General features: G+C 67.0%; 50 protein-coding genes (1 of these 50 cut by a window edge). 23 read left to right on the top strand and 27 right to left on the bottom strand.

The features are described from left to right. Positions 1-159: 159 nt before the first annotated feature. On the top strand, positions 160-1,872 hold the full coding sequence (locus tag L2U69_RS08890) for an FAD-binding protein (RefSeq protein WP_236106453.1): 1,713 nt from the start codon (positions 160-162) through the stop codon (positions 1,870-1,872). Positions 1,873-1,931: 59 nt separating this feature from the next. Here L2U69_RS08890 and L2U69_RS08895 read toward each other — a convergent pair whose 3' ends face one another. The 3 genes from L2U69_RS08895 to L2U69_RS08905 are packed head-to-tail and all read right to left on the bottom strand — an operon-like array spanning position 1,932 to position 6,421. Then, the gene (locus tag L2U69_RS08895) at positions 1,932-2,828 is read right to left on the bottom strand and encodes a hydroxymethylglutaryl-CoA lyase (protein WP_236106454.1); all 897 of its coding nucleotides are present in this window, start codon (positions 2,826-2,828) and stop codon (positions 1,932-1,934) included. A 2-nt stretch (positions 2,829-2,830) separates the two neighbouring features. After that, a complete protein-coding gene (locus L2U69_RS08900; RefSeq protein WP_236106455.1) occupies positions 2,831-4,804 on the bottom strand; it encodes an acetyl-CoA carboxylase biotin carboxylase subunit in 1,974 nt (657 codons plus the stop codon). A 9-nt stretch (positions 4,805-4,813) separates the two neighbouring features. Beyond that, complete coding sequence (locus L2U69_RS08905; protein ID WP_236106456.1) at positions 4,814-6,421, bottom strand: carboxyl transferase domain-containing protein; 1,608 nt, start codon at positions 6,419-6,421, stop codon at positions 4,814-4,816. Positions 6,422-6,552: 131 nt separating this feature from the next. On the opposite strand from L2U69_RS08905, the gene L2U69_RS08910 reads away from it, so the two are divergent. After that, positions 6,553-7,614: an AraC family transcriptional regulator gene (locus tag L2U69_RS08910; RefSeq protein WP_236106457.1), complete on the top strand. Its 1,062-nt coding sequence runs from the start codon at positions 6,553-6,555 to the stop codon at positions 7,612-7,614. Here the strand turns inward: L2U69_RS08910 and pdxY are convergent. After that, complete coding sequence (pdxY, locus tag L2U69_RS08915) at positions 7,599-8,438, bottom strand: pyridoxal kinase (RefSeq protein WP_236106458.1); 840 nt, start codon at positions 8,436-8,438, stop codon at positions 7,599-7,601. The two genes, L2U69_RS08910 and pdxY, sit on opposite strands and share 16 nt — an antisense overlap. Before the next feature lie 153 nt (positions 8,439-8,591). Here pdxY and L2U69_RS08920 point away from each other — a divergent pair, with 153 nt between their 5' ends. The 6 genes from L2U69_RS08920 to L2U69_RS08945 all read left to right on the top strand — a co-directional run bounded on the left by L2U69_RS08920 (position 8,592) and on the right by L2U69_RS08945 (position 14,153). Then, positions 8,592-9,461, top strand: coding sequence for an HpcH/HpaI aldolase/citrate lyase family protein (locus L2U69_RS08920; RefSeq protein ID WP_236106459.1), 870 nt, complete (start codon positions 8,592-8,594; stop codon positions 9,459-9,461). 4 nt (positions 9,462-9,465) lie between these two features. Then, positions 9,466-10,503: a MaoC family dehydratase gene (locus L2U69_RS08925; RefSeq protein ID WP_236106460.1), complete on the top strand. Its 1,038-nt coding sequence runs from the start codon at positions 9,466-9,468 to the stop codon at positions 10,501-10,503. 257 nt (positions 10,504-10,760) lie between these two features. After that, positions 10,761-11,144: a succinate dehydrogenase, cytochrome b556 subunit gene (gene sdhC, locus L2U69_RS08930; protein WP_236106461.1), complete on the top strand. Its 384-nt coding sequence runs from the start codon at positions 10,761-10,763 to the stop codon at positions 11,142-11,144. Positions 11,145-11,155: 11 nt separating this feature from the next. Further along, on the top strand, positions 11,156-11,545 hold the full coding sequence (sdhD, locus tag L2U69_RS08935; protein ID WP_236106462.1) for a succinate dehydrogenase, hydrophobic membrane anchor protein: 390 nt from the start codon (positions 11,156-11,158) through the stop codon (positions 11,543-11,545). 8 nt (positions 11,546-11,553) lie between these two features. Continuing rightward, positions 11,554-13,341: a succinate dehydrogenase flavoprotein subunit gene (sdhA, locus tag L2U69_RS08940; RefSeq protein WP_236106463.1), complete on the top strand. Its 1,788-nt coding sequence runs from the start codon at positions 11,554-11,556 to the stop codon at positions 13,339-13,341. 32 nt (positions 13,342-13,373) lie between these two features. Then, on the top strand, positions 13,374-14,153 hold the full coding sequence (locus L2U69_RS08945) for a succinate dehydrogenase iron-sulfur subunit (protein ID WP_236106464.1): 780 nt from the start codon (positions 13,374-13,376) through the stop codon (positions 14,151-14,153). A gap of 246 nt (positions 14,154-14,399) precedes the next feature. Here L2U69_RS08945 and L2U69_RS08950 read toward each other — a convergent pair whose 3' ends face one another. Next, on the bottom strand, positions 14,400-15,335 hold the full coding sequence (locus L2U69_RS08950; RefSeq protein WP_236106465.1) for a glutaminase: 936 nt from the start codon (positions 15,333-15,335) through the stop codon (positions 14,400-14,402). Between the two features lie 142 nt (positions 15,336-15,477). Here L2U69_RS08950 and L2U69_RS19165 point away from each other — a divergent pair, with 142 nt between their 5' ends. Then, a complete protein-coding gene (locus L2U69_RS19165) occupies positions 15,478-17,244 on the top strand; it encodes a methyl-accepting chemotaxis protein (protein ID WP_268967331.1) in 1,767 nt (588 codons plus the stop codon). A 154-nt stretch (positions 17,245-17,398) separates the two neighbouring features. Here the strand turns inward: L2U69_RS19165 and L2U69_RS08960 are convergent, their stop codons facing one another. The 4 genes from L2U69_RS08960 to L2U69_RS08975 form a co-directional block, all read right to left on the bottom strand. Then, complete coding sequence (locus tag L2U69_RS08960) at positions 17,399-18,202, bottom strand: undecaprenyl-diphosphate phosphatase (protein WP_236106466.1); 804 nt, start codon at positions 18,200-18,202, stop codon at positions 17,399-17,401. A 4-nt stretch (positions 18,203-18,206) separates the two neighbouring features. Next, complete coding sequence (locus L2U69_RS08965) at positions 18,207-19,181, bottom strand: magnesium transporter CorA family protein (protein WP_236106467.1); 975 nt, start codon at positions 19,179-19,181, stop codon at positions 18,207-18,209. A 42-nt stretch (positions 19,182-19,223) separates the two neighbouring features. Then, positions 19,224-21,032: a potassium/proton antiporter gene (locus L2U69_RS08970; protein ID WP_236106468.1), complete on the bottom strand. Its 1,809-nt coding sequence runs from the start codon at positions 21,030-21,032 to the stop codon at positions 19,224-19,226. 127 nt (positions 21,033-21,159) lie between these two features. Next, on the bottom strand, positions 21,160-22,059 hold the full coding sequence (locus L2U69_RS08975) for a LysR family transcriptional regulator (RefSeq protein ID WP_236106469.1): 900 nt from the start codon (positions 22,057-22,059) through the stop codon (positions 21,160-21,162). Positions 22,060-22,242: 183 nt separating this feature from the next. Between L2U69_RS08975 and L2U69_RS08980 the strand changes: the two genes are divergently transcribed. Beyond that, positions 22,243-23,739, top strand: a complete 1,497-nt coding sequence (locus L2U69_RS08980) for a CoA-acylating methylmalonate-semialdehyde dehydrogenase (protein ID WP_236106470.1) — start codon at positions 22,243-22,245, stop codon at positions 23,737-23,739. A gap of 57 nt (positions 23,740-23,796) precedes the next feature. On the opposite strand, the gene L2U69_RS08985 is transcribed toward L2U69_RS08980, so the two are convergent. Further along, positions 23,797-24,879, bottom strand: coding sequence for a fatty acid desaturase family protein (locus L2U69_RS08985; RefSeq protein ID WP_236106471.1), 1,083 nt, complete (start codon positions 24,877-24,879; stop codon positions 23,797-23,799). Further along, positions 24,876-25,466: a TetR/AcrR family transcriptional regulator gene (locus tag L2U69_RS08990; RefSeq protein ID WP_268967332.1), complete on the bottom strand. Its 591-nt coding sequence runs from the start codon at positions 25,464-25,466 to the stop codon at positions 24,876-24,878. Before L2U69_RS08990 ends, L2U69_RS08985 begins: the two co-directional genes overlap by 4 nt. Positions 25,467-25,910: 444 nt before the next feature. Between L2U69_RS08990 and L2U69_RS08995 the strand changes: the two genes are divergently transcribed. Continuing rightward, positions 25,911-28,127, top strand: coding sequence for an NACHT domain-containing protein (locus tag L2U69_RS08995; protein ID WP_236106473.1), 2,217 nt, complete (start codon positions 25,911-25,913; stop codon positions 28,125-28,127). Between the two features lie 233 nt (positions 28,128-28,360). Here the strand turns inward: L2U69_RS08995 and L2U69_RS09000 are convergent, their stop codons facing one another. The 8 genes from L2U69_RS09000 to gstA all read right to left on the bottom strand — a co-directional run bounded on the left by L2U69_RS09000 (position 28,361) and on the right by gstA (position 37,032). Next, positions 28,361-28,726 (bottom strand): hypothetical protein, encoded by a 366-nt coding sequence (locus tag L2U69_RS09000; RefSeq protein ID WP_236106474.1) that lies wholly within the window; start codon positions 28,724-28,726, stop codon positions 28,361-28,363. Positions 28,727-28,888: 162 nt separating this feature from the next. Then, entirely contained in the window at positions 28,889-30,805 is a 1,917-nt protein-coding gene (gene htpG / locus L2U69_RS09005) for a molecular chaperone HtpG (protein WP_236106475.1), read from the bottom strand. Positions 30,806-31,022: 217 nt separating this feature from the next. Continuing rightward, positions 31,023-32,135 (bottom strand): DUF4340 domain-containing protein, encoded by a 1,113-nt coding sequence (locus tag L2U69_RS09010; protein WP_236106476.1) that lies wholly within the window; start codon positions 32,133-32,135, stop codon positions 31,023-31,025. Positions 32,136-32,146: 11 nt separating this feature from the next. Continuing rightward, on the bottom strand, positions 32,147-34,078 hold the full coding sequence (locus L2U69_RS09015) for a GldG family protein (RefSeq protein ID WP_236106477.1): 1,932 nt from the start codon (positions 34,076-34,078) through the stop codon (positions 32,147-32,149). A gap of 1 nt (position 34,079) precedes the next feature. Beyond that, a complete protein-coding gene (locus L2U69_RS09020) occupies positions 34,080-34,814 on the bottom strand; it encodes an ABC transporter permease subunit (RefSeq protein WP_236106478.1) in 735 nt (244 codons plus the stop codon). Then, positions 34,811-35,845: an ABC transporter ATP-binding protein gene (locus L2U69_RS09025; RefSeq protein ID WP_236106479.1), complete on the bottom strand. Its 1,035-nt coding sequence runs from the start codon at positions 35,843-35,845 to the stop codon at positions 34,811-34,813. The genes L2U69_RS09020 and L2U69_RS09025 overlap by 4 nt, the downstream gene beginning before the upstream one ends. Positions 35,846-36,216: 371 nt before the next feature. After that, complete coding sequence (locus L2U69_RS09030; RefSeq protein ID WP_236106480.1) at positions 36,217-36,381, bottom strand: hypothetical protein; 165 nt, start codon at positions 36,379-36,381, stop codon at positions 36,217-36,219. A gap of 36 nt (positions 36,382-36,417) precedes the next feature. Then, entirely contained in the window at positions 36,418-37,032 is a 615-nt protein-coding gene (gene gstA / locus L2U69_RS09035) for a glutathione transferase GstA (RefSeq protein ID WP_236106481.1), read from the bottom strand. A gap of 87 nt (positions 37,033-37,119) precedes the next feature. Between gstA and L2U69_RS09040 the strand changes: the two genes are divergently transcribed. Continuing rightward, positions 37,120-37,710, top strand: a complete 591-nt coding sequence (locus L2U69_RS09040) for a TetR/AcrR family transcriptional regulator (RefSeq protein WP_236106482.1) — start codon at positions 37,120-37,122, stop codon at positions 37,708-37,710. A gap of 218 nt (positions 37,711-37,928) precedes the next feature. Here the strand turns inward: L2U69_RS09040 and L2U69_RS09045 are convergent, their stop codons facing one another. The 3 genes from L2U69_RS09045 to cyaY all read right to left on the bottom strand — a co-directional run bounded on the left by L2U69_RS09045 (position 37,929) and on the right by cyaY (position 41,329). Beyond that, on the bottom strand, positions 37,929-39,014 hold the full coding sequence (locus tag L2U69_RS09045) for a strictosidine synthase family protein (RefSeq protein ID WP_236106483.1): 1,086 nt from the start codon (positions 39,012-39,014) through the stop codon (positions 37,929-37,931). Between the two features lie 48 nt (positions 39,015-39,062). Further along, positions 39,063-40,883 carry an ABC transporter transmembrane domain-containing protein gene (locus L2U69_RS09050; RefSeq protein WP_236106484.1) on the bottom strand — a complete coding sequence of 607 codons (1,821 nt, stop codon included), beginning with the start codon at positions 40,881-40,883 and terminating at the stop codon, positions 39,063-39,065. Between the two features lie 122 nt (positions 40,884-41,005). Further along, positions 41,006-41,329, bottom strand: a complete 324-nt coding sequence (gene cyaY, locus L2U69_RS09055; protein WP_236106485.1) for an iron donor protein CyaY — start codon at positions 41,327-41,329, stop codon at positions 41,006-41,008. Positions 41,330-41,584: 255 nt separating this feature from the next. Here cyaY and L2U69_RS09060 point away from each other — a divergent pair, with 255 nt between their 5' ends. Next, the gene (locus L2U69_RS09060) at positions 41,585-42,520 is read left to right on the top strand and encodes a histone deacetylase family protein (RefSeq protein ID WP_236106486.1); all 936 of its coding nucleotides are present in this window, start codon (positions 41,585-41,587) and stop codon (positions 42,518-42,520) included. 34 nt (positions 42,521-42,554) lie between these two features. Here the strand turns inward: L2U69_RS09060 and L2U69_RS09065 are convergent, their stop codons facing one another. Beyond that, the gene (locus L2U69_RS09065; RefSeq protein WP_236106487.1) at positions 42,555-43,043 is read right to left on the bottom strand and encodes a copper chaperone PCu(A)C; all 489 of its coding nucleotides are present in this window, start codon (positions 43,041-43,043) and stop codon (positions 42,555-42,557) included. Positions 43,044-43,105: 62 nt separating this feature from the next. Next, positions 43,106-43,519: a hypothetical protein gene (locus L2U69_RS09070; RefSeq protein WP_236106488.1), complete on the bottom strand. Its 414-nt coding sequence runs from the start codon at positions 43,517-43,519 to the stop codon at positions 43,106-43,108. A gap of 168 nt (positions 43,520-43,687) precedes the next feature. Here L2U69_RS09070 and L2U69_RS09075 point away from each other — a divergent pair, with 168 nt between their 5' ends. Genes L2U69_RS09075 through L2U69_RS09090 form a run of 4 tightly spaced genes read left to right on the top strand, consistent with a single transcriptional unit; the run spans position 43,688 to position 47,376 of the window. Further along, positions 43,688-43,945: an exodeoxyribonuclease VII small subunit gene (locus L2U69_RS09075; RefSeq protein WP_236106489.1), complete on the top strand. Its 258-nt coding sequence runs from the start codon at positions 43,688-43,690 to the stop codon at positions 43,943-43,945. A 6-nt stretch (positions 43,946-43,951) separates the two neighbouring features. Then, the gene (locus tag L2U69_RS09080; protein ID WP_236106490.1) at positions 43,952-44,851 is read left to right on the top strand and encodes a polyprenyl synthetase family protein; all 900 of its coding nucleotides are present in this window, start codon (positions 43,952-43,954) and stop codon (positions 44,849-44,851) included. Positions 44,852-44,870: 19 nt separating this feature from the next. Further along, on the top strand, positions 44,871-46,802 hold the full coding sequence (dxs, locus tag L2U69_RS09085) for a 1-deoxy-D-xylulose-5-phosphate synthase (RefSeq protein WP_236106491.1): 1,932 nt from the start codon (positions 44,871-44,873) through the stop codon (positions 46,800-46,802). Between the two features lie 7 nt (positions 46,803-46,809). Then, positions 46,810-47,376 carry an O-acetyl-ADP-ribose deacetylase gene (locus tag L2U69_RS09090; RefSeq protein ID WP_236106492.1) on the top strand — a complete coding sequence of 189 codons (567 nt, stop codon included), beginning with the start codon at positions 46,810-46,812 and terminating at the stop codon, positions 47,374-47,376. Here L2U69_RS09090 and L2U69_RS09095 read toward each other — a convergent pair. The 3 genes from L2U69_RS09095 to L2U69_RS09105 form a co-directional block, all read right to left on the bottom strand. Beyond that, complete coding sequence (locus tag L2U69_RS09095; RefSeq protein WP_236106493.1) at positions 47,346-48,164, bottom strand: transglutaminase-like domain-containing protein; 819 nt, start codon at positions 48,162-48,164, stop codon at positions 47,346-47,348. The genes L2U69_RS09090 and L2U69_RS09095 overlap by 31 nt on opposite strands. 158 nt (positions 48,165-48,322) lie before the next feature. Further along, entirely contained in the window at positions 48,323-48,940 is a 618-nt protein-coding gene (locus tag L2U69_RS09100) for a cysteine hydrolase family protein (protein WP_236106494.1), read from the bottom strand. Positions 48,941-48,948: 8 nt separating this feature from the next. Continuing rightward, entirely contained in the window at positions 48,949-50,256 is a 1,308-nt protein-coding gene (locus L2U69_RS09105) for a type I glutamate--ammonia ligase (RefSeq protein WP_236106495.1), read from the bottom strand. 136 nt (positions 50,257-50,392) lie between these two features. On the opposite strand from L2U69_RS09105, the gene L2U69_RS09110 reads away from it, so the two are divergent. The 6 genes in view from L2U69_RS09110 to ribB are tightly spaced (at most 55 nt apart) and all read left to right on the top strand, a layout consistent with a single transcriptional unit that may run on beyond the window. Next, entirely contained in the window at positions 50,393-51,826 is a 1,434-nt protein-coding gene (locus L2U69_RS09110) for an MATE family efflux transporter (RefSeq protein ID WP_236106496.1), read from the top strand. Beyond that, positions 51,823-52,563 carry a TlyA family RNA methyltransferase gene (locus tag L2U69_RS09115; protein WP_236106497.1) on the top strand — a complete coding sequence of 247 codons (741 nt, stop codon included), beginning with the start codon at positions 51,823-51,825 and terminating at the stop codon, positions 52,561-52,563. Before L2U69_RS09110 ends, L2U69_RS09115 begins: the two co-directional genes overlap by 4 nt. Beyond that, positions 52,556-53,794, top strand: a complete 1,239-nt coding sequence (locus L2U69_RS09120; RefSeq protein ID WP_236106498.1) for a class I SAM-dependent RNA methyltransferase — start codon at positions 52,556-52,558, stop codon at positions 53,792-53,794. The genes L2U69_RS09115 and L2U69_RS09120 overlap by 8 nt, the downstream gene beginning before the upstream one ends. Before the next feature lie 55 nt (positions 53,795-53,849). Further along, positions 53,850-54,893: a class I SAM-dependent methyltransferase gene (locus tag L2U69_RS09125; protein WP_236106499.1), complete on the top strand. Its 1,044-nt coding sequence runs from the start codon at positions 53,850-53,852 to the stop codon at positions 54,891-54,893. A gap of 4 nt (positions 54,894-54,897) precedes the next feature. Then, positions 54,898-55,578 carry a rhomboid family intramembrane serine protease gene (locus tag L2U69_RS09130; RefSeq protein WP_236106500.1) on the top strand — a complete coding sequence of 227 codons (681 nt, stop codon included), beginning with the start codon at positions 54,898-54,900 and terminating at the stop codon, positions 55,576-55,578. A gap of 54 nt (positions 55,579-55,632) precedes the next feature. After that, on the top strand, positions 55,633-56,767 hold the 5' portion of the coding sequence (ribB, locus tag L2U69_RS09135) for a 3,4-dihydroxy-2-butanone-4-phosphate synthase (RefSeq protein ID WP_236106501.1). It continues 167 nt past the right edge of the window; the window shows 1,135 of its 1,302 coding nt (coding positions 1-1,135); its start codon is at positions 55,633-55,635; its stop codon lies off the right edge, out of view.

The raw sequence follows: 56,767 nt of genomic DNA on the forward strand, positions 1-56,767 counted from the left end.
GCGCCGCCGTGTTCGACCGCCTGCCCTTCGGACGCATCTATGCCGACCTCATGACCGGCAAGGCCCATGCCGCCAATCAGGCCGACACCATCGGCCGAAACTGGGGCGGCACCATGCTCGGGCTCCCCAGCACAGATCACTTCTGCTGAGGCTGCGGTCATGGCGCTGACGGGCCCAACGCTGACGGGATTGGCGGCGGACCGTTCGCCGGGCTGCGCGACGCTGGACGAGGCGACGGCCGCCCCGGCCGCCTTCGACGTAACCTGCGACGTGCTGGTGGTCGGCTTCGGCGCCGCCGGTTCGGCGACGGCGCTGGAGGCGGCGGAACGCGGCCTCGATGTCCTGCTGGTCGACCGTTTCGCGGGCGGCGGCGCCTCCTGGCTGTCGGGCGGCATCGTCTATGCCGGCGGCGGCACCAAGCATCAGAAGGCCGCCGGGCGCGAGGATACGGCGGCGGCCATGGCCGAATACCTCTCGCGCGAAGTTGGCGATGCCGTCAGCCCCGAGACCCTGCGCCGTTACTGTGATCAGAGCGCGGACATGATCGACTGGCTGGAGGATCACGGTGCCCTGTTCGACGGGACGGAAGCGCCGCATGAAACCTCCTATCCCTCGCGCGATCACTATCTCTATTTCTCGGGCAACGAGATGGTGCCGGCCAATCGCGAGGCGGTGCCGCCGGCGCCGCGCGGCCATCGGGCCAAGGGCGCCTGGCTGTCGGGCCGCGCCATGATGGAAGGCGTGATGGCCCGTGTGCGTGCCACCAAGGGCATCAGCATAAGGACCGAGGCATCGGTGCGCCGCCTGTTCGTGGACGAGGCCGGCGCGGTCGTCGGCGCCGAACTCATGTGCCTGCCGCAACAGGGCCTGATGACGGCGCTGCACCGGCGGCTCGAACGCTGGGCGCGCGTAATCGCCTTGCAGGTCGCGGGTGTCTCGCGCCTGTTGCTGGCGCTGGTCGCCATGATCGAGGCGCGGCAGGCGAAGCCGCTTCGTATCGGCGCGCGCCTGGGCGTGGTGCTGGCGACCGGCGGCTTCATCAAGAACCGCGCCATGGTGGAACGCCATGCGCCGCAATTCGTGAAGGGCTTTCCCCTCGGCTCCTCCGGCTGCGATGGCTCGGGTATCCGGCTCGGTCTCGCCATGGGCGGGCGGCTGGACAAGTCCGGCCAGATCTCGGCCTGGCGCTTCATCAACCCGCCGCACGGTTTCGCCAAAGGCATCGTGGTCGGGCCCGACGGCAGCCGTCTGACCAACGAGGAACAATATGGCGCGCGCATGGGCGACGCCATGATGCGGAAGGCCGGCGGCAAGGCCTGGGTGATCCTGGATGCCGACGGTATCGCCGAGGCCAAGCGCGAAATCGCCACCGGCGCCATGTGGGGCTTCCAGTCCTTTCCGGCCCGCACCCTGATGATGACGGCGAAACGCGCCCCGACCATCGAGGCCCTGGCGGCGAAACTGAAGATGCCGGCCGCGACGCTGCGGGCCGCCGTCGATGCCAACAACGCCGCCTGCAAGGGCACGGCGCCCGATCCCATGGGCAAGTCCGAGGACATGCGGGGCCTGATTGAACGAGGCCCGTTCCATGCCCTGAACATCTCCGTCGACAATCCCGCCTTCCCCCTGCCGGTCCTGACTCTCGGCGGGCTGGCGGTGGACGAGGCGACGGGGGCGGTGCTGCGCGAAGCGGGCGGCACCATCGCCGGGCTCTATGCCGTCGGCCGGGCGGCGCGCGGCCTGCCGTCCAATTTCTACGTCAGCGGCCTTTCCCTGGGCGACTGCATCTGGTCAGGCCGTCGCACCGCCGCCGCCATCGCGGAGGCGAACGCCCCCCAAGAGGTCATCCCGGCGCAGGCCGGGATCTCGTAACCAGAAGGCGCCCTTTCCGGGGGAAGGTCCCGGCCTTCTGCCTGGACGACGAACACTTCTTAAGCGCGCGCGGCCAGGATCGCCTGGGCGACCTTCGAGCCGTTGCGGCGCCCGAGCTTTGCCGAGATGAAGGCGCCGGCGTCGACCAGCAGGTCGAGATCGATACCGGTCTCGATCCCCATGCCCTGCATCAGATAGACCACATCCTCGGTCGCGACATTGCCCGAGGCGCCCTTGGCATAAGGACAGCCGCCGAGGCCGGAGACGGAGGCATCGAAGGTGGTGATGCCGGCGTCCAGCGAGGCGGCGATATTGGCCACGGCCATGCCCCAGGTGTCGTGATAATGACCCGCCAGAAGTTCCACGGGCACGACGGCGGCGACGGCGTCGATCATGCGCCGGATGGTGGCGGGCACGCCCTTGCCGATCGTATCGCCCAGCGAGACTTCATAGGCGCCCATGTCGAGCAGCGCCTTGGAAACCTCGGCCACCGCCTTCGGTTCGATCGCGCCCTCATAGGGGCAGGCGACGACGCAGGAGACATAGCCGCGAAGCGCGACACCCGCTGATTTCGCCGCCTCGGCGACGGGGCGGAAACGCTCCAGGCTCTCGGCAATGGAACAATTGATGTTGCGCTTCGAGAAACTCTCGGAGGCGGCGGCGAAGATCGCGACTTCGGTGGCGCCGGCTTCCAGCGCCGCCTCGAACCCCTTCAGATTGGGCGTCAGCACCGGGTAGGTCACGCCCGGCCTGCGGTGCAACCCGCGCAGCACCGCCGCGTTGTCGGCCATCTGCGGCACCCATTTGGGCGAGACGAAGGCCGTCGCCTCGATCACCGTAAGGCCGGCGGCGCCCAGGCGGTCGATCAATTCGATCTTGGTCGCGGTGTCGATCGCCTGGGCCTCGTTCTGCAAGCCGTCGCGCGGGCCGACCTCGACGATCTTTACCCGGGTCATGGTCACGCCTCCGTCTCGACGGCGGCCAGCGCATCGCCTTCCGCCACCTGATCGCCGACGGCGAAATGATAGGCGGAGAGCACGCCGGCGCCGGGGGCCTTGATGGTGTGTTCCATCTTCATCGCTTCCAGGATCAGCAGCGGCTGACCCGCCTCGATCGCGCTGCCGGCTTCGGCCAGCAGGGCCACCACCTTGCCCGGCATGGGCGCGGTCAGGCGCCCGCCGCCGGATGCGGCGCCGAAATCGGCCGCCAGCGGATCGTCGCGCTCGAGGGCATGAACCCCGCCGCCCAGGAAGACCTGACGATGGGTGCCCAGCGCCACCACGGTCGCGCTGAAGCGCCGCCCGTCGACCGTCAGCGCCATGGCGCCGCGCGAAATCGCGCTCGCGGCGACTTCGGCCGTCTCACCGGCAAGGGTCAGGGACCAGCCGTTGCCCGAGGCCACGACCGCGATCTCGAAGGTCTCGTCGCCCGCGCGGTATTGGAGGCTGCGGCGAGCCGCCATGTTCAGGCGCCAGTCGTCGCGAAGGCCCCAGGGATCGTTGTCGGATGTCGCCCGTTCCGCCAGCAGTTCGGCGGCGGCGGCGGCCAGAAGGGCGTCGCGCGGCAGGACCGTGGCGGGCGGAAACAGGGCATCGCGCTCGCGCTCGATCAGGCCGGTGTCCAGGTCGGCTTCGGCGAAAGCGGGGCAGGCGATCAGGCGCGACAGGAAGGGGATGTTGGTGGTGACACCGGCGACGCGGTAATCGGCGAGTGCGCGGCGCATGCGGGCCAGGGCCGCGTCGCGGTCCTCGTCCCAGACGATCAGCTTGGCCACCATGGGGTCGTAATGGGGCGTGATCTCGTCCCCTTCCTCGACCCCGGTATCGATCCGGACGTGCGGACCTTCGGCGGGCGCCGCGACATGGGCGAGGCGGCCGATCGAAGGCAGGAAGCCGCGATCCGCGTCCTCGGCATAGATCCTCGCCTCCAAGGCATGGCCCTGAATGCCGAGTTCGGCCTGGGAGAGCGGCAGCGCCTCGCCGGCGGCAACGCGCAACTGCCATTCGACCAGATCCTGGCCCGTGATCATCTCGGTCACGGGATGTTCGACCTGGAGACGGGTGTTCATCTCCATGAAATAGAACGTGCCGTCCTGATTGGCGATGAATTCGACCGTGCCGGCGCCGGCATAGCCGACGGCCCGGGCCGCCGCCACCGCCGCCTCGCCCATGGCGTGGCGCCTTTCGGGCGTCATGCCGGGGGCCGGCGCTTCCTCCACCACCTTCTGGTGACGGCGCTGGACCGAACAGTCGCGCTCGAACAGATGGACGTAGTTGCCATGACTGTCGCCGAAGACCTGGATTTCGATATGGCGCGGGCGGGTGACATATTTTTCCACCAGCACATGATCGTCGCCGAAGGAAGCCCTGGCCTCGCGCCGGCACGATGCCAGCGCCTCGATGAAATCGCCGCCGCGCTCCACAAGGCGCATGCCCTTGCCGCCGCCGCCGGCCGCCGCCTTGATCAGCACCGGGTAACCGATGGCATCCGCCTGGGCCTTCAGGAAGTCGGGGTCCTGCTCGTCGCCGTGATAGCCGGGGGTGAGCGGCACGCCGGCCGTCTCCATCAGGGCCTTGGCGGCGGATTTGCTGCCCATGGCGCGGATGGCGGATGGCGGCGGGCCGACGAAGATGATGCCTTCGCGGGCGCAGGTCTCGGCGAAATCGGCGTTTTCCGAAAGGAAGCCGTATCCGGGGTGAATGGCTTTCGCGCCGGTCCGCCTGGCCGCTTCGATGATCCGCTCCGCGACCAGATAACTTTCGCGGGCGGCTGCGGGGCCGATCAGGACCGCTTCATCCGCGAGGCGGACATGGCGGGCGCCGGCATCCGCCTCGGAATGGACGGCGATGGCGCGCAGGCCCATGCGCCGGGCGGTGCGGATGACGCGGCAGGCGATCTCGCCCCGATTGGCGATCAGGATGCTGTCGAACATGGTCTCGCCTCACATGCGGAAGACGCCGAAGCGCGTCTCGGGGATGGGCGCGTTCAGGGTCGCGGAGAGGGAGAGGGCGAGCAGACGCCGGGTCTGCGCCGGGTCCAGGATGCCGTCGTCCCACAGCCGTGCCGAGGCGTAATAGGGATGGCCCTGTTCCTCGTATTGGGCGCGGATCGGGGCCTTGAAGGCTTCTTCCTCCTCCGCCGACCAGGCGCCGCCCTTGGCCTCGATACCGTCGCGGCGGACGGTCGCCAGCACGCTGGCCGCCTGTTCGCCGCCCATGACCGAGATCCGCGCGTTCGGCCACATCCACAGGAAGCGTGGCGAATAGGCCCTGCCGCACATGCCGTAATTGCCGGCGCCGTAGGAACCGCCGACCACCAGGGTGATCTTCGGCACCTTGGCGGTGGCGACCGCGGTCACCAGCTTGGCGCCGTGCTTGGCGATACCCTCGTTCTCGTATTTCCGCCCGACCATGAAGCCGGAGATATTCTGCAGGAAGAGAAGGGGCACGCCGCGCTGGGCGCAAAGTTCGATGAAATGCGCGCCCTTCACCGCCGACTCGCCGAACAATATGCCGTTGTTGGCCAGGATGCCGACGGGCATGCCGTGGAGATGGGCGAAACCCGTCACCAGGGTTTCGCCGAACTGAGGCTTGAATTCGTCGAGGCGGGAGCCGTCGACCACGCGGGCGATCAGCTCGCGGATGTCATAGGGCTTCCGCGTGTCCTTCGGCACGATGCCGTAGATTTCCGAGGGATCGTAGAGCGGGGCTTCGACGGGCTGAAGCGCCAGCGGGCTGGGCTTCACGCGGTTGAAGCCGCCGACGATCTGGCGCGCCAGCGCAAGCGCATGGGTATCGTTCTCGGCCAGTTGATCGGCGACGCCGGAGATCCGGGCGTGAACCTCGCCGCCGCCCAGGTCCTCGGCGCTGACCACTTCGCCGGTCGCGGCTTTCACCAGGGGCGGGCCGCCCAGGAAGATGGTGCCCTGGTTGCGCACGATCACGGTTTCATCGCTCATGGCCGGCACATAGGCGCCGCCCGCCGTGCAGGCGCCCATCACCACCGCGACCTGGGGAATGCCCTTGGCCGACATGTTTGCCTGATTGAAGAAGATGCGGCCGAAGTGCTCCCTGTCGGGGAAGACTTCGTCCTGGCGCGGCAGGAAGGCGCCGCCGGAATCGACCAGATAGACGCAGGGCAGGTGGTTCTGCTCCGCGATTTCCTGGGCGCGCAGGTGCTTCTTCACCGAGACGGGATAATAGGTGCCGCCTTTCACCGTGGCGTCATTGGCGACGATCATGCACTCGACGCCCCGCACCCGGCCGATGCCGGTGATGACGCCGGCGGACGGTGCATCGCCGCCATACATGCCGAAGGCGGCCATCTGCCCGATTTCGAGGAAGGGTGCGCCGGCATCCAGCAGGGTTTCGATCCGGTCGCGCGGCAGAAGCTTGCCCCGGGCCAGATGCTTCTGGCGCGCGGCTTCCCCGCCGCCCCTGGCGATGCCGTCCACCTTGTCGCGCAGATCGGCGACCAGGCCGCGCATATGCTCGGCATTGGCGCGGAAATCGTCGCTCCGCGTCGACAGGGCGGATTTGATGACGGGCATGCGGAACCCTTCCTCGGCGTTTGCTCCCCTGAGGGCGTTTCAGCCCCCGTCCGGCACTTTTCCCATGCGCCGGTTGTGGCCGCACTCTATACCGGACGGGCGCTCATGTATTGCCAGCCAGGGATCAAATCGTGCCACTCCCGCCGGCGCCCGGACCCGTTCGGGCGACCCCCGCCGCCTTCATACGGGCCATCGTCCAGGCCCATGGTCGCTATGGCCGCGATCCGGCGCCCCTGTTGGCGCGGGCGCAGATCGACCCCGAAGCCCTGGGCGACGACGACACCCGCTTCACCGCCGGGCAGTTGGAGATCGTGGCGGGCGGCGCCATGCGCGCGCTGGACGACGAGGCGCTGGGCTGGTTTTCGCGGCCGCTGCCCTGGGGCAGTTATGGCCTCCTGGCCCGCGCCTCCCTCTCGGCGCCCGACCTCGGCATCGCCATGCGGCGCTGGTTCCGCCATCACTTCCTGCTGACCGACGACATCCGCCTGGATCTGGCGGTGGAGGGCGAGGGGGCGGAAATGCGCCTGTCGGAATGCCGGCCGGTCGGCATCCACGGGCCGGACATGCGGGAATTCTGCATGGTCTCGGTGCTGCGCAACGCCCACGGCTTCGCCTGCTGGCTGGCGGATTCGCGGATTCCCCTGTCGCGTGCCGGGCTGCCGTTTCCGGAGCCCGCCCATGGCGCGATCTATCCCCTGCTGCTCGGCTGTCCGGTCGACTTCGACGCGCCGGTCGCGGGCTTTGCCTTCGATGCCCGCTATCTCGCCCTCAAGATCCGCCGGGACGAGGCGGACATGCAGCGCATGCTGGCGGATGCCGTGCCCCTGATCGTCCATCGCTATCGCCACGACCGTCTGCTGGTGCAGCGGGTGCGGGGACTGGTGATGGCGCAGCCGGCCGCGTTCGGCGACGCGGCGGCACTGGCGGAGGCGCTGGGCCTCTCCGTGCGCAGCCTGCACCGGCAACTGGCGCGCGAGGGGGCCTCCCTGCAAGCCCTGAAGGACGAGGCGCGACTGGCCGTCGCCCTTCGCCTGCTGGAGCGGAGCCATCGGCCGGTGAAGCAGGTCGCGGCCGTCCTCGGCTTTTCCAGCGAGAAGAGCTTCGCCCGCGCCTTCCGGGGCTGGACCGGGCATACCCCGGCGGAACACAGGCGCGACAGCCAGGGCAGAGGATCGAGTCAGGGCAGAGGATAGAGCGGCCGGGGCGGGGCGTGTGCGATCAGGCTCGCGGCCTCGATCAGGGGCAATTCGTCCCGGCCGAGGGCGATGGCCGCGCCGATCATCGCCTCAACCATGCCGACGGCTCGGGCCAGCGCCGCCTCGGGCGTCAGGCCGGCGACCAGATGGGCCATCAGGGCGGCGCCCAGGGAATCGCCGAGGCCATGGGGCGGGTCCGCCACGGCGCGCGCGGCCTGGAGCCGGGACTTGCCCTCGATCAGTGCCAATGTACCGATCATGCCGTCCGCCAGTTCCAGGGACGTCACCACGGACAGCGGCACGCCGAGGGCGGCCAAGGCATCGAGGGCCGCCGCCACCGTGGCGATGGGCCGGCCGGCCAGAACCTCCAGTTCGAAATGATTGGGCTTCACGACATCCGCCAGCGGGATCAGGCGGTCGCGGAAGATTTCGGCGATCCCGTCCGCCACATAGCGCCCGCCGTCCCGGTCGCCGATCACGGGATCGATCAGGATGCGGGCGGCGGGATTGGCGTGCTTCACCCGCTCGATCGCGTCGGCCGCGACCGAACCGGTCTCCGTCGTGCCCAGATAGCCGACGATGACGCCGTCGATGGACGACAGCACGCCGATCCGGTCCAGTCCGTCCAGCATGTCGGCCAGCAGCGCGGGCGGAATCGCGCCGCCGCCCGGCCGGCCGTGGCCCGGATGGGCCGACAGCAGCACCGTCGGCAATTCGATCACCTCGCAGCCGAGAACCTGCAGCACGAAGGCGGCGGCGGCATTGCCGACATGGCCATGGGCGACGCGGGATTGGATCGAAAGAATGGTGGGGGCCGACATGGCGGCAAGAGTGCGCGGGCCCCGCCCGGCAGGCAAATGCGATTTTCGCCCCCGCGTCGCGGCAAAAATGCTGCGCTGCGACCTTGCCTGTACGCTTCGGCGGACTATAGTCGGGCCGGTTTGATATCAGTTTTCCGATCGAACGGAGCAACCATGAGCATCGTCCGGCCCCGCCGCTCTGTCCTCTATATGCCGGGGGCGAATGCCCGGGCGCTCGACAAGGCGCGGAGCCTGCCGGCCGACGGTCTCATCCTCGATCTCGAGGACGCGGTCAGCCCTGATTCCAAGGAACTGGCCCGCAACCAGATCGCGGATGCCCTGAAGACCGGCGGCTACGGCTTCCGCGAGGTGATCGTGCGCACCAACGGGCTGGAGACGGCCTGGGGTCTCGACGACATCAAGGCGCTGGCCCCCCTCGGCCCCGACGCCATCCTGCTGCCCAAGGTGGAGGATCCGGCGACCATCCTGAAGGCGGAGGCCCTGCTGAACGAAGCGGGCGCGCCGGAAACCACCACCATCTGGGCCATGATGGAAACGCCGCTGGGCATCCTGCGCGCGGCAGTGATCGCGGCGGCGTCGAAGCGCCTGACCTGCTTCGTCATGGGCACCTCCGACCTGACCAAGGACCTGCATTCGCGCCATACGCCGATGCGCCTGCCCATGCTCACCTCGCTCGGCATCACCATGCTGGCGGCGCGCGCCTATGGCCTGTCGATCCTGGATGGCGTCTATCTCGACCTGAAGGACGAGGAAGGCTATCGCGCCTCCTGCCTCCAGGGTGTCGAGCTCGGCTTCGACGGCAAGACCCTGATCCATCCCAACCAGATCGAGGGCGCGAATGACGTCTTCGCCCCGTCCGAGGCGGAAATCGCCTGGTCGCGCCGCATCATCGAAGCCTTCGCAGCGGCGGAAGCCGAGGGCAAGGGCGTGGTGCTGGTCGACGGCAAGCTGATCGAGAATCTCCACGTCGACAATGCCAAGCGCATCGTCGGCATGGCGGATGCCATCGCGGCGCGGGGTTGATGAGATGAGCAGCAAGACCGCCAAGGGCAATTTCTTCGAGGATTTCACCGTCGGCCAGGAACTGGTCCACGCCACGCCGCGCACGGTGACGGACGGTGACGTCGCGCTCTATACCGCGCTGACCGGCAGCCGCTTCGTCGTCCAGTCGTCCGCCGCCTTCGCCCGCGCCGTGGGCCTGAAGGGCGCGCCGGTCGACGATCTGCTGACCTTCCACGTCGTCTTCGGCAAGACCGTGCCGGATGTCTCCCTGAACGCCGTCGCCAATCTCGGCTATGCCCAGGGCCGCTTCCTGAAGCTGGTGGCGCCGGGCACCACGCTCTCGACCACCTCGACCGTGATCGGCCTCAAGGAGAATTCCAACGGCCAGACCGGCACCGTCTACGTCCGCTCCGTCGGGCGCGACGACGAAGGCGATCTGGTGCTCGATTATTGCCGCTGGGTGATGGTCCGCAAGCGCGACAAGGCGTCGCCCGCGCCGACGCCGGTGGTGCCGGATCTGGCGCCGGTGGTGCCCGCCGATTTCCTGTCGGTGCCAAAGGGCCTGGACCTCTCCACCTTCGATACGGCGCTGTCGGGCTCGGACCACCTCTGGGACGATTACGCGGTCGGCGAGAAGATCGACCATGTGGACGGCATGACCATCGAGGAAGCCGAGCACATGATGGCGACGCGCCTCTATCAGAACACGGCGCGCGTCCACTTCAACCAGTTCACCGAGAAGGACGGCCGCTTCGGCCGGCGCCTGATGTACGGCGGCCATGTGATCTCGCTGGCGCGGGCGCTGTCCTTCAACGGTCTCGGCAATGCGATCTTCATCGCGGCGATCAACGGCGGGCGCCATGCGGCGCCGACCTTCGCCGGCGACACCCTGTTCGCCTGGTCCGAGGTGAAGGACAAGATCGCGATCGAGGGCCGGACGGACGTGGGCGCGCTGCGCATCCGCACCGTCGCGACCAAGAACCTGCCGGCGGCGGAATTCCCCGAGTCGGGCGAGAACGTGGTTCTCGACTTCGACTATTGGGTGCTGATCCCGCGCCGGTAAGACAAGCGGCGTCGCCCCGGCCGAGGCCGGAGCCTCGCGACGAGAAGGGCGCGGCGCCCCACTTTCGAAAGGTCCCGGCCTGTGCCGGGACGACGATTTGGGGATGGGCCCCTTGTTTGACTTAGGTTTCGTTGACTGGCGGTGATCCGCCTTTAGTATCAGGCCGTCCGGCGGGGCCCCGTGTCCCGCCCTGTTTACGCCCCATGGGCACACTCGGGTCGAGCGGGGGTTCGACCCCCAGATAACGAGGACCAGCGATGGCTCAGATCGAGCGTCCGCTTTCGCCGCATCTCCAGGTCTACCGCCTGCCGCTCACCGCCCTTGCCTCCATCACCCACCGCGCGACGGGGGTCGGCCTCGGCTTCGGCACCCTGCTGCTCACCTGGTGGCTGGTCGCGGCCGCCAGCGGGCCCGAGGCTTACGGCAACTTCCAATGGTTCGCCGGCTCGATCCTCGGGATCCTCATCCTCTTCGGCTTCACCTGGGCCCTCAGCTTCCACCTGCTGAACGGCCTCCGGCACCTGTTCTGGGACGCCGGCTGGGGCTTCGACAAGCAGGAATCCCACAAGGCGTCGCTGCTCGTCGTCGGCGGTTCCGTGGCTCTGACCGTGATCGTCTGGATCGCGGCCTTCATCTTCTGAGGACGCAAGACATGGCTTCTCCCCGCTCCTCGCTCCGTTCTCCGCTGGGCGCCGTTCGCGGCCTCGGCTCGGCGAAGGACGGTACCCATCACTGGTGGCTGCAGCGCGTGACCGCGATCGCCCTGGTGCCCTTGACCATCTGGTTCCTCGCCAGCCTCGTGGTGCTGTCGGGCTCTTCCTACGAAGTCTTCACCGCCTGGGTGGCCCAGCCGCTGGTCGCGGTGCTGCTCGGCCTCTTCGTCGGGGTCGGCTTCTGGCACCTGAAGCTCGGCGCCCAGGTCGTCATCGAAGACTACATCCAGGCGGAATCGACCAAGATCATCGTTTCCATGCTGGTGAATTTCGCGACCGTCCTGCTTGGCGCGGCGGCCATCTTCTCGATCCTCAAAATCGCGATCTGAGTGACGTCATGCCCCAGGCTTATGCAATCACCGACCATACATTCGACGTCGTGGTCGTCGGCGCCGGCGGCGCCGGGCTCCGCGCGACCTTCGGCATGGCCGAGCGCGGCCTGAAGACCGCCTGCATCACCAAGGTCTTCCCGACCCGGTCCCACACCGTGGCGGCCCAGGGCGGCATTTCCGCCGCCCTCGGCAACATGGGCGAGGACGACTGGCGCTTCCACATGTACGACACCGTCAAGGGGTCGGACTGGCTGGGCGACCAGGACGCCATCGAATACATGTGCCGCGAGGCGCCGGCCGCCGTGGTCGAGCTCGAACATTACGGCGTGCCCTTCTCGCGCACCCCGGAAGGCAAGATCTATCAGCGCGCCTTCGGCGGCATGACCACCCATTTCGGCAAGGGCCAGGCCCAGCGCACCTGCGCCGCCGCCGACCGCACGGGCCATGCCATCCTGCACACGCTCTATCAGCAGTCGCTGCGCTTCGATGCCCAGTTCTTCATCGAGTATTTCGTGCTCGACCTCATCATGGAGAACGGCGAATGCCGGGGCGTCGTCGCCTGGTGCCTGGACGACGGCAAGATCCACCGCTTCCGCGCCAAGCTCGTGGTGCTGGCGACCGGCGGCTATGGCCGCGCCTATTTCTCGGCGACCTCGGCCCATACCTGCACCGGCGACGGCGGCGGCATGGTGCTGCGCGCCGGCCTGCCCCTGCAGGACATGGAATTCGTGCAATTCCATCCGACCGGCATCTACGGCTCGGGCTGCCTGATCACCGAGGGTGCCCGCGGCGAGGGCGGCATCCTCCGCAATTCGAACGGCGAGGCGTTCATGGAACGCTATGCGCCCTCGGCCAAGGATCTGGCGTCGCGCGACGTCGTCTCCCGCGCCATGACCATCGAGATCCGCGAGGGGCGCGGTGTCGGTCCGAACAAGGACCACATCTTCCTGCACCTCGAACATCTCGATCCGAAGATCCTGCACGAGCGCCTGCCGGGCATTTCGGAATCGGCGAAGGTCTTCGCCGGCGTCGACGTGACCAAGCAGCCGATCCCGGTGCTGCCGACCGTCCACTACAACATGGGCGGTATCCCGACCAACTATCACGGCGAGGTCGTGACCCTGAAGGACGGCAATCCGGACCACGTGATCCCGGGCCTGATGGCGATCGGCGAGGCGGCCTGCGTCTCGGTCCATGGCGCCAACCGGCTGGGCTCCAACTCGCTGATCGATCTCGTGGTGTTCGGCCGCGCGGCCGCGATCCGCGCCGCCGAGATCGTGAAGCCGGGCGAAGCGCAGAAGGATCTGGCCAAGGATTCGGCGGAGCCGGCGCTGACCCGCTTCGACAATATCCGCAACGCCAAGGGCGGCACGCCGACCTCGGCCATCCGGGGCAAGATGCAGCGCGTGATGCAGAACAATTGCGCGGTGTTCCGCACCGGCGAGGTTCTGGAGGAAGGCAAGCAGCTCATCGCCGAGGTGTGGCAGGCCTGGGGCGACGTCGGCGTGACCGACCGTTCCATGATCTTCAACACCGACCTGATGGAGACGCTGGAGCTGGACAATCTGCTGCGCCAGGCGCTGGTCACCATGAACGGTGCCGCCAACCGCCAGGAGAGCCGGGGCGCCCACGCCCGCGAGGATTTCGCCGAACGCGACGACGAGACCTGGATGAAGCACACGCTCGCCTGGGCCGACGAGGCGGGCACGGTCACCCTCGACTATCGTCCGGTCCATACCTATACGCTGACCGACGAAATCGAATACATCACGCCGCGTCCGCGCGTCTACTGACGCAACCGGCGGGATTACGAAAGGCAAGGCCAATGGTCGAGTTTGCACTGCCCAAGAATTCGAAGGTCGGCACCGGCAAGTCGGTGAAGGCCCCCTCCGGTTCGAAGCGCGTCAAGGCCTTCAAGGTCTATCGCTACGATCCGGACAGCGGCAAGAACCCCACCCTCGATACCTTCGAGGTGGATCTGGACCAATGCGGTCCCATGGTTCTCGACGCCCTGATCAAGATCAAGAACGAGGTCGACTCGTCGCTCACCTTCCGGCGTTCCTGCCGCGAGGGCGTGTGCGGTTCCTGCGCGATGAACATCGACGGGGGCAACACGCTCGCCTGCACCAAGGCGATCGAGGACGTTTCCGGCGAGGTGAAGATCTATCCCCTGCCGCATATGCCGGTGGTGAAGGATCTGGTCCCCGACCTGACCCATTTCTACGCGCAATATGCCTCGATCAAGCCCTGGATGCAGACCGAGACCCCGGCCCCGACCCGGGAACGCCTGCAGTCCAAGGAAGACCGCGAAAAGCTCGACGGTCTCTACGAGTGCATCCTCTGCGCATGCTGCTCCACCTCCTGCCCCAGCTACTGGTGGAACGGCGACCGTTACCTCGGTCCGGCGATCCTGCTGCAGGCCTATCGCTGGCTGGTGGACACCCGCGACGAAGGCACGGGCGAACGCCTCGACAACCTCGAGGATCCGTTCCGTCTCTATCGCTGCCACACCATCATGAACTGCACCAACACCTGCCCCAAGGGCCTGAACCCCGCCAAGGCGATCGCTTCCATCAAGCAGATGATGGTCGAACGCCGGGGCTGATGCCCTGCGCAGCGAAACGGGAAGCCGGGCCGAAAGGTCCGGCTTCTTTCGTTTGAGCCGGTGTTTCACCCCTCACCCAACCCTCTCCCCAAAGGGGCGAGGGCTTTGACCGAGCACGGAACGGACTCCCTCGCCCCGCTTGCGGGGAGAGGGTGGGGGTGAGGGGAGGATGTTTCCCCCACGCGCCGCCCCGGCGAAAGGGGCACATGGGCGGATGGAGATTCCGGCCTGCGCCGGGATGACGAACTAGTCTCCGAAGACCGACCAGCCCATTCGGCGCGACAGCATTTCGAGGGCGTCGGAGCCCAGCACCGAATTGCCTTGGGCGTCCAGCCCCGGCGACCAGACGGCGATCGAGGCCTTGCCGGGGACGACCGCCAGGATGCCGCCGCCCACGCCCGATTTCGCCGGGATGCCGACCCGGAAGGCGAAATCGCCCGAGCCGTCGTAATGGCCGCAGGTCAGCATCAGGGCATTGATGCGCTTGGCGCGGTCGGAGGAGACGACGCCGCCGCCCGACGTCGGGTGGCGCCCGCCGAAGGCGAGATAGCGCCCGGCCATGGCGAGCTGGCGGCAGGTCATGGCGATGGCGCATTGGTGGAAATAGGTGCCCAGCACCATTTCGACCGGATTCTTCAGATTGCCGAAGGCGCGCAGGTAATTGGCCAGCGCCGCGTTGCGAAAGCCCGTCGCCTCTTCCGAGCGGGCGACCTTGTCGTCGATGAAGATCGTCTCGTCGTCCGCGACGAAATGGAGGAAGCGCAGGACCTCGCCCAGCGCCACCTTGGGCGTATGGCCCGACAGGATGACGTCGCTGACCACCAGGGCACCCGCATTGATGAAGGGATTGCGCGGAATGCCCTTCTCGTATTCGAGTTGGGTGATCGAGTTGAAGGCATTGCCCGAGGGCTCCCGCCCGACCCGGTGCCAGATGGAATCGCCGATCTTGCCGAGCGCCAGGGTGAGCGCGAAGACCTTGGACACGCTCTGGATCGAGAAGGGCGTCGCGGCGTCGCCGGCCGTTGCCATATGGCCCCCGGCATCCGCGACGGCGATGCCGAATTGCCCGGGATCGACCCCCGCGAGTTCGGGAATATAGTCCGCGACCCGGCCCCGGTCCGCCCGCGCGGACAGGGTTGCGGCGATCTCGGCGACCGTTTCTGCCAGTTTTTCGCTCATCATTCTCGTCTTCGCCGGCATCCGTCCGTCGCCGGCTTACCAATAATTAGGGATTACGGGGCAGCATCGGCCCTGAGATCGCTTACCAAATCTGATCGCCGAACAAACCGGATTGCTTGTCCAGCCTTGGAAAGAGGGGCCATAGATGTTTGCCACCCGCCGTCGGGAAGTCGAGGCCGAATTGGCAGCCGCCAATGCCGCCACCGCCGCCGCCAATGCCGCCCTCGCCGAAGTGAAGGGTGAACTGGCCACCGCCACCGCCGCCGCCGCCGCCGCCACCGCCAGCCTCGCCGAGGCCAAGGGCGAAGCCGCCGCCGCCAAGAGCGAGGCGGCCGCCGCGACCGGCCAGATCGGCGCCGTCCGGGGCGAACTCGCCGCGCTGAAGCAGATGCTCGACGCCATGCCGGTCAACGTCATGATGTGCGAGCTCGAAAACTTCAACATCACCTATGTCAACAAGACCTCGGTGGAGACGCTGCGCAAGCTCGAGCATCTGCTGCCGGCCAAGGCCGATCAGCTCATCGGCCGCTCGATCGACATCTTCCACAAGAACCCGTCCCATCAACGCCGCCTGCTGTCGGACCCGAAGAACCTGCCGCACCGCGCCCGCATCAAGCTGGGCGACGAAGTGCTGGACCTCCTGGTCTCGCCCATCTTCGACCTGAACGGCAAATACACCGGCCCGATGCTGACCTGGTCGATCATCACCGACCTGGTGAAGACCGAGAAGCAGACCAACATGCTGATGCGCATGCTGGACGACATGCCGATCAACGTCATGACGGCGGACAAGGACACGCTGGAGATCAACTTCATCAACCGCACCTCGGTGAACACCCTGAAGGCGGTCGAACATCTCCTGCCGATCAAGGCCGAGAAGGCGCTGGGCGCCTGCATCGACATCTTCCACAAGAACCCGCAGCACCAGCGCCGCATGCTGGCCGATCCGCGCAACCTGCCGCATAACGCCAAGATCAAGCTGGGGCCCGAGACCCTGGACCTGCGCGTCTCGGCGATCACCGACGACGACGGCACCTATATCGGCCCGATGGTCACCTGGTCGATCGTCACCAAGACGGTCGAGGTCATCGACAGCTTCGAGCAGAACGTGAAGACGGCGGTCGAATCCGTCGCCGGTTCCGCCAACGAGATGCGCGGTGCCGCCGACGTCATGTCGAACGTGGTGCAGGAAACGGTGATCCAGTCCGAGACCATCGCCGCCAACGCCAACGAAGCCTCGTCCAACGTCCAGACCGTCGCCGCCGCGACCGAGGAACTGGCCGCTTCCGTCGCCGAGATCGGCCGCCAGGCGACCCAGTCGTCGACCGTCGCCCAGGCTGCCGTGGCCCAGGCGGAACAGACCAACGTCACCGTGAAGGGCCTTGCCGAAGCGTCGGAGAAGATCGGCGCCGTCGTGAAGCTGATCAACGACATCGCCGGCCAGACCAACCTTCTGGCGCTGAACGCCACGATCGAGGCGGCGCGCGCCGGCGAGGCGGGCAAGGGCTTCGCCGTCGTCGCTTCCGAGGTCAAGAACCTGGCGAACCAGACCGCCAAGGCGACCGAGGAGATCGCCGGCCAGATCACGGCGATCCAGGGCGAGACCCATAACGCGGTGGGCGCCATCACGGCGATCACCCAGACCATCGGCCAGATCAACGAGATCGCCGGCGCCATCGCGGCGGCGGTCGAGGAACAGGGCAGCGCGGTCCACGAGATCAGCCGCAACGTCCAGGAAGCGGCCGGCGGCACCCGCGAGGTGACCAACAACGTCGCCTCCCTCAGCCAGGCGACCAGCGAGGCGGGCAATGCCGTCACCCAGGTCGCCAACGGCGCCATCTCGCTCGCCGATCAGGCGGCGCTGATGCGGGCCGAGGTCGAGAAGTTCCTGGTCGAGGTCAAGAAGCTCTGACCCCAACCCCTCGGGGGCGGAGGGCCGGCGGCGGCGGGGGCGACCCCGCCGCCGCTTTGCTTTTGTTTTCCGGGCGGCGGGGGCGACCCCGCCGCCGCTTTGCTTTTGTTTTCCGGGCGGCGGGGGCGACCCCGCCGGCGTTTCATTTTTCAGGTCAGCGCAGCGCGAGCCAGATCAGCACGAGGCCGCCGGCACCGATCCGGTACCAGGCGAAGGGCGCGAAGCCGTGGCGTTCGATGAAGCTGACGGCGGCCCTGACCACCAGGGCGGCGGCGACGAAGGCGACGGCGAAGCCGATGGCGATGGCGCCGGCCCCCGCGTCGGTCAGGCCGTGGGCGGTCTTGTAGAGGTCATAGCCGGTCGCCGCGACCATGGTCGGGATCGCCAGGAAGAACGAGAATTCGGCCGCCGGCTTGCGCGCCAGGCCGAAGCCGAGACCGCCCATGATGGTGGCGCCCGAGCGCGAGACGCCGGGGATCATGGCGAGGCACTGCACGACGCCGATGCCGAGCGCGGTGCGCCAGTTCATGCCGTCGACCGAATGCACCCGGGGCCGTTCCAGGCGCTTCTCCAGGATCAGGATGGCGATGCCGCCCAGCACCAATGTGGTGCCCACCGTGGCCGGGCTTTCCAGCAGCACCGACTTGATGAAGTCATAGGCAAGCAGCCCGACCCCCACCGCCGGCAGGAAGGCGACGAGAAGGTTGATCGAAAAACGCCAGGCCGTCGCCTCGCCGCGAAAGACGCCGATGGTGGTGTCGGCCAGGCGCCGCCAGTAGACGGTGCAGACGGCGAGAATGGCGCCGAGCTGGATGGCGATCAGGAAGGCGTCGGGCAGATCGACACCCAGCGCCTCCTTCAGAACGATCAGATGGCCGGTCGAGGACACGGGCAGGAATTCGGTCAGTCCCTCGAGCACGCCGATGAGGACGACCGACAGCAGCAGGAAGAGGTCCATGGCGTTACAGCCAGCCCTTTCGCTTGAAATAGAGATAGGGCAGCACGGCGGACGCCACCATCATCAGCAGCGCGAGGGGGTAGCCCAGCTTGAAGTGAACCTCGGGCATGATGTCGAAATTCATGCCGTAGATCGAGGCGATCAGGGTCGGCGGCAGGAACACGGTGGCGGCGACCGAGAGGATCTTGATCACCCGGGTCTGTTCGATGTTGATCATGCCGAGGGTGGCATCGAGCAGGAAGGAAACCTTCTGCGACAGGGCGGCGCCGTGTTCGGCGATGGAACGGACGTCGCGCGCCATGGTCTTCAGGCGGTTGCGGTAGTCCTTCTTGGTCTCGGGCGCGAGCGTCAGGGTCAGGAAGGAGGTGGTCCGTTCCAGGGAGGCGAGGCTTTCCCGCACCTTGCCGAGCAGATCGTCGAAACGGCCCAGCGAGCGCAGCGCCTCCTCGAGATCGGTGCCGCCGCCATCGCCCGAGATCGGGGCGTGAAAGACGTCGTGGGACAGGGTGTCCATCTCGGTCGCGACGTTTTCCAGAACGTCGGCGGCGCGGTCGATGATCGCTTCGAGGAGGCCGGCCATGGAGGTCTCGCCGGTCTCGCAATAGCCGGGCATCTTCAGGGCGCGGGTGGCGTGGATGGTGAAGGCGTAGGGATCCGAATAGCGGAGCGTGACCAGCACGTGATTGGCGAGGACGAAGGTCACCGCGCTCGCTTCCGCGACCGGCGTGTCGGCCTTGGAGACCACGGTCAGGGTCAGGAAGCGCGCGCCGTCCATCTCGTAGAGGCGGGACGAGGCTTCGATCTCGCGCATTTCCGCCCGGGTCGGCAGTTCGATGCCGAGCAGCGCCTCCAGCGAATGCTCTTCCTCCGCCGTCGGCTCCAGGATGTCGGCCCAGACGAGGCGGTCCGGCAGGGCACCGCCGAGATGCCAGGGGGTGCGCACCAGGCGGTCCTCGACGATGTGGTAAAGCGTCACCATGCCGTTCTCTCTCCTCGGACTGCCGCCTTCGCCGCGCCAGTTTTAAGCGCGCTGGCCCCGGCCGGCAAGACGCCGCCCGACCCGGCCGAACGCCGCGTGCAACCGGGGGCCGAGCAGGCGCGAGAGGGTCGGGCGGTCCGCCTCGGGCTCGAGCGCGAGGCCGACCATGATGACGGCGCCGGCATCGTCCAGATCGCGCACCACCAGCTCCACCGGGCCATAGGGCATGCGGTCGCCGGCCACGGGCTTGCCCGAGAAGGCTGCGGTGATGACGGCGGCGATCGACTTGCCGGCGTCGCGCGGGCGGATCTCGATGCCGTAGAGACGGCCGAATTCGTCGATCGACTGGCGCGCGTCGACGGCGAATTCGCCGGCCGCCGCCACGCTTTCGCCGGCCCGCCGACGCGACGCGAAGATCCGGTCCAGGCCGTGGATCTGTTCGGGATCGGCAATGACGAGGACATAGTCGCGCGGCGCCAGATGGTCGAGGGCGGCGGGCTCGACCACGCTGCCGGCGCGGAGCACGGAGAGCACCCGGGCCCCTTCCGGCAGGGGCAGGCGATCGAACGGCAGGTTCACCACGGCCGAACCCGGCAGCACGGTATAGCCGACGATGTCGCGATGGGCGCCGAAGGGCACGTCGACGTCGCGCCGGTCGGCCTGGGCCTTGGACGGCGGCAGGGCGAGGTTCATGAACCGCGCCGCCGGCGCCACGGTCCAGCCCTGCAGCACCAGGGAGGTGAGCACGACGACGAAGGCGACGCCGAACAATGCCTCCCCGCCCGGCATGTTCTCGATGATGGCGGGCAGCGCCAGATAGATCGGCACGGCCCCGCGCAGGCCGACCCAGGCGGCGAAGGCGCGCTCGCGCATCGAGAAGCGGAACGGCCAGAGGCACAGGAAGACGGCGAGCGGCCGCGCGACGATCATCAGGACGGCGGCGACGCCGAGCGCCGGCAGCAGCACGGGCAGCAGCTTGGTCGGCGTCACCAGAAGCCCGAGGGTGAGCAGCATGGCGATCTGCGCCAGCCAGGCGATCCCGTCGTGGAAGCGGAGGATCAATTGGCTGGCCCGGTGGCGCTCGTTGCCGAGAACGAAACCGGCGACATAGACGGCAAGAAAGCCGGAGGTGCCGAGCAATTGCGCCCCGGCGAAGACCGTCAGCGCCGAGGCGACCACCAGGATCGGATAGAGACCCGCCGCCGTCTCCAGCCGGTTGACCAGGAACACCAGGGCCCGCCCGCCGCCCCAGCCGATCAGGGCGCCGCCGCCGATCTGCAGGAGGAAGGTGGCGACGCCTTCGGCCACCGTCAGGTCCTGGGCCGAGACCAGTTCGATGGCCAGCAGGGTGAGGAAGATCGCCATCGGATCGTTCAGCCCCGATTCGACCTCGAGGGTGGAGGCGACCCGGCGCGCGATGTCGAGTTTCTGGAGCCGCAGCAGGAAGAACACGGCGGCGGCATCGGTCGAGGCGACGGTGGCGCCGATCAGCAGGGCACCGGCCGGCGGCGTGCCGAACATGGCCCAGGCCCCGACCGCGACGATGCCGGCCGTGATCGCCACGCCGACGGTGGCGAGCACAAGGGACGGCCAGCCGGCGACGGCGAAGGTGCTGCGCTGGGTGCGCAGGCCGCCGTCGAACAGGATGACCGCCAGCGCCACGGAACAGACGAAGAAGGCCCCGGTGACATCGTCATAGCGAATGCCGAGACCGTCTTCCCCCGCCAGCATGCCGAGGCCGAGAAAGACGAGCAGCACCGGCGCCCCGAGCCGCGACGACACGCGCCCGGCGACGATGGCGAAGACGCCCATCAGGGCCCCGATGAGAATGATCTGATAGGTGAGGTTCATGGCCGTTCCGTGCTGCGCCGGCCATTCTAGCCCAGCCGATGCCGTCCGCTACCGCCCTGAGCAAAAAAACCGCATGGGATCAACGCATTGGCCGCTGGAACGGGATTCCCGTTCAAAGCGCGCGCCATCAAGGGTTGAACAACGCGCGGGCGCCCCGCGTCTCCTCGGTGATGAAGCGGCTGACGGCGCGGATGCGCGGCAGGTCCTTCAGGTCGCTGTGGGTGACCAGATAGAACGAGCGGGTGAGGCCGATGGCGCCGGGCAGCACGCGCGTCAGGTCCGGTTCCCCCGCCGCCACGAAATGCGGCAGCACGCAGAGCCCGAAGCCGGATTTCGCCGCCTGGAGCTGGGCGATCAGGCCGGCGCTGCGGAAACTCGCCCGGATACCCGGATGAATTTCCGCCAGATAATCGAGTTCCGGCGTATAGAGCAGATCCTCGATATAGCCGATGAAGGTATGGGCCGGCAGATCGTCCACCCCGGCCGGCAGGCCCCGTGCCGCCAGATAGCCGCGCGCGCCATAGAGCCCCAGGTGATAGTCGGTCAGCTTGCTGGCGACCAGCCGGCCGGAGCGCGGCGGCGACAGGCTGACGGCGAGATCGGCCTCGCGCTTGGAGAGGCTGAACACCCGGGGCATGGCGACCAGCTGCAGTTCGAGGCCGGGGTGCAGCGCCGACAGCCCGCCCAGCCGCCCGGCGAGGAAGAGGGAGCCGAAACCATCCGGCGCGCCGATCCGGACGGCGCCCGAAATCTGCGCGTCCGCCCCCGCCAATTGGTCCAGCGCACCGAGGGTCAGGGTCTCCATCTGTTCGGCGGCGGCGACCAGGGTCACGCCCCGGTCGGTCAGGTCGTAGCCGGTCGGCCCGCGATCGACGAGGCGCGCCCCCAGCGCCTCCTCCAGAACGCCGATGCGCCGGATCACGGTCGAATGATCGACGCCGAGCCTTTTTGCCGCCAGCGACACCCGGCCGGCGCGCGATACCGCGAGCAGATAGCGCAGGTCGTCCCAGTCGAGACGCCCCGTCAATTCCTATCCCCGGTCATTCGCGTTTCCCGATCATCGACATGCCTGCAAGGTCTTCCTCTTTATGACTCGGCGTTTACGCACAATGATCCTGCGCCAACGCTTGTGGAAGAAAAATGCCGGCTGTGCCAGTTTGCCCGGCAACTTCAGTTCATGACCGTGAAGAATTCCAACCGGGGAAACGCCATGACCCATCTCACCCATTTCATCGACGGCCAGCATCTGCCGGGCCAGAGCGGCCGGTTCCAGGACGTCTTCAACCCGACCCTGGGCGAAGTGATCCGCAAGGCCCCGCTCGCCACGAAGGAAGAGGTCGAGGCGGCGATTTCGGCGGCCCAGGCGGCCTTCCCGGCCTGGGCGGCCCAGAACCCGCAGAAGCGCGCCCGCGTGATGTTCAAGTTCAAGGAACTGGTGGAACGCGAGATGGACAGCCTCGCCAGGCTCCTCTCCGAGGAACACGGCAAGGTCATCGCCGACGCCAAGGGCGACATCCAGCGCGGCCTCGAGGTGATCGAATTCGCCTGCGGCATCCCGCATCTGCTGAAGGGTGAATTCACCGAAGGCGCCGGCCCCGGCATCGACATGTATTCGATGCGCCAGCCCCTCGGCGTCGTCGCCGGCATCACGCCGTTCAACTTCCCGGCCATGATCCCGATGTGGATGTTCGGCGTGGCCATCGCCTGCGGCAACACCTTCGTCTGCAAGCCGTCCGAAAAGGACCCGTCGGTGCCGCTGCGCCTCGCCGAACTCTTCATCGAGGCGGGCGGGCCCAAGGGCGTGCTGAACGTCGTGATCGGCGACAAGGTCGCGGTCGACACCATCCTGACCGATCCCCGCGTGCAGGCCGTCTCCTTCGTCGGCTCGACCAACATCGCCTCCTACGTCTATGCGACGGGCACCGCCAACGGCAAGCGCGTGCAGGCCATGGGCGGCGCCAAGAACCACATGATCATCATGCCCGACGCCGACCTGGACCAGGTCGCCGACGCCCTGATCGGCGCCGGCTACGGCTCGGCCGGCGAACGCTGCATGGCGATCTCGGTCGCGGTGCCGGTGGGCGAGGAGACGGCGGACAGGCTGGTCGAAAAGCTCGTGCCCCGCGTCGAGGCCCTGAAGGTCGGCCCCAGCTTCGACCCGACCTCGGACTACGGCCCGGTCGTCTCGGCGGAGCATCTGGCCAAGGTGAAGGCCTATATCGACCTCGGCGTCGAGGAAGGCGCCGAACTGCTGGTCGACGGCCGCGGCTTCAAGCTCCAGGGCTACGAGAACGGCTATTTCCTCGGCGGTTCCCTGTTCGACCGCGTGACCCCGGACATGCGCACCTATAAGGACGAGATCTTCGGCCCGGTCCTGCAGATCGTCCGCGCGGCGGATTTCGATCAGGCGATCGACCTGCCGACCAAGCACGCCTATGGCAATGGCACCGCGATCTACACCCGCGACGGCGACGCGGCGCGCGAATTCGCCAGCCGGGTCCAGGTCGGCATGGTCGGCATCAATGTGCCGATCCCGGTGCCGCTCGCCTATCACTCCTTCGGCGGCTGGAAGCGCTCGGCCTTCGGCGACACCAACCAGCACGGCACCGAAGGCGTGAAATTCTTCACCAAGATCAAGACCGTCACCAGCCGCTGGCCGACCGGCATCCGCTCCGGCGCCGAATTCTCGATCCCGACGATGAAATAAGCGCGAAAGCGGAGGAGAAGACGGCCGGGACCCGCAAGGGCCCGGCCGTTTTTCGTTTTACGGCCGCACACCCATGCGGCGCAGGAAGCGGAAGTGATCGGCGACCATGCCGGCGAACGTCGTGCGGTGATAGTCGACGCCGCAGTCGCGGGCCAGGCGTTCGATCTCGCCATTGATGGCGCGGTAATGGACATGGGCCACGCGGGGGAACAGGTGGTGGGCGGCATGGGTATTGGCGCCGCCGGCGATGAAGCCGGCAAAGCGGCTGTCGGGGGCCCAATCGACCGAGGTGGCCACGGCATGGCCGGCGAAATCATGGGGCAGGCGGCCGTCGCCATCCGGCACCGGGAATTCGGCCGAGGTCGAGAAATGGGTGCCCACCAACAGAAAGACGAAGACGATGGACATCACCCCAAGCCCGAGGAGATAGAGCGCCAAAGCCCCGCCGAAGCCGATGGGCAGCACCGCCATGGGCACGACGAACCAGACCGTGACATGGATCAGCTTGCCCAGGGCGAATTCCATAAAGCGCGGCCAGGGGTGGCGGATGTTGCGGGCATTGGCCAATTCGCGCTTCACCAGATAGGAGTAATCCTGAATCCAGATGCTGTGCAGCGCGACCGCGGCATAGACCAGCGGCACATGGAGATGCTGGAACCGGAACCGGCGCTTCCACGGCTGGTTCGGCGACAGGCGCAGGAAGGGATTGGCGTCGATGTCGATATCCGAGCCATTCACATTCGGGAACACATGGTGCGAGGCATTGTGCCGCCAGCGCCACAGATAGGCATCGACCCCCAGGGGCGCGAAGGTCAGGAACTGGATCAGATGGTTCGGCCAGCGCCGCCGCGTCAGCGTGCCATGGGCGCCGTCATGGCCGATGTTGATCGCCAGCAGCAGGATCGAAAGCCCGAAGGCCACTGCCGCCGCCGCTGCCGGCAGCATCGCCCCGCCGGACGCCAGCAGGCCGGCATAGGCAAGCCCCGCCAACCCGCCATAGACCGCGCCCTTGAGCAAAAGCAGGCGCCGCCCCCGGCGCAGCCGTCCCGGCTCCGCCAGGATCGTCTCCACCCGGGCGCGCAGCCGTTCGGCGAAACCGTGATCCGGCCGGCGCGCGAAGGTGATCTTGCCGGCGCTCATGGCGCGGCCCCCGCATCGAGGCCCAGCACCCGGCCGATGGCCGCGACCACCACCGCCGCGCGCTCCGCCAGCGGACCCTTCTCCTCCCCAAGCGCCACACTCTCGGCCGGTTGCAGGATCATGCCCAGCACGATGGCGGTGACCAACCCGTCGTCGCCGGGGGGAAAGCCGCCCCCCACCTCCACCCGTGCCGAAGCGATCACGCCCCGCAGCACCGAGATCGGGGTGACGGTCCCGACCGGCAGGCGCATGGTCGCCCCGCGCGGCCCCAGCAGCAGATAGGAGAACAGATCCCGGTCCCGGTCGAAGGCCTCATAGAAATGCCCGACCAGCCCCGCGATCCGCGCCCCCGCCGTCCCGGCCCCGCGCAACCGCGCCTGGAGCGCATCGGCAAACGGCAGGTAATGCTCCAGAAAGATGGCATCCGCCATCGCCTCCTTCGACGGGAAATGCCGATAGATCGTCCCCTCGGCAATCCGCGCCTCCGCCGCAATATGCTTGGTCGTCGTCGCCCCCACGCCCTGCTGCGCGAAAAGCCGGATGGAAGCCTGAACAATCCTGCGTCGTGTCTCTGCCGGCGATGTCATGGCGGCCTCGTCATGAGTGAGTGTTCACTCACTATGGGGGAGATGCTGCCTGGAGGCAAGAGGGATGCGCGGAGCGTGTTGGTGGATTTTGTGGAGGGGGCGAGGTGAGGTGAAGTGAGGTGAGGTGAGGTGAGGTGAGGTGGCCCCCTTGGAAGGGCAGGCTTTCTAAGCCTCGATTTATAGGCGGTTGGCCGCGCGAATTATTGGAGTGTCACCATAAATCGACAGGTATACGTCTCGGGGCTGAACGCGTGGTCCCGACGATGAAATATTCGCGTCAGCGGAAGAGAGAACGGCCAAGGGTAAGGGTTTGGCCTTTTTCTGGATGTTCGGGTACTGACCTGCATTGCGTATAGACGCAAGATAGAGCAAGATTGTCGCTATGACTAATTTGATTCAATAAAAATTAGTCAATCTGTTTTATTTATAAGAAGTGAGGGAAAAATGGGGAGAAATCAGGAGAGAGGGGCAGCATTTGAGAATAAAGTAAGGCAATTTGCGGCAATTCGCTTTGCACATCAATTCAGATCGGAGCATCTATCCGGTATTAATTTCGATTGTGTTGCTTCGCCAAAATCTGATTATAAGATAATTATTGAGGCTACTATTGAAAATAGACTCGAAAAAATTCGAGGCCTTATAGCAAGATTGCAAATTGCAAAACAAAAGATGATTTCAGAAGGAATTTATGCGGAAGTTTATATTGTTCTCGATACCGATCCAACAAATTTTATGATTGAGGGGGCAAAGGCGGCAAAAATACAGATTGATTCATTTTCGTCATTCTATAGGCACTGGTTCGATAATGCTGCATATATTGCAGCTCGGAAAAAGCGTCCGTTTGGAAGCGCTTTTAAAGAAGGATCTGACGGGCCTGATTCGAGACCGTATGTCCCGGTCCTATTTGATGGACAGGATGGTAAACGCTATGAAATTAAAGATATAGCATTAAAAATCTCTCATGGATCGCGAGTTATTTTGGTCGGTGAATTTGGAACTGGAAAAAGTAGGGCCATACAGCAGTTATTCGACGAGCTTTTACCGCAGTCACCAACAGATAAAACAGCATTATCTATAGATTTGAGAACTATGTGGGGAACCCAAAATGCTGATGAGGTTCTGCGCCGGCATTTCTCTATGCTTCAAATGAGTCAAAATGCGAGTTCGGCGATTGACGCGCTCCATCACGATGATTTTGTTTTACTTTTAGATGGATTTGACGAATTGGCGATTCAAGATTGGGGAAATGAAGCCGGGACAATATCAAAATCAAGAAATAGAACTATGGATCCGGTTCGAGATTTATTAAATAGAACTAAATCTGGCGCACTCATTACTGGTAGATCGCATTATTTCAGTAGTGATAAGGAAATGTTATCGGCCCTTGGTTTAAATAATGATGCATTGATTATTTCAACGCCTCCGGAATTTACGATTTCTGAGACGAAGCAATTTCTAAAGGACATGGGGCGCGATGTGGAAATACCCAATTGGCTTCCTAGGAAGCCGCTTGTTGCAGAAATGTTCGCAGAATTTTCTGATATAGCTTTGAGTAACATACAGATAGTGAACAGGCCAGCGTTTTGGGAAATGTTTATTGACCAGCTCTGTGAAAGAGATTCTAGAATTCGTCAAAGTTACGACTCTGAAGCGCTTAAGAAAATACTGTGCAAATTGTCCCGAAAAGCCAGGGCAACGGCAGATGGGAGGGGACCTATAACGCCATTTGATGTGCAAACAATATTTGGCGAAGTTGTTGGTCAACTTCCTGCCCAAGAGGCCTCGGCTATGTTGCAGCGCCTTCCTGGATTGGGGCGAGTGGCCTCAGAAACAGACGACAGGCAATTTGTTGACGATTTTATTGTGGAGGGACTCAGGGGATTAGATGTTGCTAATATATTGGCTTTATATGAACAAAATGTTCAAAGTGATCATTGGAAGCATGGGGCCGGTGTTCTCGGTCTTGAAATTATAGCCAACAGAGTAGGGCAGAGTTTTTCTATTTCTGACGCTACCCACCGGATACAGTCGGAGCGAGGAGAAAGCGGTGGGCCTCTTTCTTGTGACATTGTTGGTGGTTTATTATTATGCGATATTAATGAATTAGATTTCTCTGGATCTGAGGTGGTTGGTGGGTATGTATCTGTATTAGATTTTTCTTCAAAGAATGTAATGGGTCTGCATATAGAAAGTTGTGAAATTAAATTCCTCAATATTTTCAATTCCTCAGTAGTAGATGTGAAAATTTCTAATTCGACTATCGAATATCTTGAGGGGGCGTCAGGCGATGAAACACCAGAATGGCTTCAATCTTGTATCGTTGCTGATCGCCTAAAATTGGACACGGTGGCGAGAATCAAGAGAACGGAATTATCTCCAAGTCAAATTCTTTTAGTGACTATTTTAAGAAAGACCTTTCTGCAACCGGGTAGTGGACGGAAAGAAGAGGCTTTACTTCGAGGATTGGGGGAATTTGGCGATGCGAAATTGCAATCCAAAGTTTTGTCAGTCTTGATTAAGAATAGATTTTTGACGGAAGCTCCTGGTCGATCTGGTAAACTTTTTGTTCCGGAACGATCAATGACTTCTCGTGTTAAGGCGATGATGTCAAAATTACAACAAAGTGACGATGAGGTTTGGAGAGAAATATCGAAATTGTGAAAGATGTAGAATATAGTGATGCAGATTTTAGAGATACAATGAAATATTTGTTAATATTTAAAGAAATTTTCTTCAAATTCTGACTTTATGTCTAAAATGGGCGCTATAAATCACTTGCGTGCTTGTGTTTAAAATTGATTTGCTCGCTCTGGTTGCCCATCATGCTATGAAATTTCACCAAATTCCCGGGCGTGTCACTCCATTCTAGTATGCGGCACATCACCCCCCGCTCACTACTTCACCTCCCGGTGCCACCCCTTGCCGAACATGCAGTCTTCGATCACGGCGCGGCGGGGGGCTGCGTTGGTGTCGTGGGTGGTCCATTGGTCGGGGATCCAGTGGCCGGGGGAGGTGGTGCAGGCGGTGACGTGGCCTTTGGCGTCATAGGCGCAGGTGGTTTCGGGCCGGTCGAAATGGGCGGGGGTGGCGAGATAGCGTTCCAGGGCCGGGGGATAGCGGTCGTAGCCGAGGACTTCGCAGGCGGCGAGGTCGCGGTCGCGGTCGGTTTCACTGGCGCCGGGCTTTTCCCAGGTGGCGCAGCCGGAAAGGGCCAGGGCGGCGACGGTGACGAGGGCGATCGGCGGGAGTCGGTGTGTCATCGGGGGGCCTCCGCTGAGCGGCGCGGGGGCGGCCGCTCGTTCGCATGATGATGTATCTGCGCGTGGGGGGCTGTGCCTTTGGTCACAGCCCTTTCCGGCGGAAGGCCCCGGCCTGCGCCGGGGCGACGCAGGTCGGGCGACGCAGGTGGGGTACCGTGGGGATCAGGCGACCGCTTTGGTCATCACGTCCGACAGGCGGCGTGCGAAGGCGGCGGGGTCGGTGGGGATTTCGCCTTCGACGATGCGGGCCTGATCGAGGAGGAGATGGGCGGCGTCGGCCAGGGTGTCGGCGGTGCCGTCGGTCTCGGCGCGGGCGGCCAGGGCTTTGACTAGAGGGTGGCCGGGGTTGATTTCCAGGATGCGGGCGGTGTCGAAGCCGGCGTCCGGGCCCTTGGCGGCGCGCATCAGGCGGGCCAGATGCATGTCCATGTCGCCATTGTCGGCGACGAGGCAGACCGCGCTGTCGGTCAGGCGCCTGGAGACGCGGACGTCCTTCACGGCATCGCCCAGGGCCAGTTTGGCGGCGGCGATCAGCTTGTCGAGGGCGGCATCGGGGGCATTGTCCGCCTTGGTCTCGGGCTTGTCCTCGGCATCGGGGATCTGGGAGAGGTCGATGTCGCCGCGCGTGACCGACTGGAAGGGCTTGCCGTCCCAGTCGAGACCGGCGCCGGTCCAGAAATCGTCGATCGGGTCGGACAGCAGCAGCACTTCGATGTCGCGCGCCTTGAAGGCTTCGAGCTGCGGCGACTTGGCGATATGGGCGGCGTCGCCGGTGATGAAATAGACCGCCGTCTGATTGGGCCGCATGCGTTCGGCATAGTCGGCCAGGCTGATCCATTCGCCGTTCGACTTGGTCGATTTGAAGCGGGCGATCTTGAGGATCTGCTCACGCCGCTCGAAATCCTCGTAGAGACCTTCCTTGACGACCGCGCCGAAGGCATCCCAGAAGGCGGCGAAGGCCTCCTTGTCGGCCGCGCGCTTCTCGAGGTCGGAGAGCACCTTCTTCACGAGGCCGGAGCGGATCTTGGCGGTCAGCGGGCTTTCCTGCAGCATCTCGCGCGAGATGTTCAGGGGCAGATCGGCACTGTCGACGACGCCGCGCAGGAAGCGCAGCCAGCCGGGCAGCAGGGCTTCGCAATCGTCGGTGATGAAGACCCGGCGGACATAGAGTTTCAGCCGGCTCTGGCGCTTGGGATCGAACAGGTCGAAGGGCCGCGCCGTCGGCACGAACAGAAGGCCGGTATATTCGATCGTGCCCTCGGCCTTCCAGTGGATGGTGGCCCAGGGCTCGTCCATGGCATGGCCGATGTGACGGTAGAATTCGGTATATTGCTCCGCCGTGATGTCGGCCTTCGGGCGGGTCCAGAGGGCGGAGGCGCTGTTCAGGGTCTCGTCCTCGGCGGGCGCCGCATCGTCGGCGTCCTCGCCTTCGGCTTTGGGCACGGCCTTCAGGATTACCGGCAGGGCGATATGGTCGGAATAGGTCTTCACGATCCGCTTCAGGCGCCAGGGATCGAGGAATTCATCCTCCCCCTCGCGCAGGTGCAGCGTGATCGTGGTGCCACGCGTGGCGCGTTCCGCAGGACCCAGGCTGTAGGTGCCGGCGCCGTCCGACTCCCAGGCGAAGGCGTCCGTCTGGCCGGCTTTCCTGGAGACGACATGGACCCGGTCCGCCACCATGAAGACCGAATAGAAGCCGACGCCGAACCGCCCGATCAGGGACATGTCCTTCGACTCGTCGCCCGAGAGTTGCTCGACGAAGGCGGAGGTGCCGGAGCGGGCGATGGTGCCCAGATTGGCGATCAGCTCGTCCTTCGACATGCCGATGCCATTGTCGGAAACCGTGAGGGTGCGGCTGTCCTTGTCGAGGGCGATCTCCACCCGGAAGCCCGGATCGTCGGCGGTCAGCGCCGGCTCGGTCAGGGCTTCGTAGCGCAGCTTGTCGCAGGCGTCGGAGGCGTTGGAGATCAGCTCGCGGAGGAAGATCTCCTTCTCGGAATAGACCGAATGCACCATGAGGTGCAGCAGCCGCGCCACCTCCGCCTCGAAGCCGCGGGTTTCGATGGTTTCCGTCGTCATGATCTCCTGCCTCGACCTGGGTTTTCGGTGCGCTGTCGATATAGGAAGAGGGGGCGGGGCTTCAAGGGATCCGTGGCGATCGGCCCTTCCAACCCAAGGCATTCTCCCCTTAAGCGCGTCATCCCGGCGAAGGCCGGGATCTTTCGACGGAAGGGCGCCCCTTGCGGATGGAGGCCCCGGCCTTCGCCGGGGCGACGAATCAGGTAGAGAGGGCGCCTTAAGGTGTGTCGGGAGTCGCTTCCGGCACGGGCGCCGGCTTCGGGTCGAAGAGGTCGCCGGGGGCCGGGGTCAGGTCGATCACCCGCGTGCCGTCGAGACGGTAGAGCCAGCCCTTGGTGCGGGCGTTGATGGCGCCCGCTTCGGCGCGGACGGTTTCCGCGTCCTTCAGCAGGGGTTCGCCGTCCGGGCCCTTCACGTCGACGGGCGCCACCTCGGGCCGGCCGGCCGAAGCCTCGATGGTGGTCCAGCCCTGGCCGTCGATGGAGACGAGGTTCAGGGTCAGGGTCAGGCCGTCGAAGGTCTTGTATTCGACCGTCGCCAGGGGCTTGCCGTCGGGCGCGCCCTTCACCTTCTGCACATCCTCGAGGGCCAGATAGGTGGCCGCCACCGCGAGCGCGCCGATGCGGCCCTTCTTCGGCAGGATGGCGTCCGCGTCCTGGCCCTCGACGGCGAAATCGCCGGTGGGGGTTTCGCGGGCGATGGTCGCGGTCTCGCCGTTCCGGGTCACGGCGACGGTGGCGAAACGCTCCGGCGCGACCACCAGCAGTTCGCGGTCCAGCCACGCGGCGGCGCCCCGTTCAGGGCGGATGTCGGCTTCCGCCTCCCACGATGCGTCCTGGCCGGCGAGGCGGACGAAATAGCGCGGCAGCCGGCTGGCGCCGAGGGTGTCGACGGGCCGGCCCAGGATGATGTCGGCGATCGCCGTGCCCGAACTGTCGGCGGCGGTCACGCGCAGGCCCTTGGTGCCCGGCCCGACGTCCTCGACGTCGAGGAAGTGATAGCGGTCGGGCCGCGCGGTCTTCGGCTCGATCGCCACCATGTCCGAGAGGCCGACCAGCAGGCGCCGGATCTTGCCGAAGTCGGCGGGATAGTCGCCCCGTTCCGGCATCACCCAACGCTCGCCGTCGACGCGCTTCAGGGTGAAGCGGCCTTCGGCGCCCTCGATGGCGACGGTGGCGACATCGTTGAGCGCCCCCTTCAGGTCCGGCATGAGGGGGCGGCCCGAGAGGTCGGCACTGGTCACACGGATGCGCTCCGCCACCAGCCAGGCGCCGGTCAGCCCGAGCACGATGGTGAGGCCGAGCAGGAAGACGAGGGTCGAGCGACGCATGGGCGAAGCTCCTATTGCCGGGCCCGGCGACGACGCAGCCGGGCGAAGGACAGGATGACGGCGATGATCGCGACCAGCAGCGGCACGAGACCGATGTTGACGAAGCGCAGCCGGCTTTCGAGACGTTCGATGTCGACGTTCAGATTGCGCTGAACCTCGCGCAATTCGCGCCGTGTCGCCGCCACCTCTGCCCGGGCGTCGGCCAGCGCGCGCTCCGTCTCGGCCGAGACGATGGCGCCGGCGGTGCCGCCGCTGCCGCCGTTGCGGCGCAATTCGATGATGCGGGCCTGGGTCGCGTCGAGTTTCGCCTGAAGCTCCTCGCTGCGGGCCATGAACTTGCGTTCGGCCGCTTCCTTCAGTCCCTCGACCCTGGTGAAGGGCCGGGCGGCGGGGGCGCGGCCGCGAACGGCGATCAGGTCGGCGGAACCGGCCAGGTTCTCGACCGCGTTGACGATGAAATTGCCGTTGTCGGCGGTGGGCACCACGCTGCGCTCGGCCCCCTGGCCCGCCGTCTGGACCCAGAGCCGGTCGTCCAGCACGTCGGCATCGGCGATCAGGACGACGTTGATGGGCGCCACGGATTGCGTCAGCGGGCTCCGCTCGCGCGCGCCGAAGGCCGGTTCCTGACCCTCGGGCGTCGGGTTCGGCGCCTGGTTGGAATCGACCCGGGGCGGGCCGCCGGCGAAGGCGGAGGGGGCGGGGCCGGTGATGCGGGCGGCAAGGGTGAAGCGCCGCCCCTCCGGCTTGAACATGCGCGTCAGGTCTTCGGGATTGCGGGTGACGCGGACGGCGATCGGATTGAAGGTTCCCGCCTCGGTCGAGGTGGTGATCAGCGGTGTGACCGTGGTCGTCGCGTCGGGCAGGGTGGCGATACTGCCCGCCGTCGCCAGCAGGACCTGGGACAGATTGGCGGTGACGATGTCGTCGGCGTTGAAGTTGGTCTTGTCGGCGCGCAGCCAGACCAGATAGTCGAGCGGCCGGCGGCTGCCCGCGACCGTGACCTTGGTCGCCATCCGGGCGTCGCCGATCACGGTGTCGGGATCGACCTTCACGCCCCAGGCGGCGAGCAGGGGATCGAGATCGGAGGCGAGCTGCGGCGGCGGCGCGCCCTGCTGCGCGGTCTGCGCCATCACCTCGGCATTGGGATCGACCAGCACCACGGCGCGGCCCCCCGCCAGCACGAACTGGTCGATGGCATAGAGCTGCTGCGGGTTCAACTTCTGCGGATGGGCGATCAGCAGCATGTCGATATGGGCGCCGATCTCGACGAAATCGGGCGCCATCATGCGGACGTCGTAGAGTTCCGAGAGTTGGGCATAGACCGTGAAGGGCTGGGACTGGCCGCGCATCGCCGCCATGGCGCCGCCGAAGCCGACGTCGAGGGGCAGGGCCGAGATGACGCCCAGCACCGGCTTTCGCTCGGCGGTCAGGGAGACGATCATCTTGGCGAGGTCGTATTCGAGGAAACTCTCGCGGTCCGGCGCGATCACGGGCATCACCTCGCGCCCGCCGATGGGGCCGGTGCCGACCAGGCCGAAATAGAAGGCCTCGCCCGACGGCGTGTCGTTGCCCCGGATGCCGGCGGCGACCGCCTCGTCCTCCGCCGTGGTGAAGGGGATGGGGTCGATGATCTCGATCCGGACGTTGCCGTGGCCGGCGCGCCTGAAGGCGTCCAGCAGTTCGGTCACGCGGCCGGCGAAGGTCTTGATCGCCGGGAACTGGTTCGACAGCGTCGCCGAGTGATAGAGGCGAAGGGTGACCGGTTCGTCGAGCTTGTCGAGAATGGCGAGCGTGCCGTCCGACAGGGTGTAGAGCTTGTTCTCGGTCAGATCCAGGCGCATGCCGGAAAGGCCGACCTGGGCGATCAGATTGACCGTGAGGAAGAGGGCTGCGATCAGCGCGAGCGCGAGGGAGCCGGCGACACGGACGCGGGTGGGGGCCATCTCAGCTCGCCTTCTTCATGTCGATGACGATCGCATTGGCCGCCAGCGCCGCGACGATCAGGCTGGCGAAGAAGACGATGTCCTTCACCTCGATCACGCCGGTGACCAGCCCGTCGAAATGGGTGAGGAAGGAGAAGGAGGCGACGGTGTCGACGATCGCCTGCGGTGCCCAGCCCGAAAAGGCGTCCAGCACCATGGGCGCGCCGGACGCCGTGAACAGGAACAGCACGACGACGGTCAGCACGAAGGCGACCACCTGGTTCCGCGTCATCGCCGAGACGCAGGAGCCGACGGCGAGATAGGCCCCGGCCATCAGGAAGGAGCCGATGTAACCCGCCAGGATCACGCCGTTGTCGGGCGCGCCCAGGTAGTTGACCGTGATCCACATGGGCGCGGTCAGCACCAGGGCGATCGCGGTGAAGGCCCAGGCCGCCAGGAATTTGCCGAGGATCGCGGCCCAGAGCGGCACGGGCAGGGTCAGCAGCAGTTCGATGGTGCCGGCCTTCCGCTCCTCCGCCCAGAGACGCATGGCGATCGCCGGGATCAGGAACAGATAGAGCCAGGGATGGAAGGTGAAGAAGGGCACCAGATCGGCCTCGCCCCGGGCGAAGAAATTGCCGACGTAGAAGGTGAAGATCCCCGTCAGGAACAGGTAGACGATGATGAAGACATAGGCCAGCGGCGTGGCGAAATAGCCGGCCAGCTCGCGCCGGGCGATGGTCAGGGTGCTTTTCATGGCCGGGTCTCGGCGGTCCTGTTCTGCGGCGCGCGGGTTTCGCGGGCCGCGTCGCTGGTGGTCAGATTGCGGAAGACGTCGTCCAGGCGGCCGCTGTCGACCGTCATGGTCTCGATGGCGATGCCGGTCTGGCGAAGGCGCATGGCGACGCCTTCGAGGATGGTGGCGCCCGCGTGTCGCGGCAGCACCAGGAAGTCGCGCCCGGGGCGCCCGCCTTCCGGCACGAAGACGCGGGCGACGCCCGCGACGTCGGCAAGGCGCGAGGCGAGATCGGGCACCGCGTTCAGGAGCGACAGGCGCACGGCGTTGTGGAACGGCGAATGGGCCATCAGGTCCTGGGGCGTGCCGTCGGCGACGACGCGGCCCCGGTCGATGATGACGGCGCGGCTGCATACCGCCTCGACCTCTTCGAGGATATGGGTGGAGACGACGATTGCCTTGCTCGGCGCCATGCGCCGGATCAGGTTGCGCACCTCGTGCTTCTGATTGGGGTCGAGGCCGTCGGTCGGCTCGTCCAGGATCAGGCAGGGGGGATCGTGCAGGATCGCCCCGGCAAGGCCGACCCGGCGCTTGAAGCCCTTGGAGAGGGTGTCGATCGGTTGGTCCAGCACGCCTTCGAGGGCGATCTCGGTCACCACCTGGTCGAAGCGGCGCCGCGCTGTCGCCTTGTCGAGCTGGCGCACCCGGCCCAGGAATTCGAGAAAGCTTCGCGTGGTCATGTCGCCGTAGGCGGGTGCCCCTTCCGGCAGATAGCCGAGCGCGCGCTTGGCTTCGAGCGGTGCCGCCTCGACGTCGTGGCCGGCGATGGCGACGCGGCCGGCGGTCGGGGTCAGGAAGCCGGCGGCCATCTTCATGGTGGTCGACTTGCCGGCGCCGTTCGGTCCCAGAAAGCCGAGAACCTCGCCCCGGAACACGGAAAAGCCGACGCCGTCGACGGCGGTGAAGGGGCCGAAGCGCTTGACCAGGTCGACGATCTGGATCATCGGCGGCTCGCTCATCGAAGCGGCCGTCGTCTCGATCATGTCTGGCATCTCGGTCTCGTCTGGCATTGCGTTGCGTGCGGGTGCCCAGCACCCTCTCCCTGCCGGCTGTTGCCGCCGATTTCGGTGCGCCAAGCTAGGGGCGCAGCCATCCCGGATCAAGCGCGAAGCACGCGCGATGCCGGCCGGTCGGAGGCCGATCAGGGGCCGAGGGGGCAGTGACGAGGGGCGCGGGGGCGGGGGCCTGAACCGGATGGCCCGACCGAACGGCAGGAAGGGGGCTGGGGGCTTGGGGGTCTTCCTGACATCCGGTCGGGCCGTTGTTGAGGACCAACGCTCAGGACGATCGGCCCCGTTTCAGGCTGCAAAAAGGTCGGATTGGGGCGAAAGCGTGACGTTCGCGGACGGGCTGGTAGGGGGCGTCAGGCTTTGCCGCCGGGGCCCGCTGTATCGTTTTCGTTGCGCGATTGGCTAGGTGCAGAAGGGCGCGGCGCGGGGCGATGCTCGACGAATCCCTCGCGTTCGCCTTGGGCAAAGGCGAGGGCTTGCCGTGCGCCGGCCAGAATGCTTTGCCTGACCTTGCTCATCGTCTCCGTTCCGTACTTTCGTCGTCTCTCGACAATCTACCGCAACGCCATCTCCTCGGCGATGGCGCGGGCGACGGCGGGGCGGGCGGTCATGCGCTTGTGATAGGCGGTGACGGCGGGCCAGGGCTTAAGGTCTATGCCCGCATTGCGGGTCCAGTTCAGGGTCGTGGTCAGATAGGCGTCGGCCACGGAGAAATCGTCGGTTGCCAGGAATTCGCGATCGGCGAGACGGGACTGGAGATGACCGAAGCGCCGGGGGGCCAGCACGGTTCGGGCATGGTCGCGCGCCGCCTCGGGCGATTCGGGGCTGAAGATGACGTAGAACACCTGCTTGTGGACCTCGGCCGCGACATAGTTCAGCCAGGCCTGGACTTCGTAGCGCGCCAGGCTGCCGGCGGACGGTGCCAGTTTCGAGTCCGGCGCCCGGTCGGCGACATATTGCAGGATCGCCGGCCCCTCGGTCAGGAGATGGCCGTCGTCGAGGCGGAGCGCCGGCACCTGGCCCTTGGGGTTCACCGCCAGATAGTCGCCGCCGCCGACGATCGTCTTGTCGGACAGGGCGACCTGATGGAAACGCGCGTCCTGCCCGCTCTCGTAGAGGGCGATGCGGGTCGCGAGGGAACAGGTCATCGGGCAGAAATAGAGGTCCATGGCGGCGTTCCGGATTGGCAATGCGATTTCTGGACTGTACCGTACAAAAATAACGGCGCAAGAATTTTTGTACGAAATGGTCCATAAATGACGGATAAACCTTCCCGCGGCCGGCCCCGCCAATTCTCGCCCGAGGCGGCGCTGGCGGATGCGGCGGAACTGTTTCGCCGCCAGGGCTATGCAGCGACCTCGCTGGACGATCTGGGCGCGGTCACCGGCTTGAAGCGGTCGAGCCTCTATGCCGCGTTCGGCAGCAAGCAGGAACTCTACCTGCGGGCGCTGGATACCCATGCCGGCATGATGCGTGACGGGCTCGAACGCGCCTTTCGCGGCGACGACGACACGCGCCAGAAGTTGTCGCGCTTCTTCGAGGGGGCGGTCGCCGCCTATTTCGAGGACGAGTCCGGGCTCGGCTGTCTCGTCCTGTGCACGGCGCCGGCGGAGGCGTTCTGCGATGCACCGGTGCGGGCGCGCCTGAACGCCGTGCTCACCATGATCGACGAGACGCTGACGGCCCATCTGAGCGCGGCGGCCGGCGACGGTCCGGTGCCGCCCGGCGTGCTGGCGCGCATGATCTCGTCCCTGCTGCACAGTCTCGCGATCCGTGTCCGCGCGGGCCTTTCGCGTGAGGACGCTCTTCGCCATTGCGCCGAAATGGTATCGGCGCTGCCGCTTTAGGAAGAGACGTCGAAAGGACGATATGTCGGGGGGTGGGGGCTGGCCCGGCCGAACGACGGTTGGGGCTGGGGCTTGGGGGTGCTCCGTCGTCCGGCCGGTTCCTCTTCGAGGACCAACGGTGATCAATCTGCCCCCGCAATCTGGCCGCAAAAGGGTCGGATTGCGGAAAAATCGTGGCGGATGTGGCCAAACGGGGGCGGTATCGGCGCCCCCGCCCGTCACCGCTGCCGGCAGTCCAGCAGCTTTTCCTCGAACACCGAACCGACCAGGAAGCGGCCGGGGCCGGCGTGGGTGGCGACCGACGCGCCGGAAATCAGGCCGCCCGGATCGGTCAACAGGGTTTCCACCGTCGAGGCGCCGTCGCCCGGCACGACGCGGATCACCTCGGACGGCGAAAGCTCGGCGGCATCCGCCGTATGGGCCAGGAAGTCGAGCAGATGGGGATGGCCGGCGACGAGCATGCTGCCGTCGGGCATCATGTCGATATTGTCGACGCCGTTCGGGGCCGGCGTCGTCCAGGCGAGTTCCAGACGGCCGCTGTCGGGGTCGCGCCGGTAGGTGCGGACGGCGAAACCCGTCGTCTCGGCGACATGGAGCAGGCGGCCGTCCGGCGACAGGCCGAGGCCGTTGGCGAAGGCGATGCCGTCCGCAACCCGGCGGAATTCCTTGCCGTCGTAAAAGACGACATTGGCGCGCGGCAGCATCAGGAAGCTTTCGAGCATGAAGCCGAGATAGGTCTCGGAACCATGGTCGTTGCTGAAGTAGAAGCTGTTGGGGCCGACCGCCAGCACGTCGTTGGGCGAATTCATCTCGCCCCCGATCACGCCGCCCCGATGGTCAAGGCTGCCGTCCTCGGCGACGCCGAAGATTTCCACCCGCGTCATGCCGGCGGTCGGCACGCCGCCTTCCAGGTGATTGACGACGAAGAGGCTGCGCGCCCCGGTCTCGGGATCGGTCCAGAGCGAGACGCCGTGGGGATGGAAGGCTTCCGGCACCGGGGGCGTCACGTCGCGCGGCACCGGCGGGCTCTGGGTCAGGTCGATGAGGGCGATCCGCCCGCGCAACGGCGCGCCGGCCATGGTGGCGCGGCGATCGTCGATCGAGACGAAGGCCTGCTGGCGGGCGACGTCGGCCACGATGTCCTCCGCCCCGACGACGCCGCCGACGGGTGTGCAGACGGCGCTGCCCCCCGCCTCGATCGTGCGGAACTGTCCCGCATTCGCCATCAGCCAGCCGACGAAGCCGGCACAGGCCACGAAGATGACGCCGCCCCCGATCAGGAGGCGCCTGCCCGTTCTGCTCATGTTTCCTCCTCCGCCGGTGTTCGTCCCGGCTCATGGTGATTCAGCCGATCACTCTCCCGCCCGGCCCAGGCGCCGCTCGCCTAGCCGGGACTCGGCGTCGCCGAACTGCAGATTGGCGAGACGGGCATAGAGCCCGCCCCTGGCCATCAGCTCGTCGTGGCTGCCGGTCTCGACGATACGGCCCCGGTCGAGGACGACGATCCGGTCGGCATTGACCACGGTGGCGAGGCGGTGGGCGATCACCAGTGTGGTGCGCCCCGCCATCAGCCGTTCCAGCGCGGCCTGGACCTGGATTTCCGATTCGGCGTCGAGGGCGCTGGTCGCCTCGTCCAGCAGCAGCACCCGGGGATCCCGCAACATGGCGCGCGCGATCGCCACGCGCTGCTTCTGGCCGCCCGAGAGGCGCGCGCCGCGCTCGCCCAACTGGGCGGCGAAACCGTCCGGCAATTGTTCGATGAAGGCGCGGGCCGAAGCGGCCTCGGCGGCTTCGACGACTTCCGCGTCGCCCGCCTCGGGCCGGCCATAGCGGATGTTGGCGGCGGCGTCGGTGGCGAAGATCGTGGTCTCCTGCGGCACCAGCGCGAAGAGCGAGCGCAGCGCCACCGGGTCGAGGCTGCGGATGTCCGCGCCGTCCACGGTGATGCGCCCGGCCTCGGGGTCGTGGAAGCGCAGCAGCAGCTGGAACACCGTGCTCTTGCCGGCGCCGGACGGACCGACCAGGGCCACGGTCTCCCCCGGTTCCACGGTCAGCGACAGGCCCTCCAGCGCCGGCAGGTCCGGGCGCGAGGGATAGTGGAAGGTGACATCGTCAAAGACGATCCGGCCCTGGGCCGGGGCCGGCAGGTCGGCGGGCACGGCGGGGGCCGTGATGCGCGGCGTCACCGCCAGGATTTCCAGCAGGCGCTCGGTCGCGCCGGCGGCACGCTGCAGGTCGCCCCAGACTTCGGACAGCGCGCCGAGGGCGCCCGCCGAGACGATCGCGTAGAAGACGAAGGCGGCCAGCTCGCCGCCGCTCATGCCGCCGGTCGCGACGTCGGTCGCGCCGATCCAGAGAATGAGGTCGATCGCGCCGAAGATCAGGGTGATGACCAGGGCGGTCAGCCAGGCACGAGCCCGGATACGGCGCCGGGCGGTGCCGAAGGCGGCTTCGACCGAGGCGCCGTAGCGCGCGGCCTCCCCCGCTTCCTGACCGAAGGCCTGGACGGTGTGGACGGCGTTCAGGGTTTCGTTGGCGACGGCGGCGGATTCCGCCAATCGGTCCTGGCTGGCGCGCGACAGGCCGCGCACGCGCCGCCCGAACACCAGGATCGGCAGCAGCACCAGGGGCACCACGAGAAGCAGCAGGGCCGAGAGCTTGAGCGAGGTGATGACCAGCAGCACCGAGCCGCCGAGGAACATGAGGAGGTTGCGCAGCGCGACCGAGGCGGAGGATCCGACCACGGTCTCGATCACCAGCGTGTCGGCGTTCAGGCGCGACAGGATCTCGCCTGTCTTGGTCGTTTCGAAGAAGGTCGCGTCCAGGCGCACGACATGGCCGTAGACGGCGCGCCTGATGTCGGCGATCACCCGCTCGCCCAGCCAGGAGACCATGTAGAAGCGCCCGAAGGTGGCGAAGGACAGAACGACGACGACGCCGAGGAGCGAGATGAAATAGACGTCTATGTTGCCGGTGGCGTCCGCGCCACCGCCGAAGCCGTGGTCGATGAGGCTGCGCAGCGCCTGGCCGATGGTGAGCGTGGCGCCGGCGGCGACGACGAGGGAGATCAGCGCGACCACGACCCGGCCGCGATAGGGCGCGACGAAGGGCCAGAGCTGGCGCAGCCGGGGCAGGGGATTGCCGCGCCTTTCGGGCTTCTGCGCCTCGGTCATGAACGGCACCTCCCGCCTTGATCACGCTGTCTCGCCGGCCGCGCCACCGGGCGCGAACGGACCAGACTGTTACGACGATTGGATCCCGGAAGGAAGGGGCGAGGGCGCACGCCAGTCGACCCTCAGGCCCCGACGGCGATGCCGAGGGCCGCGAGATCGGCGACGAGGCGCACCGAAAGCGCCTCCCCGCCCCGCGTCGAATGCCAGGCGCCGGCCGTCTCGTCGAAGGCATAGTGATGGGCCCCCGAGACGGGCGACGACAGCCAGACCTGACGCAGCGGCACATGACGGTTCAGGATGAAGGTCTTGCCGTCCTCCGTCTCGGCCTGGAGCACGCCGTCGGCGAGATCGAGTTCGTCGAAACCCTCGCTCGCCTCCAGAACGTCCAGCCAATGGTTCAGGCAGTCCTCCACTAGGTCCAGGTACCGCTTCTCGTCCATCGCCATGCTCGACCTTTCGCCCTTGCCGGCCCCGGCCGACTCATGGGGTTTGTTACGACGATTGCGCCCGGTGGGGAAGGGCGGGGACGCGAATGGCGCCGTAACCTGCGGCAGATCGCCCTGAAAGCCTGGACATCGGCAAGTACCGCCTTAAGTCTGACTTGTACGGCCCCGCGTTTCGGCGCGAAATGCCACATAATAGCAACAGAGGCGGCCGCGTGATGCCGTCTCCCGGAAACGCCAGTCGGAAGTCCCATCCGCATGTCCACGATTCTGTTCTCGCATCCAGCCTGCCTCGCCCACGACACGGGCTGGGGCCACCCCGAAAGCGCCGACCGGCTGCGCGCGGTGATGCGCGCGCTGGAGGCGGAGGATTTTCACTATCTCGAACGGGCCGAGGCGCCCCAGGCGACGCGCGAGCAGCTCATCCGCGTGCACGACCCGGACTATGTCGACTGGGTGATGTCCGACATGCCCGGCTTCGGCCACAACAAGTTCCACATGGATGCCGACACGGTCATGTGTCCCGACACGGGCGAAGCGGCGCTCTATGCCGCCGGCGCCGTGGTGGCGGCGGTGGACGCGGTGGTGGCCGGCGGGGCGCGCTCCGCCTTTTGCGCCGTGCGCCCGCCCGGCCATCACGCCGAACCGGCGCAGGCCATGGGCTTCTGCTTCTTCAACAATGTCGCCATCGGGGCCCAGCATGCCCGCGCCGTCCACGGCATGAAGCGGATCGCGGTGGTCGATTTCGACGTCCATCACGGCAACGGCACCCAGTCGGCCTTCGAGAACGATGCCGATCTCCTCTATGCCTCGACCCATCAGGCGCCGCTCTATCCCGGCACGGGGGCGGCGGGCGAGACCGGCTGCGACCACAATATCGTCAATGCGCCGCTGCCGCCGGGCGCGGACGGGCCGGCGTTCCGCAAGGCCTTCGCCGAGCATGTGTTTCCGGCGCTCGAAGCCTTCAAGCCGGAGATGATCATGATCTCGGCCGGTTTCGACGGTCATGCCCTCGATCCGCTCGCCAATCTGCGCCTGTCGGAACAGGACTATCGCTGGGTCACCCAAGAACTGGCGCATCTGTCGCGCAAGATGTGCAAGGCCGGCATCGTTTCGACCCTCGAGGGCGGCTACGACCTCTATGCCCTGGCGTCCTCGGTCGCGGCCCATGTCGCGACCCTGATGATCAACTGATCCCCCGCCGCGACGGCGGGGGATCAGCCATTCTTCAATGGGCGTGTTCGCCCTTGTAGCCCATGGCCTCGATCTTGAACTTCACGTCGATGCTGCCCGCCTTCTCGAAGGTCAGGGTGGCGTCGAAGCTCTCGCCCTCGGTCAAGGGGTGCTTCAGGCCCATGAACATGACGTGATAGCCGCCGGGGGCCAGTTCGACCCGGCCCTTGGCCGGGATCTCCAGGCCGCCCTCGACCTCGGTCATCGAGGCCATGCCGTCGGCGCTCATCTTCATTTCGTGGATCTGCACCGTCGTGGCGATGTCGGATTCGATCGACAGCAGGCGGTCCGGAGCGTCGGCATCGTTTTCGATGACGAGATAGCCCCCACCCACCTTTGCGCCCCCCGGCGTGGCGCGGGACCAGGGATGTTCGATTTCGAGGGCACCCAGGGTGTATTCATGGGCGAGGGCGACACCGGCCGAAGCCAGCAGGGTGACGGCGGCGACGGCCACGCGGCCGAAGCGAAGGATGCGGTTGGACATGGATCTGACCTGACGATGGGGCCGCGCGGGGCGGCGCATTGCATGAGAGAACTGAAGATCGTTCAGGTCGGCGCGGGCGGGCCGCGCGGCGGTGCCCAGGTCCGCGCATCGTCGCGGGGCCGGGAATCGGCCGTATTCGGCGGCAGAAGGACGGACGCCGCGAAGCCGGGCGCGCGCAGCGGAGCGCCCGTGGCCGGCGGCAGGGGGCCGCCCAGCATGGGGCAGCCGGGCAGGCAGCAACCCGCGCGATCGTGGTGGCCGCCCGCGGGCGGCGGCGCGCCCCCGGCCGGCGCGGTCTGATCGGCGGCGATGGAGCACAGCGGCCCGATCAGCGCCGCCAGCCGCGCCAGCGGGCCTTCGGCCGGCCGAAAGCCGACGGCACCGGCGATCGCCGGCTGGATCGCCATCACGAAGACGGCGACGAGCACGAGCATCCGCCCGCGCCATGTGCCGCTGATCTTTCGCGCCGATTGCATCCGCATAGCCATCCGCCGGTGCTAGCACGGCCGGACCATCGGGGAAAGGCCCACCGGGTTCCGGCTTGTCAGAGCCGGCCAAGGCGGTTACGACTGCCCGAAGCGGTCCGCCGCGCCGAAGAACGAATGCCAGCACTTGCCCCAACAGCACACGCCCTAGAGGCCCCGATGTCCGCCGATCCCGCCGCCCTGCCCGCCGATATCGCCGCCCTCAGCTTCGAGGCCGCGCTGCGCGAGCTGGAGACCATCGTGCGCCAGCTCGAGGAAGGCCGCGTCGATCTCGAATCCTCGATCGAGACATATGGCCGGGGCGTCCTCCTCAAGCGCCACTGCGAGGCCAAGCTGGCCCAAGCGAAGGCAAAGGTGGAGGCGATCGTCGCCGGCCCCGACGGCGAACCCGCGACCCGTCCCTTCGACGCGAGCTGATCCTCGATGACACAATCCCCCCTGGGCGCGGCGCTTTCCGACGCCGCCGCCGAGATCGAGAAGGCCCTCGATCGCCTGCTGCCGCCCGCGACCGGCCCCGAGGCGAAGCTGATGGAGGCGATGCGCTATGCCTCCATGTCCGGCGGCAAGCGCCTGCGGCCCTTCCTGGTGCTGGAGACGGCCGGCCTGTTCGACGTGAAGCGGGGTTGCGCGCTCCGCGTCGCCGCCGCCGTCGAATGCGTCCATTGCTACAGCCTCGTTCACGACGATCTGCCGGCCATGGACGACGACGATCTGCGCCGGGGCAAGCCCACGGTGCACAAGGCCTTCGACGAGGCGACGGCGGTTCTCGCGGGCGATGCCCTGCTGACCTATGCCTTCGAACTGCTGTCGGGCGCCGAAACCCACGACGATCCGCGCGTGCGGCTCGAACTCGTGTCGCTGCTGGCCCAGGCGTCCGGGCCCCACGGCATGGTCGGGGGCCAGATGTCGGACCTCGCGGCCGAGGCGGCGGGGGATGATTTCGACCTCGGCGCCGTCACCCGCATGCAGAAGATGAAGACCGGCGCCCTGATCCAGGCCGCGGCCGAGGCGGGCGCCGTGCTCGGCAAGGCCAGCCACGAGGCGCGCACGGCGCTGCGCGGCTATGCCCACGACCTCGGCCTCGCCTTCCAGATCGCCGACGATCTCCTCGATGTCGAGGGCCGGGTGGAGGATACGGGCAAGGCCGTCGCCAAGGACGCGGCGCGGGGCAAGGCCACCTTCGTCTCGATCCTCGGCGTCGAACGGGCCCGCGATCAGGCGGAACGCCTGGTCGATCAGGCCATCCACCATGTCGCGCCATTCGGCCTGCGTGCCGACAACCTTCGCGCGCTCGCCCGATACGTGATTGATCGGAAGTCTTGAATCGGGCCAAGCTAGGGACATGACCTCGGTGACCATCAGCCCGCCGCTCACCCCGCTTCTCGACCAGGTCGTCGGTCCCGAGGACCTGCGCGCCCTGAGCGAGGAGCAATTGCCGCAACTCGCCGCCGAACTCCGGGCCGAGACCATCGATGCCGTCTCCATCACCGGCGGCCATCTGGGGGCCGGGCTCGGCGTGGTCGAGCTGACGGTGGCGCTGCACTATGTCTTCGACACGCCGGCGGACCGGCTGATCTGGGACGTCGGCCATCAGGCCTATCCCCACAAGATCCTGACCCGGCGCCGCGACCGTATCCGCACGCTGCGCCAGGGCGGCGGGCTCTCGGGCTTCACCAAGCGCGCGGAAAGCGAATACGACCCCTTCGGCGCGGCCCATTCCTCGACCTCGATCTCGGCCGGTCTCGGCATGGCGGTGGCGCGCGACCAGCAGGGGCGCGACAATCACGTCATCGCCGTCATCGGCGACGGCGCCATGTCCGCCGGCATGGCCTATGAGGCGATGAACAACGCCGGCTCGATGGACAGCCGGCTGATCGTCATCCTGAACGACAACGACATGTCGATCGCGCCGCCGGTCGGCGCCATGAGCGCCTATCTGGCGCGCCTGATGTCGTCGCGCTCCTACGTCAACTTCCGCCATCTGGCGAAGCAGATGATGCAGCGCTTCCCGAAAAGCTTCGAGCGCACGGCCAAGCGGGCGGAGGAATATGCCAGGGGCATGGCGTCCGGCGGCGGCACCCTGTTCGAGGAACTGGGCTTCTATTACGTCGGCCCCCTGGACGGCCATAATTTCGAGCACCTGCTGCCCGTGCTGCGCAATGCCCGCGACGCCGGCAACGGCCCGATCCTGGTCCATGTCATCACCCAGAAGGGCAAGGGCTACGGCCCCGCCGAAGCCGCCGCCGACAAGTATCACGGCGTGCAGCGTTTCGACGTCGTGACCGGCGCCCAGGTGAAGGCGAAGCCGAATGCGCCACAATATACCCGCGTCTTCTCCGACACGCTGATCAACCTCGCCGAGAAGGACGAGAGCATCGTCGCCATCACCGGCGCCATGCCCTCCGGTACCGGGCTCGACCGCTTCGGGGAGCGTTTCCCGCAGCGCTGCTTCGACGTCGGCATCGCCGAACAGCATGCGGTCACCTTCGCCGCCGGCATGGCGACCGAGGGGCTGAAGCCGGTCTGCGCCATCTATTCGACCTTCCTGCAGCGCGCCTACGACCAGGTGGTGCACGACGTCGCGATCCAGAAGCTGCCGGTGCGCTTCGCCATCGACCGCGCCGGCCTCGTCGGCGCCGACGGCGCCACCCATGCCGGTTCCTTCGATCTCGCCTATCTCGGCTGCCTGCCGGACTTCGTCCTGATGGCGCCCTCGGACGAGGCGGAACTGGCCCATATGGTCGCGACCTCCATGGCGATCGACGACCGCCCCTCAGCCTTCCGCTTTCCGCGCGGCGAGGGTGTCGGCGTCGAAATCCCGGCGGAGCCCGAAGTCCTGCCGATCGGCAAGGGCCGCATCGTGCGGGAAGGCGGCCGCGTCGCCATCCTCTCCCTCGGCACCCGGCTGGGAGAAAGCCTGAAGGCGGCGGACGAACTGACGGCGCGGGGCTTTCCCGCCACCGTCGCCGACGCCCGTTTCGCGAAACCGCTGGACGAGGATCTGATCCGCCGCCTGGCGACGGAACACGAGGTGCTGATCACCGTCGAGGAAGGCTCGATCGGCGGTTTCGGTTCGGCGGTGCTGCATTTCCTGGCGCGCGCCGGTCTTCTCGACCGGGGCCTGAAGATCCGTCCCATGGTCCTGCCCGACGTCTTCATCGACCAGGACAAGCCCCAGGTCCAATACGACCTCGCCGGCCTCAACGCCCGTCACATCGTGGCAGAGGTGCTGGCGGCGCTCGGCGACGAAGCGGCGGCCAAGGCAAGGGCCTGATGCCGCCATGGCGGAGACCCGTCTTCTCGCCGTTCAGGGCGACATCACCAGGCTGACGGTCGATGCGATCGTCAATGCCGCCAATTCGTCGCTGCTCGGCGGAGGCGGAGTCGACGGCGCGATCCACCGCGCGGCGGGGCCCGATCTCGTTCATGAGTGCCGCCTTCTGGGCGGCTGCAAGACGGGCGACGCCAAGCTGACCAAGGGCTATCGCCTGCCGGCCAGATTCATCATCCATACCGTCGGGCCGGTCTGGCGCGGCGGCACCAATGGCGAGCCGGACCTGCTGGCGTCCTGCTACCGCCGCGCCCTCGAGGTCGCGGCCCGCCAGCCGATCGAGACCATCGCCTTTCCCTCGATCAGCACAGGCATCTTCGGCTATCCGATCGCGCTCGCGGCCGAGGTCGCCATCCGCACCGTGCGGGGCGTGGCCGCCGGGATCCCGACATTGCGTGAAGTCACCTTCTGTTGTTTCTCGGGTGCTGATCTGTCGGTCTATCGGCTGGAACTGGACAAATCCGTTCCGAAGACCGGTGCCGCGGTTCAGCCCGCCGACGGGTCGGGCACCTCGTAGGTCCAGACCCGAAATTCCTTCAGCACGTGGGGACCGAAGGAATTGATGAGCGGCACGTCGGCCGCGTCCCGGCCACGGGCCACCACGATGCGGCCGATCCGCGGCTTGTTGTTGCGCGGGTCGAAGGTGTACCAGCGCCCTTCGAGGAAGACCTCGATCCAGGCGCTGAAATCCATCGGATCCACCACCGGTACGCCGATGTCCCCCAGGTGTCCGTTCACGTAACGCGCCGGAATATTCAGGCAGCGGCACAGCGTCACGGCGAGATGGGCATAGTCCCGGCAGACGCCGATCCGCTCCTGATAGGCTTCGAAAGCCGTCCGCGTCGAGCGCGCCTGCATGTAGTCGAAGCGGATATGACCGTGCACGAAATCGCAGATCGCCTGCACCCGCGACCAGCCCGGCGCCAGCTTCCCGAACCGGTCCCAGGCGATCTGGGTCATGAGGTCCGTCTCGCAATAGCGGCTGCCGAGGAGGAAGGTCATGCAGGCGTCGGGCAGGTCGGCGGTCGCGATCTCCCGTGCCAGGGGGGCCACGGCGTCGAGATGCCCGCTGTCCTCGACGATGGCGTCTCCCCACAGCAGCAGGTCGCCCGCCGGTGCCGTCAAACGGCGGCAGCGGTTGCCGAAGAGATCCTGATAGGTCGAGGTCGGAATGTCGGGGTTGGTGAAGAAACGCTCGGGAGATCGCATGTCGCCATGGCGGTCGGGATGAACCGACATCAGGCACACCATCGCCGTCGGCTGGGGGCAGGTGAGCGTGATCTCGTAACCGTATCGAATGAACATGATGGACTACATCCCGGAAATCGCGGACGACCACCGGAAACGACATCCGCCCGATCGGCAATCGCCACCGGCGCATCTTCCCCAAGCAGGCTCTCACGCCGCGTTGCCGGCGTCGAGGTTTTTGCTGCGCTGCCGAAATCGGCGGCGTCGGCACCCGCTCACGCCATCTCGGCCAGAATCTCGTCCGTGGTGGCCTGGCGGCAGTAGCCCTGGTTGAGGCGCAGGGCCCAGTCGTGGCGTTCGGCGCTCTTGGTGGCGCAGGCGTCGGTGATGCAGATCATCTCGTAGCCGCGATCGGCGCCGTCGCGCACCGCCGTGTCGATGCATTGATCGGTCAGGAAGCCGGTCACGATCACGGCATCCACGCCGAGGTTGCGCAGCAGATAGTCGAAGATCGTCGAATTGAACAGGCTGGACGACGTCTTGGGCAGGACGATCTCGTCGCCGGCGGGGGCGACGGCGTCCAGCACCCTCGATTCCCAGCAGCCCTTCGGATAGTTGAAGCCCGTCACCTTGTAGTCGAGGCAGCGGTCGCGGCCATCCAGCGTCAGGCTTTCGATCACCGTATAGATCACCTCCATCCCGACCGCCCGCGCCCGCGCGATCAGGCGGGCGATATTGGGCAGGGCCACCCGATGGAGCTGATGCGCGAAATAGGATCGTTCCTCGGGCGCCGCCTCGTGCAGGAGGCCGTTCTGGGCGTCGATGACCACGATCGCCGTGCGCGCCGGCACGATCGGCAGGTCGCGGGTGCGGAAGGGTTTCGCGGCGGGCATGGGCAGCCTCAATAGACGAGGGCATAGCGGGCGGCGAGGGCGGGCAGGTCCAGACCCTCCACCGTCGCGATCTCGCCGCGCTTGTGCATGAGGTAGGCGGCGCGCATCTCGTCGCTCTCCATCAGGATGTTCCCCGTTTTCTCCAGCGCGTCCAGCGCCTCGCCGAGGCTGGCGGGCAGGGGGCGGATGTTGGAAGCCGCGCGTTCCCCGGGTGAAAGGCCGTCCGGGTCCGCCATGGTGATCGCCGGCGTCTCGAGCCCGGCTTCGATTCCGGCGAGGCCGGCCCGGATCAGGGCGCCGAGGGCGAGGTGGGGTGTCGCCGCACCGTCGCAGGCGCGATATTCGAAATTGAAGGCGCGACCGACATCCGCGCCGGCCACGTCCGAGACGGGACAGATGCGGACGAAGGCTTCCCGGTCGCGGTAGCCCAGATTGGTGACCGTCGTGCTCCAGGAATTGGGTTTCAGGCGCTCGTAGGACAGCACGCTCGGCGCGGTCAGGGCCGTCAGCGCGCGGCCGTGTTCGATCACCCCGGCGATGAAACGCCCGGCAATGGCGGAGACGCCGCAGGGCCGAGCGGGATCGTGGGACAGGGGCTTCCCGTCCATGTCCTCCAGGCTGAAATGGATGTGGACGCCGTTGCCGACCACGCCATGGGTGACGACGGGGGAGAAGCTGACCCGGTGGCCCCGGCGCCAGGCCAGGGCATGCACGATCTGGCGCAGCATCACGGCGCGGTCGGCGGCGGCGAGCGCGAGGGCGGGGCGCAGGGTGACCTCGATCTGGCGGGGGCCGTATTCGGGCAGCACCGTCTCGGGTTCCAGGCCGGCCTGGGCGATGGCGGCGATCAGGGCATGGGGAAAGTCGCCGGCCCGGCGGATGGCGTCGAGCCCGTAGGATCCGCCCGGCCGCTCCTCCACCCCGCCATGGAAGAATTCATGCTCGAAGGCGACGCGGAGACGGAGTCCGTGGCCGGAAAGGCGCGCGATCGCGCTCTTCAGATAGTGCCTCGTGCAGCACGACCAGGGCCGCCGCGCCATGTCGACGATGTCGCCGAGCAGGAAATGCTCGGGCACCGAGCCGTCCTCGAAATCGACGCAGACTTCCGCCGCGAGATCCGGCATCAGCAGGAGATCGCCGCGCGGGCCGAAGGGTGTCGCCGGGATCGCGCCGAAGCAATTGATCATGACGTTGGTCGGGGTCCAGCCCACGCCGCCGGCGAGCCTTGCCGGCAGATCCTCCGCCGGGAACCCCTTGCCGCGCACCTGGCCGGCGAAATCGCTGCACACCGCCATGACGAAGGGATGGCGCTTCACGGGAAGTCCTTTGTTCCAGACCAATGTCAGCATGGCCCGGAGAAGATGGCGCGCGCAAGGCAGCCCTGCCCGCGCGGGGCTTTCGCTCGGCCCGGCGCGCGGTCATAGTGCCCGGCTCGATATTTCGGAGTGGGTCATGGCCGTGGCGGTCGAAACGGTGGGCAAGCGCGCGCGGCGCGGCGGGGAGCCGAAGGGCTTCCTGGCGGAGGCGCGCGCCCTGCTCGTCGTCGGCCTGCCGCTGGTCTTCGGGCAATTGGCCTGGATGGCCATGCTGACCACCGACACGGTGATCCTTGGGCGTCTCGGGCCGGAATCCCTGGCGGCCGGGGCGCTCGGCCATTCGGTCGTCATCGTGCCCATGCTGTTCCTGATCGGCCTCGCCCAGGGGGCGGTGCCGCTGATGGCCCATGCCGTCGGGGCCAGGACGCGCCATGTGCGCGAGGTCCGGCGCACCGTGCGCCAGGCGTTCTGGGCGACGGGCATGATCTGCGTCCCGGCGATCGCGGCACTGTGGTTCGTCGGCGACCTCCTCCTGCTGATCGGGCAGGACCCGGCCCTGGTCGACCTGACCGAGGATTACGTGCGCGCCGTCGCCCCCATGCTGCTGACCTATACGTGGTTCGCGGTCCTGCGCAATTTCACCGCCACCTACAGGCGCCAGCGCGCCGCGCTGATCATCGCCCTTGCGCAGGTGCCGGTGAACGGCGTGCTCGCCTATGGTCTGGTGTTCGGGGACTTCGGCCTGCCGCGCCTCGGCGTCATCGGCGCCGGCGTCGCCTCCAGCCTGTCGGGCCTGACGGCGCTGATCGCGCTCGGCCTCTATCTGCGGACGGACCGGCAGTTCCGGCGCTTTCGCCTGCTCGGGCGTTTCTGGCGGCCGGACTGGCCGCGCCTCGGCCATGTCTTTCGGATCGGCACGCCCATCGGCCTGACCATCACTTTCGAGGTGCTGCTCTATTCGGGTGCCGCCCAGCTCATGGGGCTGATCGGGCCGCTGGCGCTCGCCGCCCATCAGATCGCGCTCCAGGTCGCCTCCGTGACCTTCATGGTGGCGCTGGGCATCGGCCAGGCCGGCGCCATCCGCGTCGGCATCGCCACGGGGGCGCGCGATCCGGCGGCGGTCGGCCGCACGGGCTGGACCGCGCTCGTGCTCGGCTGCGGCTTCATGGGCTCCATGGCGATCGTCATGGTGGTCTGGCGCAGCGAGATCGCGGGTCTGTTCCTGCCCGATGTGACCAGCCCCGAGAACCGCGAGGTGGTGGCCATCGCCGCCGGTTTCCTGATCCTCGCCGGGGTGTTCCAGGTGCTGGACGCGGCCCAGGTGGTGACGGTCAACCTGCTGCGCGGTCTTCGCGACGCGCGTGTGCCCATGCTCTATGCCCTGCTGTGCTATTGGGTGCTGGGCCTCGGCCTGTCGTGGCTGCTGGCCTTCCCGCTCGGCCTCGGCGGCATGGGCATCTGGTGGAGTTTCGTCGCGGCGCTGGCGGTCTTCGCGTCGCTGCTGGTCCACCGCTTCGCCCATCGCGACCGATTGACGACCTATCGCGATCTGTTCGGGGGGGCGGCATGACCAAGGTGCGCCTCGATCAATTGCTGGTCGACCGGGGCCTGGTCGAGACCCGGACCAAGGCCCAGGCCGTGATCATGGCCGGCAACGTCTTCACCGGCACGCGGCGCCTGGACAAGGCCGGCGACAAGGTGGCGGAGGACATCGCGATCGAGGTGAAGGGGCAGGCCCACCCCTGGGTCTCCCGTGGTGGCCTGAAGCTGGAAAAGGGCCTGGTGGCCTTCGACATCGATCCGACCGGGCTGACCGCGATCGACGTCGGCGCCTCCACCGGCGGCTTCACCGACGTGCTGCTGACCAAAGGCGCGGCCAAGGTCTTCGCGGTCGATGTCGGCCACGGCCAATTGGCCTGGAAGCTGCGGAACGATCCCCGTGTCGTGGTGATGGAACGGACCAACGCCCGCCGGCTCGACGCGGACATGATCCCGGATCCGGTGGACCTCGTCGTCTGCGACGCCAGTTTCATCGGCCTCGAGGTGGTGCTGCCGGCGGCCCTGGCCCTGACGCGGCCCGGTGCGCGCCTGATCGCCCTGATCAAGCCGCAGTTCGAGGTCGGCAAGGGGCGAGTCGGCAAGGGCGGCGTGGTGCGCGAGCCCGAATTGCACCAGGAAGTCTGCGACCGGATCGAAGCCTGGGTCGGCGGCCTGCCGGGATGGCGCGTGCTGGGCATCGTGGAGAGCCCGATCAAGGGACCGGAAGGCAATGTCGAATTCCTCATCGGGGCCGCGCGCGATGCCTGACGTCTTCGAAGCCGTGATCACCCGCCTGGGCGCCCAGGGCGACGGCGCGGCGGAGGGGCCGGGGGGGCCGGTCCACATCCCCTTCGCCTTGCCCGGCGAACGGGTGCGCGCGGTGCGCGAGGGCAAGGTGGTCCGCCTCGATACCGTGCTCGACGCCTCGCCCGACCGGGTCGATCCGGCCTGCGCCTATTTCGGGCGCTGCGGCGGCTGCCAGTTGCAGCATCTGGCGCCTGCCGCCGTCGCCGACTTCAAGCGCGCGGGGATCCGCGCCGCCCTCGGCCATCGCGGCTTCTCGGATGCCGAGGTTCTGCCGACCCTGTCCCTGCCGGCGGGCGAACGCCGAAGGGCGAAATTCGCCGTGCTGCGTGTCGGGCGGAAGCTCTTCTTCGGTTTCAGCGAAAGGCGCAGCCACCGGCTGGTGGATGTCGATGCCTGTCCCGCCGTGCTGCCGGGCCTGAACCGTCTGATCGCGCCCCTGCGCGCCCTCGCCCACCAGATCGCCTTCGATGCCGCGACCGTCACCCTGCTGCCCGGCGGCACGGATCTGGTGCTGGAGGGCAAGTTCCGCCTGGACCTCGCCGCGCGGGAAGTCCTGGCGGATTTCGCCGCCGCCAACGACATCGCCCGCATCACCGCCGCCGGCGAGATGGTGCTGGAACGCACGGCCCCCAGCCTGCCCTTCGCCGGCATCCCGGTTTCGCCCGCCCCCGGCGGCTTCCTGCAGCCGAGCGCCTCGGGCGAGGCGGCGCTGGTCGAGGCGGTGATGGCGCGCCTTGGCGAGGGATTCAAGCGGGCGGTCGATCTCTTCGCCGGCTGCGGCACCTTCACCCTGCCGCTGGCCCGGCACCTGCCCGTCATCGCCTATGAGGGCGATGCGGCGGCGGTCGCCGCCCTCGACCGGGGCTGGCGCATGGGGCGCGGCCTGAAGCATGTCGAGGCGGTGCGCCGCGATCTCTATCGCCGCCCGGTCGAGGCGGTTGAATTCGACGCGGGCGACGTCGTCGTCATCGATCCCCCGCGCGAAGGGGCGGAGGCGCAGATGCGCACCCTGGCCGCCTCGCCGGTCCGGCGCATCGTCGCCGTCTCGTGCAGTCCGGCCAGTTTCGCGCGCGATGCCCGCATCCTCGGCGATGCCGGCTTCGCGCTGGGCCCGGTGCTGCCGGTCGATCAGTTCGCCTGGTCGTCCCACGTCGAGCTGGTGGCGGCGTTCGAGCGGGCCGAATTCGCCTGATTTCCACCCACACTCCCGCCGTGGCACACTGACGCCGATGGATGGAGACCGAGGGATGGCCGGCGCATTCGATATCGCCTATGGCGCGGCCCGGCTCGCCCGGGTGGCCTGGTTCGCCGGGCAATATGTGGCGGCGGAACGCCTGACGAGGGGCCGGCGTGGCGCCTTCGTCCAGGCCGAGGGGCGCGAGCCCATCGGCTGGCGTCCGATCCTGGCCGCCCTCGGCGATCTCTTCGAACGCGATCGGCGCCTGATCGAGGCCGGGGTCTATGCCGTGCCGGCGGATCTGGCGCTGCGCCCCGGCCGCGCCGTCGGCGATGCCTATCGATTCTTCCGCGACCTGCCGGCGGTCGCCCGGCGCCGCCGCGACCATGGCCACGACGAAGTTCGCGGCGAAGTTCGCGACATGGGCGCGCCCGGCACCTATCCCGCCTACTACCTGCAGAATTTCCACTATCAGACCGATGGCTGGCTGTCCGACCATTCGGCCGACGTCTACGACCATCAGGTCGAGGTGCTGTTCACCGGGGCGGCGGCGGCCATGCGCCGCCAGGCCCTGCCCCTGCTGCGTCAGGTGATCGCCGGGCGCGACACCCGGCAGCTTCGCGTCGCCGACATCGCCTGCGGCACCGGCGGGCTGATCGACGACATGAAGGCGACCTGGCCGCGCCTTCATGTCACCGGGCTCGATCTCTCGCCCGCCTATCTGCGAAGGGCGCGGCGCCGTCTCGCCCGGCGCGGCGGCATCGGTTTCGTCCAGGCCAAGGCGGAGGCCCTGCCCTTCGCCGACGACAGCCTGGATGCCCTGACCTGCGTCTATCTGTTCCATGAACTGCCGCCGCGCGTGCGGATCGCGGTCGCGGCGGAATGCGCCCGTGTCTTGAAGCCCGGTGGCGGCCTGATCCTGGTCGATGCCTTGCAGACCGGCGATACGCCCGCCTTCGACGGCTTGCTCGACTTCTTTCCCCGGGCCTTTCACGAACCCTATTTCTCGACCTATGCCGATCTCGATCTCGATGGCCTGTTCGGTGCCGCCGGTCTTCGGCGCGAGGCCTGGTGGCCCGCCTTCCTGTCCAAGGCCGTTCTGTTCAGAAAGTAGCCCCGTGGTCCTTCCCCTGCACGACGGCCTGCCGACGCGCCGTCCCCCGGTGGTCAACACCGCCCTGATGATCGCCTGCGCCGCCATCTGGCTACTGCAACTGGCGACCGACCACGCCGAGATCGACGCCATCCGCTACGGCTTCGTGCCCTTCTTCCTGTTCGAAGGCCTGCCCCCGGGTGTCGACATCGGCGCGCCGCCCGCCGTCGCGACCCTGATCACCCATGCCTTCCTGCATGGCGATTTCTGGCATCTCGCGGGCAACATGCTGTTCCTCTGGATCTTCGGCAACAATGTCGAGGATGCCCTCGGCCATGTCGCCTATCTCGGCTTCTATCTGTTCTGCGCCGCCGCAGGGGCCCTGGGCGAAGGCCTGTCGGATCCCTATTCGCAGATCCCGATGATCGGCGCTTCGGGCGCCGTATCGGGCGTGCTCGGGGCCTATATCGTGCTGTTCCCGCGCCAGCCGGTGACCGTGCTGCTCGGCTGGTTTCCCCTGTCGCTGCCGGCCTTCATGGTCATCGGCCTCTGGTTCGTCATGCAGCTCTTCGACGGCTTCTCGGGCCAGGCGGGGGCGGAACATATCGCCTGGATCGCCCATGTCGGCGGCTTCCTGGTCGGCGTCGCCCTGATCCGGCCGTTCCGGGCCCGGCTGCTGCCCCGGCCCTGGTTAAATCGCTTCTAAAACAGATCTAAATTTTAAGTTTGACTTAAAATCGAGGGCGGCTATCGTGCCGCCATGAAGCTGACGGACTGGCTGGCCCGCGAGGGCCTCACCCGCATGGAGCTGGCGCGCCGCATGGGCGTGTCGCCGGCCGCCGTCACCCAATTGTGCAACAACAGGGCGCCCTGGCTGTCGCGGGAGACCGCGGAAATGCTGTTGCGGGTCACGGATGGCGCCGTGACCCCCAATGATTTCATCGGGCTCGCCCCAGCGCGGGAGGACGAATTGACCAAGACCGTGACCGACGCCGTTTCGGCCTTTGCCCGGGGCGAGATCGTCATCGTCACCGACGACGACGACCGCGAGAACGAGGGCGATCTGATCTGCGCCGCCTCGCTCTGCACGCCCGAGAAGATGGCCTTCATCATCCGCCACACCTGCGGCATCGTCTGCGCGCCCTTGAGCGCCGCCGAAGCCCGGCGCCTGCGCCTCGATCCCATGGTGAACGGCAATGACGCCCCCCTGGGCACCAATTTCACCGTCACCGTCGATGTCCGCCACGGTCTGACCACCGGCATCTCGGCGGAACAGCGCTCGAACACCGTGCGGGCGCTCGCCAACAACAACATGGGGCCGGGCGATTTCGTCCGCCCCGGCCATGTCTTCCCCCTGATCGCGCGGGACGGCGGCGTGCTCATGCGCTCCGGCCATACCGAGGCGGCGGTCGATCTGTGCAAGCTCGCCGGCCTGCCGCCGGTCGGCGTCATCTGTGAATTGGCGAATGACGACGGCACGGTGATGAAGGGCGCCCAGATCGAAGCCTTCGCCGAGAAGCACGGTCTGAAGCGGATCTCCGTCGCCGATCTGATCGCCCACCGCCAGATGCGCGAGACGCTGGTGGAACGGGTCTCGACCTTCACCGTCGAAACCGAGGTGGGGCCGCTGACCGGGCACGCCTATGTAACGCCCTTCGACAGCGTCCAGCATTTCGCCTTCGTCTATGGCGATCTCGGCGACGGGCAGATGGTGCCGACCCGGCTGCACCGCGCCAATGTGATCGCCGACGTCTTCGGCGGCGCGCCCCTGATCCACAAGGCGCTGGCCCAGATGGCGGCGGCGGAACGGGGCGTGCTGCTCTATCTCCGCGATGGCACGGCCGGCGTGCCGGCGACGATGGCGGCCGATGACGATTCCTCCGAGGCGCAGCGGA

The sequence above is a fragment of the Zavarzinia marina genome (assembly GCF_021568905.1).
In the GTDB taxonomy this organism is placed as follows: Bacteria; Pseudomonadota; Alphaproteobacteria; order Zavarziniales; family Zavarziniaceae; genus Zavarzinia; species Zavarzinia marina.

Coding starts and splice junctions, on each gene's coding strand:
- L2U69_RS08925 (WP_236106460.1), top strand. CDS start 9,466: ATGAGCAGCAAGACCGCCAAGGGCAATTTCTTCGAGGATTTCACCGTC.
- L2U69_RS09080 (WP_236106490.1), top strand. CDS start 43,952: ATGACACAATCCCCCCTGGGCGCGGCGCTTTCCGACGCCGCCGCCGAG.
- L2U69_RS08920 (WP_236106459.1), top strand. CDS start 8,592: ATGAGCATCGTCCGGCCCCGCCGCTCTGTCCTCTATATGCCGGGGGCG.
- gstA (WP_236106481.1), bottom strand. CDS start 37,032: ATGGACCTCTATTTCTGCCCGATGACCTGTTCCCTCGCGACCCGCATC.
- L2U69_RS09050 (WP_236106484.1), bottom strand. CDS start 40,883: ATGACCGAGGCGCAGAAGCCCGAAAGGCGCGGCAATCCCCTGCCCCGG.
- sdhD (WP_236106462.1), top strand. CDS start 11,156: ATGGCTTCTCCCCGCTCCTCGCTCCGTTCTCCGCTGGGCGCCGTTCGC.
- L2U69_RS09045 (WP_236106483.1), bottom strand. CDS start 39,014: ATGAGCAGAACGGGCAGGCGCCTCCTGATCGGGGGCGGCGTCATCTTC.
- L2U69_RS19165 (WP_268967331.1), top strand. CDS start 15,478: ATGTTTGCCACCCGCCGTCGGGAAGTCGAGGCCGAATTGGCAGCCGCC.
- L2U69_RS09020 (WP_236106478.1), bottom strand. CDS start 34,814: ATGAAAAGCACCCTGACCATCGCCCGGCGCGAGCTGGCCGGCTATTTC.
- L2U69_RS09115 (WP_236106497.1), top strand. CDS start 51,823: ATGACCAAGGTGCGCCTCGATCAATTGCTGGTCGACCGGGGCCTGGTC.
- L2U69_RS09030 (WP_236106480.1), bottom strand. CDS start 36,381: ATGAGCAAGGTCAGGCAAAGCATTCTGGCCGGCGCACGGCAAGCCCTC.
- L2U69_RS08985 (WP_236106471.1), bottom strand. CDS start 24,879: ATGAGCGCCGGCAAGATCACCTTCGCGCGCCGGCCGGATCACGGTTTC.
- L2U69_RS08890 (WP_236106453.1), top strand. CDS start 160: ATGGCGCTGACGGGCCCAACGCTGACGGGATTGGCGGCGGACCGTTCG.
- L2U69_RS09010 (WP_236106476.1), bottom strand. CDS start 32,135: ATGCGTCGCTCGACCCTCGTCTTCCTGCTCGGCCTCACCATCGTGCTC.
- L2U69_RS09075 (WP_236106489.1), top strand. CDS start 43,688: ATGTCCGCCGATCCCGCCGCCCTGCCCGCCGATATCGCCGCCCTCAGC.
- L2U69_RS09040 (WP_236106482.1), top strand. CDS start 37,120: ATGACGGATAAACCTTCCCGCGGCCGGCCCCGCCAATTCTCGCCCGAG.
- L2U69_RS08900 (WP_236106455.1), bottom strand. CDS start 4,804: ATGTTCGACAGCATCCTGATCGCCAATCGGGGCGAGATCGCCTGCCGC.
- L2U69_RS08960 (WP_236106466.1), bottom strand. CDS start 18,202: ATGGACCTCTTCCTGCTGCTGTCGGTCGTCCTCATCGGCGTGCTCGAG.
- pdxY (WP_236106458.1), bottom strand. CDS start 8,438: ATGTCGGCCCCCACCATTCTTTCGATCCAATCCCGCGTCGCCCATGGC.
- L2U69_RS08965 (WP_236106467.1), bottom strand. CDS start 19,181: ATGGTGACGCTTTACCACATCGTCGAGGACCGCCTGGTGCGCACCCCC.
- L2U69_RS08905 (WP_236106456.1), bottom strand. CDS start 6,421: ATGCCCGTCATCAAATCCGCCCTGTCGACGCGGAGCGACGATTTCCGC.
- L2U69_RS08950 (WP_236106465.1), bottom strand. CDS start 15,335: ATGATGAGCGAAAAACTGGCAGAAACGGTCGCCGAGATCGCCGCAACC.
- L2U69_RS09125 (WP_236106499.1), top strand. CDS start 53,850: ATGGCCGGCGCATTCGATATCGCCTATGGCGCGGCCCGGCTCGCCCGG.
- L2U69_RS09095 (WP_236106493.1), bottom strand. CDS start 48,164: ATGTTCATTCGATACGGTTACGAGATCACGCTCACCTGCCCCCAGCCG.
- L2U69_RS09015 (WP_236106477.1), bottom strand. CDS start 34,078: ATGGCCCCCACCCGCGTCCGTGTCGCCGGCTCCCTCGCGCTCGCGCTG.
- L2U69_RS09060 (WP_236106486.1), top strand. CDS start 41,585: ATGTCCACGATTCTGTTCTCGCATCCAGCCTGCCTCGCCCACGACACG.
- htpG (WP_236106475.1), bottom strand. CDS start 30,805: ATGACGACGGAAACCATCGAAACCCGCGGCTTCGAGGCGGAGGTGGCG.
- L2U69_RS08980 (WP_236106470.1), top strand. CDS start 22,243: ATGACCCATCTCACCCATTTCATCGACGGCCAGCATCTGCCGGGCCAG.
- cyaY (WP_236106485.1), bottom strand. CDS start 41,329: ATGGCGATGGACGAGAAGCGGTACCTGGACCTAGTGGAGGACTGCCTG.
- L2U69_RS09100 (WP_236106494.1), bottom strand. CDS start 48,940: ATGCCCGCCGCGAAACCCTTCCGCACCCGCGACCTGCCGATCGTGCCG.
- L2U69_RS09000 (WP_236106474.1), bottom strand. CDS start 28,726: ATGACACACCGACTCCCGCCGATCGCCCTCGTCACCGTCGCCGCCCTG.
- L2U69_RS09090 (WP_236106492.1), top strand. CDS start 46,810: ATGGCGGAGACCCGTCTTCTCGCCGTTCAGGGCGACATCACCAGGCTG.
- L2U69_RS08895 (WP_236106454.1), bottom strand. CDS start 2,828: ATGACCCGGGTAAAGATCGTCGAGGTCGGCCCGCGCGACGGCTTGCAG.
- L2U69_RS09065 (WP_236106487.1), bottom strand. CDS start 43,043: ATGTCCAACCGCATCCTTCGCTTCGGCCGCGTGGCCGTCGCCGCCGTC.
- sdhC (WP_236106461.1), top strand. CDS start 10,761: ATGGCTCAGATCGAGCGTCCGCTTTCGCCGCATCTCCAGGTCTACCGC.
- L2U69_RS09120 (WP_236106498.1), top strand. CDS start 52,556: ATGCCTGACGTCTTCGAAGCCGTGATCACCCGCCTGGGCGCCCAGGGC.
- L2U69_RS09110 (WP_236106496.1), top strand. CDS start 50,393: ATGGCCGTGGCGGTCGAAACGGTGGGCAAGCGCGCGCGGCGCGGCGGG.
- L2U69_RS08990 (WP_268967332.1), bottom strand. CDS start 25,466: ATGACATCGCCGGCAGAGACACGACGCAGGATTGTTCAGGCTTCCATC.
- sdhA (WP_236106463.1), top strand. CDS start 11,554: ATGCCCCAGGCTTATGCAATCACCGACCATACATTCGACGTCGTGGTC.
- L2U69_RS08995 (WP_236106473.1), top strand. CDS start 25,911: ATGGGGAGAAATCAGGAGAGAGGGGCAGCATTTGAGAATAAAGTAAGG.
- dxs (WP_236106491.1), top strand. CDS start 44,871: ATGACCTCGGTGACCATCAGCCCGCCGCTCACCCCGCTTCTCGACCAG.
- L2U69_RS08945 (WP_236106464.1), top strand. CDS start 13,374: ATGGTCGAGTTTGCACTGCCCAAGAATTCGAAGGTCGGCACCGGCAAG.
- L2U69_RS08970 (WP_236106468.1), bottom strand. CDS start 21,032: ATGAACCTCACCTATCAGATCATTCTCATCGGGGCCCTGATGGGCGTC.
- L2U69_RS09070 (WP_236106488.1), bottom strand. CDS start 43,519: ATGCAATCGGCGCGAAAGATCAGCGGCACATGGCGCGGGCGGATGCTC.
- L2U69_RS09025 (WP_236106479.1), bottom strand. CDS start 35,845: ATGCCAGACATGATCGAGACGACGGCCGCTTCGATGAGCGAGCCGCCG.